Origin of the sequence: Paenibacillus nasutitermitis (assembly GCF_014641075.1) — a bacterium.
GTDB classification, from domain to species: Bacteria; Bacillota; Bacilli; order Paenibacillales; family Paenibacillaceae; genus Paenibacillus_Z; species Paenibacillus_Z nasutitermitis.
In genome coordinates, this window is sequence record NZ_BMHP01000002.1 from 57,672 (window position 1) to 115,342 (window position 57,671).

Consider the following 57,671-nt stretch of genomic DNA (forward strand, 5'->3'; position numbering starts at 1 on the left):
ACAATTAGCTCTATTATAACTGAATTTCCTTAAAAATAGATGAAAAAAAATGAGCGTATTTTGAACTGATCTATAATGGGAAAATGGGTGCATGGCCAAACTTCCTAACCTTATTGTTGATGGTTCAAATAATAGAATTAGCAAAAAGACCGCTCCCCCATAAGGTAGCGGTCTTCAAGCTGCCGGCAAATTAACGTTCAGCCTATTCCTGGATCAGGTCCAGCTTGCCAAGATTGCGGTAACTGATTGCAATACTTTCCATCGCGGCTCTGCGGCTTAAATCCTGTTCCACGACAAGCCACTTGGTTCCGATTTCCTCAGCGACAGACGCAATTTCACGAAAATCCAGTATGCCTTCGCCAATCTCGGCAAAAAATTGCTCTTCCCCAGCCTCCATATCCTTGATATGAAGGAGCGGACATCTATCTTTCAGCTTGCGCAAATAGTCCGCAGGTTCAATACCTGCCCGTTTCACCCAGTAGACATCCAGCTCGAGCTTCACGAGCTCCGGATCGGTTTCACGCAGCAAAATATCCAGAACAGATTCGCCATCGAACTGATCGAACTCCCAGTTATGATTGTGGTAGAGAAACTGAATCTGATGCTTGCGGCAGTTTTCACCAATTTCGTTGAACCGCTTTGCCATCTCCAGCACATGCTGCTTCGAATCGAATTTGTAAGACAAAGCCGCATATGTACCCCCTACCTCATGCAAATAAGCAGACAGCTCATCCAAGCCGCTCGTCAATTGTTCAAGCGAACAGTGTGCGCCGATGACTTGCAGACCAGTCCGTTCCAGAATCTGTTTGACCTCCCCGACACTCATGCCTTCCGGCGGAGTGGAAAGCTCAACTCCCTTATAACCGATCGCTGCTACTTTCTCAAGCGAACCCGCATAATCCTGCGCCATTTCCTCGCGAATCGTGTACGGCTGAAGTGCTATTGGAAATTTCATGTCACAGCCATCCTCTCGTCTTTTGATAAGTTATCATGCAGCTGCCGGAGGCTTTGCATGTCAGGAATTAGCTCCAAGCCTCAGCCTTTACTAGTTCTCCATTTTCACACGGAATCCTTTTGACCGCCGCCCTATTTTTGCCAATCTTAGCTTTCAGGGGATTAGAAACGAAGCGGCACAAAAAACTCCTTCTCCACCTGGCGGGCTGATAGTGGACGGCTGAAATAATAACCCTGCGCCTGTATTCCTTTGCACAGGTTGTAAGCCAGACTATCCAGCTGATCTTTGGTTTCGATTCCTTCCGCCACCACATCCAGCTTCAAATGATAAGCCATGGAAATAATCGTCGACACAATCGCTTTGTCCATGTCGCTCACAGTCATATCGGAAATAAACGACCGATCGATCTTAAGCTTGTGAATGGGGAATATCTTCAAATCATGTAGAGAGCTGTACCCCATACCATAATCGTCAAGGCTGATTCTGACGCCCAGCCTGCTTAGCCCATGTAGATTATCCAGACAAGCCGTCGGGTCCATCATCATGCTTTCGGTAATTTCAAGCTCCAGATACCTGGCTTCCAGTCCGGTTTCAGCCAGCAGGTCCTCAATATTGTGCACCAGATCGGCCTGTTGGAACTGATGCGCGGACAAATTAACCGAAACGGGAATCAACGGGCCTCCTCTTTTATGCCACTGAACCATTTGGCGGCAGGCTTCACGCAAGACCCAAGTGCCGATTTCCTGGATCAATCCCGTCTCCTCGGCTATCGGAATAAACGTTTCAGGCAGCAACAGGCCTTTGGTCGGATGGTTCCAGCGGACCAGCGCCTCTACGCTGACCATATGCCTGTCCTCCACACGGATCAGCGGTTGATAATACACCAACAGCTCGCGGCGTCCTATGGCTTCGCCCAGCTCGCGTTCCAATTCGAATCGTTCCGTGAGGAGCTTGTCCAGGTCTTCCGAATAATAGCGGTAGCCATTTTTGCCATTCTTCTTTACCTCATACATGGCGGCATCGGCCAGGCGCAGCAGTTCCCCGGAATCTTGCCCGTGTTCAGGATAACGTGCGATTCCGATGCTTGCCGAGATGTAGAAATCGTTAGCCTTCAAATGGAAAGGCTGCTTGAGCACATTCAATATCTGGTCAGCGAGCACTTCCGCTGTCTGCACGTTCGCAGAGCCGCAAATGATCGCAAACTCATCCCCGCCCATTCGTGCAACCACGGACTCCATATTTTCGCTGGCGGCTATCAGGCGTTCACTCAATGTTTTCAGAAACAGGTCGCCGTATGTATGACCGAGGGAATCATTGATCAGCTTGAACCGGTCAACATCAAGAACAAGCAAAGCGAACGTAGTATTCGCAAGCTTGCTCTCTTCAATCGCTTCCATAAGACTGTGGTTGAACAGTCTTCGGTTGGGCAAACCGGTAAGCTCATCATGAAAAGCCATATATTCAATCATGCGTATGTTCTTCTTTTCCCCGTTCATACCCTCGCCTTCGGGTAGTATCCGAGCTTCTTGCGATAAACATTTGGTTATACGAGAGCCAACTATTGCAGCTCCGCTCAGCAACAAGCCGCCTGCCGCAATAATAATGATCCATATGTACTGATGAATAGGCCTTCCCTCCAATCCTGCTTTCCCGATACGGGATACTAAACTTTTCATGCCCTTTCGTTATATTCTATACAGGTCTATAGAACTAAGTCTATAGACTTATTATATTTATATAATACGAATCTGAACCTTTTTTGAAAATGAAGTCGGAAGTGTTCAAAAACTTCCTGTCAGGTGCCGGGTATCGGGAATCCGCGCAACGCCAGATCAGAGGTTGCTTAAAAGAAATTCATGGACAAGTGGGCAAAAAACATACAAAAGAACCTTGATGTGTGAATGACACCAAGGTTCTCTTATCAATTGAAAGGAAACCGGAACAACTATGCTGCTGGATCAAACCCATCATGAACTATATTCACATGAAATCATTATTTCTCCTTATTTAATTGAGCAGATCGCCATTTAATCACAGCATCTTGATGTAATTCTTGCATCATTCCCGTCCATTTAATCATTTCCTTAAGCCTTGCATTCGGTGTGAGATTGGTTTCATCGACTGCTTGAATACCTTGTTCAGCGATTCGTTTGAGCTCATTAAAACCTTCCATGCGCATACGTAGTGCATTTTCCCAGGTATCATCGGATAATACGAAATAATCAGTTCGATCCTGCGCTTTTTGGAAAATATCGACTAACCCGTTAGAAAGCAACAACCGGATATTCGTTGAAACGCTGCTACGACTGACTTTTAATGTTTTGGTTATCATTTCCGCAGATATGGGCTCCGTAACGATAAGCAATAACCCTAATATTTTCCCGCCGATTCGCGGAATAGCATAGCTTTCATAATATAGACCTAGTTTGTCGATGAATTTTTGAGTTGATTGAGTCAATCGTGTTGTTTGTTCCATAGTATTAATCATTCCTTCTTTTCCTAATATTCGGCGGCAAGCGGGCTGTTTCTTTCCAGAAACGATAGAAGCAGCTTGTTCAAAGCTTCAGGATTATCCTGATTGGCGCAATGACCTGCATCTGCTATCCAATGGAACTCACACTTGGGCTCACGACTTGCCCAGTTCATGACTATTTTTTTAATATTCCCTGTGTTGTCATGCTCTCCACAAATCAGAAGAAGTGGCTTGTTGATTCGATAATTCTCATCCTCATGCAAACAAGCTGTAGTCTCGATAAACATCTTATGAAAATCTTGTTTTCCGACAGACATAAAACAATCTCTTAAATACGATTGAACGTGAGGTTTCGTAGAGCTTCCTAACGCGCTTTGCTTAACCAATAGGTTCCAGGGATACATGGATAAGAACAACGGTGTTAACTTGATTGCCCACTTTTCTGTTGTCCTAAGCTTCATGGTATTACACGTACAATCGATCAATACCAGGTTGTCAACTCGTTCTGGATAATGGAAGATAATTTCCTGGGCTGTGTTCCCTCCCATGGATTGACCGACAAACGTCGCTTTAGCGATTCCTTCTGTATTCATAATAGTCAACATATCTTCCACCAATAGTTTTATGCTAAAATCCACGCCCATGGGTCTTGAACGTCCATGCCCTCTCGCATCCCAAAGAAGCACCCCGTACTTTATATCCAGGAATGCAAGCTGATCATCAAACATTCGATGATCAGCTCCGGCACCGTGAAGGAAAATGATCCATGGACCAGCATGATCGGGTGTCAGCCAATAATGAATATCACAACCATCTTTTTGAATTGTCCGTTCTGCCAGCTTCATATTCCTTCTCCTTTGCACATTGCTTTCTTTCTCTCTCCATTCCATTTCCGGCCATTAGCTAACTCTATCTCATTTCATTAATTTCAGTCAATACCGAAATTAATGAAATGAGATAACGGAGCCCATACACATGCCCACAAGCTGCCATTGGCATTCAACCGGCGTCAGCTTGTGGAGTTATGGAGGGGATATGGGTTCATCTATACTTCTGGATCAAATCCATTTTGAGCTGCCAGGCTTTGGGACTCAGATCGATAGGATAATGCTCGGGATTGAGCTTCCGCAAATGCTCGGGCCAAAACATCTGCAGCTGTTCCTTATGGAAGTTGCGTATATGGTCCAGGGTCGGCGGCTCCGTTCGTAGAACACCATCACGAAAGACTGGCAGAAGCAAAGGAATTGCATTGTAATCGGAGATTTCCTTGCGCAAATAGGGATGAATCGGGTCGAACAATGTTAATGGTTTTCCTTCTTCAATATCGGTTTCATCCGGCAAGGCCAAATAATCGGCTTCTGCTTTGCCGTTCTCATTGTTAATTATCCGGTACACATTCTTGATACCAGGCGTCGTTACCTTCTCCGGGTTTCCCGATATCTTGATAACTGGCGTCCATTCGGTTTCCCCTGCTGAGCGGCGCGCCACGAGCTTGTAAACACCGCCAAGCGAAGGCTGGTCAGAGGCTGTAATCAGCTGTGTACCGACACCCCAGCTGTCGATTCGCGCACCCTGACCTTTTAAATTGAAAATGATATTCTCGTCCAGATCATTGGATGCCACGATCCGCACCTCTTGCAATCCGGCTTCATCCAGCATGATCCGCGCCTGCTTGGACAGATAGGCGAGGTCTCCGCTGTCCAGGCGGACGGCTTTAAGGTGTTTCCCGGCAGCCTTCAGCTTAAGCCCAACTTTAATGGCATTAACCATTCCGCTTTTCAAGGTATCATACGTATCGACCAGCAGCGTAACGTGATCCGGCAGCGCTTCAGCATAACGTTCAAACGCTTCAAGCTCCGTATCATGTCCCTGCACCCAGGAATGGGCGTGAGTCCCCTGTGTCGGGATGCCGAACAGCATGCCCGCACGCATATTTGAAGTCGCATCGAAACCTGCTATGTAAGCCGCCCGGGCACCCCAGACAGCAGCTTCCGTTTCCTGCGCCCGCCGCGTGCCGAACTCCATGAGATTGTCATCAGTGGCAACCTGCTTGATTCGCGAGGCTTTGGTTGCGATCAGGGTCTGATAGTTAACCATGTTAAGTATCGCGGTCTCTACGAGCTGCGCCTCAACAATCCGACCTTCCACCCGCAGCATCGGCTCATTGCTAAAAACAAGCGAACCTTCTGCGGCAGCATATAGGTCGCCCGTGAACCTGAATTCCCGCAGCATGTCCAGAAAACTTTCGTCGTAATTTTCCTCCTGCTCCCGAAGATAAGCAATCTCCCGTTCGCCGAAGCGCAGCTCCTGAATATAGCGGACAACACGTTCAAGTCCGGCAAACACGGCATAACCGTTGCCAAAAGGAAGCTTGCGGAAATAGACCTCGAATGCCGCATAGTCATTACAGGTGCCATTCACCCAATGCGCGTACATCATATTAATCTGATATTTATCGGTATGGAGTGTAAGATTCCCGTCAGTCATATTGCTTCCCCCGTTCATTTCCGGATTCTGATGATTGTCAAATTGAAGTCGACTTGTACTGTTCTTTACGTAACCATTTGGTCAGATAAAGAATCTGCCCCATATGCTCGGAATAATGGGCGGCACATTGATGAAGCATATCCAGGTGGGTTCGTTCTCTGTTTCTCACGGTTTGCGTATGCAGCCATTGTTCAGGTTTCAAGCTATTGACCGCACGGATCACAGTGTCCATATCGGTTTGAATATAGTGTACTAATTCAGCACATGTCATATACGCCGGTTTCCAAGGATTTCCCCGATCAGCCTCCTGCTGGAGAATCCCTTTTAAGATCCGCTCCTGCACATTTCCGTGAATATGAAGAATAAGCGCGGAAATGCTGTGAGATGAAGGATCAGGGGATGCATTTACTTCTTCATCCGTTAATTGATCCAGCGCTTTCACCGTGCGCAATTTAATCTCCTGGAATTTCCGGCATAACCAGTCTCGGTTTAACTCAACATTCATCAGCATTCACCTCTGTGTAAAGTCTTATGCCCTCTCGAAGCATCCGCCGTAATCGGCGGTTTTGTCGCGCCAAATGGTATGAATCTGAATCTGGTCATGATAGGCAGCTCCCCTTAGGCCTGCAAACTCAATCCATAGGCGCGGGCCAACAATCCTGATATACGAGCAGCTATGCTTGATATCCGTGCTTCCCTTCCATCCAATGCAGGTTTGATCCAAAGCCACATCGGACAGGTAGGCATCCAGTAACTCCAATGCAGATGGATTTGATGCGGATTTAACCCAGGATGCAATAACCTGCACAACCTGTTGCTTCTGATCAGGTCCCAACAGCGAGACACTTAGCCCTTGCGGCTTTGACGGGAAATCGCCATCCCTGCCGGGGCCGAGCGTAATATCTCCGGGCTCCCCTTCCAACCGGGCGGCTGCCAGCTGCGATTCGTTCAAGTCGTGCAGCATCGCTTGAATGGCTGTTATTCTCCCCTCCATCGGCGCATATTCCAGTCCATCCACCGTGAAGGTCTGCGGCTCCACGCCAACGAACATCGGCGTAGCACTGGTCCGCTCCCCATTGCAAACCATATTCAGCGCCAGATGATGCCCGGTGATTTGCAGCATCCATGGCTTGTTTTTAGACGGCTGACCATAGATCGCAATAAAATAGAGCTCGCTGCCCCATTGCATTCCTCCTGCATCCTGCCTCAAATATTCGTCTGCTTCGATAATCGAGAGCATCATTTCATACCCTTCAGCACTAAGCGCCGCTTCAGCCAGCTTTTTGGCTGCTGCCAGACTTCCAGCGTTAAGATCGCCAAATTTCAGGCCATGGCGGGCGGCATCTCGCAAGGGAAGATTAGACCAAACAGCCATGTCCGCGGCATTGAACTCATACATCAGCAGATCTTGCTCGAGCGGTGATAAGGTTGAGATAAAATGATTCGCCCTGGAAACCAAAAGTTGCGAAGCCGCTCCGTTTCCTCCGCCGTATTCATTTTGCGATGATTGCAAAGGCATGCTTTTATGGGTACGCATTTGGATTTGTTCCTCCTCGATGGTCAAGCTATCCTTCAAAAAAACCGCGTCAACGAAGCATCATTTTATAAAAGCCCGCTTCACCCTGAAAAATCAGCCCTTGTCTGTCCGTACTGACCTACGCCGACGTTATCCTCAAGCTCCAAAAGCATCAAATTCGGATTCAACAGCTACCGGATCGCCAATTATCTGCAATCAAACTCAATCAGCCAGCAATCCCTATATTCTCCTTCATGCCATTCATGCTTCGGCAGCAGCTTTTTCCGGATAAATCCGCATTTCTCATACACCCGGAGGGCCCGATGATTCCACACTTGCGGGTCCATAACGATCTTGTCCGCGTGCTTATGGTTTTGCAGAAAGTCCTTCATGGCCGTGATCAGCTGCGTTCCGATCCCCCTGTTCCAATAAACGGTTTCTCCGATGAACTGGTCCATCCCCATTATATTGCCGCTGAAATCGCTATATCCGTATTCCGTCCGTTCGTCTTCTCCAATCGGATAAAACTGAATATAGCCAATATCGTTGTTGTCGTATGTGATGATACAGCAGGTTGTATCTTCATCCTTCCGGTTAAAGAAAGTCTCCCTGATCGCGGCCAAGTTCTGGGGCCGGTCGCGGCCTTCATAGTAGGCCAGTACAGCCGGATCGCTGAGCCACCTGCACAGCAGCACGTCATCTTCAGCTTTCAGCTGTCTTACTGCCAATCCTCCGGATTCGAACAGAATCATAACTTCATGTTCTCCTTTGTCATTAGGTAGTGGCGGGAACTATCTTCATTTTAACTGAAAATGGGATGGAAACGTTTGTGAAAAAGGTGCCGTCCGCCTCCCACGGCTAGTTCGCATTTCGCAATCGGATCGCCTGAACCAGGAAGGCGTCAATCAGGCAATGCGGGAAATCGGGAGCCGAACGAAGCTGGGGAACATAAAGAGTCCCGATATAAAAGGGATGCTCGGGCCATTCGATGACACGCGGCTCTCCCTGTTCATCCCTTCCTGAAATATGCAGGCCAGCACTTTTAAGAGCAGGCAAATAGGCAGCATTCAACCCATAATGGCATCTGAATTCCTCCGTTGTTTCTTCGCGTTGATAGATGTCATGTACCTTGGAATCATGATGGAGCTTTATCGTTCCGCTCTTTCCTGCAAGAGAACATTCCAGCTTATTGATCAGCACATTTGTTGCAGACGGATTACGCTCTTCATGTCCCACATCCTCCAGCTTCAGCATGTTCTTGGCGAATTCCATAACCATATATTGAAAACCGCCGCAAGTGCCAAGCAACGGGATCTGACGCTCCCGGGCATATTGTATGGCGTGAAGAATGCCTTCGACCGATTCCGGTATACCAGGCGCAATCCATAACCCGTTGTACAACGGACAATTATCAGCCGCGCCGGATGAAGCGATCCACTTCATCTCGACTTCAGTCCTCAGGCGGGATGCGGAATGAATCAATGCTTCCTGTGTTGCCTTCTGCGATGGATAAGCCGGATTATAATCTCCCACGATACCGATTTTCATGGGCTGCTTCTCCTTCCCACGAAACATGATTATATTTTCATTTGTCTTTATGCTTGGATTTCTTATGGCGTTGTGCCAAAGCAAGAGCTGCATCAACGCCCAGCCATCTTGTTTTTCGTATCCCGATGCGCTGAGCGGAATAAATTCCGGAATGACCGGAGCACAAATAGCTGACGATAGCTGCGATTAATAGATAAACCATCGCATCGGAACCGAATAATTCGAGGCCGAGAATAAAACAGGCTAGGGGGGTATTCGTCGCTCCGCAGAATACGGCAATCAACCCGATCCCGGCCATGAACGGCAGGCTGAGCTGGAGCAAGCTGCCCAGGGCATTTCCCATCGTTGCGCCAATCACGAACAACGGTGTCACCTCTCCTCCCTGGAAGCCAGCGCCCAAGGTTATGGAAGTAAACAAAGTCTTCCAGAGAAAAGCCAGGGCTTGGACGGGCTCTTGAAAGGACTCGACCAGCAAGGGAATGCCGAGTCCCAAATAATCGCGGGTTCCAGCGGCATAAACAAGCCCGATAATAATGAGACCGCCAATGAAGCTCTTAAGTGCCGCATGAGGTATTATACGGGTAAACAGCCCTTTAAACCCATGCGTGAGCTTGCTGAACAACAGACTGGTTAAACCGAACAAGACCGACGCGGCCAGCACCTTTGCCAAGACAAGCCACCCTATAGCCGGCACATCGCCCATCGCATATTGGATATGCTTGATCCCCCAGGCTTTGGTGACGAGATCCCCTACGAAGCTTGCGGTCAGGCAGGGAAGCAGTGACTTGAACCGGATTCTTCCGATCGCAATAACCTCCAAGCCGAAGATGGCTCCGGCAAGCGGAGTGCCAAAGACGGAACCGAAGCCGCCACTAATCCCGCTCATCAACAGCACAGCGCGATCCGGATCACCAACTTTAAGCCTCTTCCCAACCCATTCCGCCAAGCTGCCTCCCATCTGTACGGCAGTCCCTTCCCGCCCCGCCGATCCGCCCAGCAAATGAGTGACAACCGTGCCGAGCAGCACGAGCGGCGCCATCCGAAGTGGAATTCGTTCCTGTGGACTGTGAATCTGCTCCAGAATCAGATTATTGCCCTTGACTGCGCTGCCCCCAAATTTCAGGTACGCATAACTGACAAACGCACCGCCAAACGGGAGTAAAAAAAGCAGCCACGGGTGTTCCAGCCTCTTCTGTGTCGCGGTTTCAAGCGCTGCAAGAAACAATGCGGAAGCCGACCCGGTCAGGATGCCGATCGCTGCGCCGTAACAGATCCATTTCAAAAAGCCCCCCGATACCACGTAACGCCCAATGGCTTCCAGATATGCTTTGCACCGCTTTAAGAAAGAAGAAACGTTCCCGGAATTCCCTTCTTGCATGAGCCGCGGCCTCCTTTAACAATGGCATAAAAAAAACAGACTCCTACCAGTAATGTACTGGTAGGAGTCATCAGCCCGGAGGCGGTTGTGGCGAACTCCATCGCCGTTATTTACTATTTTTTTATAATAAAGCAAGGCTGCCAATTCGGCAAGTCCACCTTGCAAGTATTATTCCAATACCACAAACTCATTAGCATGCTTGCGGATGTAATCGGCCATTCGGGCGAAAGTGCCGGATGCTGAATGAAGGAAGCGGTTGTATAATCCGGTCATTTGCTTCCGTAATAACGGGTCCGACACCAGGTCGCTTATGGACACCGTATCATAGGTTACTCCGACTCTTCTATTCCGGTTATCCAGTATGCTTCGCGTTTCCTCGAGAAGTCTCAGCATCTCCGCATCGTGCACATGTTCTATTGCTTTCACAATTTCATCCCACTGCCCATTCTGGGCAAGCAAACAAGAGATCCAGCCGTAGAATTCCCCGACACTCCCGTATGCGTGATCATGCAAGACGCGGAACATGAACAACCCGCGCTGTCCTGCTGTCAGCTCCCGGTATACCTTTAATTTCACTTCCGGTCGTTTGGCTCTCACTTCCTGAATCGCCCAATCGATGCATGCAGCATACAGCTCGGAATCCGCCAGCTCTCTTTCTTCCATATATCGTAACTTACGACTCCCCTTGAAATCAAGATTAATTACATGGCAGCAAGAGGTATAAAAGCAGTACGAAAACGCCCATCCTAAATAGATGGACGGGAGGTGAATCCTAACATGGCTAAAGATGTATTATGCGAAGTGAACTCCTGCAAGTATTGGACAGCAGGCAACCACTGCTCCGCATCTTCGATCTATGTCGTCAATAACCGCAGCAAGCAAGCCAGCAACTCCGAAGAAACAGACTGCAAAACCTTTGAATCCAAAATATAGACACTGTAAGAGCGGGCAGCCTTTGCCAGAAGGCAGGTCCGCTCTTGCTTCCTTCAATTACTGATGCCAACAGTATAACCATTAATGATAATAATTATCAGTGAGAATGTATAAACCTTTTTCCGCCTGTCTGCTGTATGAACTACATCGCTTTTTCAGGTCTGGGAACCGGGTCAGTCTTATTAAGAGTAAATCCATAATCCAACAGCGTTCTGGCATCAAGCCATACGGTGGTTTTAGTCGAATGCAGGACAACTGCAATCAAGCTGGTCGTTTGACGGCTGGCGGAAGCAACGAGACAATATCCTGCTTTTTCCGTGAATCCGGTCTTAATGCCGGTGGCGCCCGCGTAATAGTTCTCATCCTGTTTCTGAATCAGTTTATTGCGGTTCACGAAGGATTGGGACTGTTCGTCCCTCACCAGAGTTCGTTCACTTTCATTGACAATCTGCTTGAACAACTTATTTTTGCGTGCTTCTTTGGCGATGACCGCCATATCGTACGCTGTAGTATAGTGACCCGGATCATGAAGCCCATGCGGATTGACGAAATGGGACTCGTTTGCGCCAAGCGCCTTCGCCCTCTTATTCATTAGCCCGGAAAAATATTCATTGGCTTCCTCGCTGCTGACTTCCCTTCCCAGTTCAATACTTGAAATGTGTCTGGCTATTGTTCTTGCCGCATCATTGCCTGATGGAAGCAATAGCGCTGAGAGCAAATCCCGCAGTGTGAGCTGCTCGCCTTCATATAATCCAGCCGTGCTTTCGTCGGAATTGCCCAGTCCGGCTTCATCGCCGACCGTTACTATTTTATCCGGATTGCCTTTCTCAAGCGCGATAAGCGCGGTCAGAATTTTGGTTGTGCTCGCCGGATACATTCGCGTATGCGGATTTTTGCCGTACAGGATTTTCCCTGTTTTCTCATCCATTAACAGAACAGCATCGCCTTGTACCGTTCCAAGCGGGGAGCCCAAGCCTGTCTGCCTGAGATTGGACAGTCCTTGCACCAGACTGGATGTCTTCTCTCTCATTAGTCCCCAATTAGCAATCATAGCGTATACCAATGTGAATAAAATGACCCACTGAACCGATTTTTTTAGGGATGCGGCACTCACCATAGCCTCGTTAGCTCCTCTTACTTTTCCAAAATGGAAAGTGATCAAATGCTGATACCCCCATTATGAAACCAAGCCCTTAATGCCCGGATAAGAAAAGATAACGAAATGATTACGGTTTTCTTAATAAAAATAACAGCAGAATCCAAAGGTTTTATTCTTTGGACCCCTCTGTCCCATGTTCATCGTAAATTATAGTTCCTTGAGTCTCACCGAAAATACCGTGCGCTCGATATCGCTGTTGACCTGAATCGTACCTCCGTGCATTTCGACAATTTGCTTGGCAATTGCAAGTCCCAGGCCCGATCCGCCCGTATGTGTGGAGCGGGATTTCTCAACCCGATAGAAACGGTCAAAGATATGCGGCAGATCCGATTGCGGAATTTCTTCCCCGTAATTAACCACATCCAGTTGGATATCGCCCTCTATTTTGCGGCCGAAAATATCCAGAACCTTGCCGTCTTTTCCATACAAAATGGCATTCGTAATCAAATTCTCAAAGACTCTGCGCAGCCGGTTGCCATCCGCATATACAAACAAGGAGGTTTCTTCGAATTGCAGGCGGGCAGTAATTTGAGCCTGCTCCAGCTGCAATTGGAACTGTTCAATAAGCTGATTGAGCATCTCGACCAGATTGATTCTCTCCGCCTGAAGCTTGAACTCGTGGTTTCGCAGCCGGGTAAATTCGAATAAATCATGAATGATCTGACTCATCCGCTCCGACTCTTCATGGGCCAATGATACATAATAACGCAGCTCTACTTCGTCGCGGTACAGATCCTGTTCGATCAATCCCAGATAACCGCTGATCGAGGTGAGCGGTGTGCGCAGATCATGCGAAACATTCGTAATCAGCTCGTTCTTGGTCTGCTGGGCGCGGCGTTCCTCTTCAAGCGACAGCTGCAGCTGCTCTACGAACCGGTTGATATTGTAGGCAAGCTGGCCAAGCTCTCCTTCCTGCTTCACCGGAATTTTATACGTAAAGTCGCCGCTTGCTATATGCTGGACATTAGCCGAAATCTGGTACAGATATTCCGCATGACGAAGACGCTGGTCGCGTTTGAAGAAAATGTAGAGCATGATGAGAAAGATCGGGATAAAAAACATAATCAAAGCATTTTGGTACCCGATTCCCTCATAGATCCCGTATAAAATTCTTCTTAAACTGACGTCAAACACGAGGGTATTCCGGAGATACAGCGCGCCAAACATCAATACAAGCAAGACCGCTACCGAGAGTATACAACTCCAGAGCAGAGGAATGACCCATCTAAGCTTCAATTTTGTAGCCAACCCCCCAGACGGTATGAATCAGCTTCTCCCCGTCCATTTCCTTTACGAGCTTGTCGCGCAGCCTGCTCATATGAACGGTGACAGAGTTATTCGACTCGTAATATTTTTCTTTCCAGATCATCTCGAAAATATCCTCGGAGCTGAATACACGCCCTGGCTGGCTGGCAAGCAGGAACAGGATGCCGAATTCAATGGGCGTCAGCTTGATAATCCGCCCTTCGAACGTCACTTTGTGGGTCAGCTTGTCAATTTCCAGCGACTGAATTTGAATGACGTTATGATCCGCCTGCTGCTTGGGCTGGGACTGGTAATATGTTCGTCTGAGCAGCGATTTCACGCGCGCAACCAGCTCCAGCGGATTAAACGGCTTAACCATGTAATCATCGGCGCCTGTCATCAGTCCCGTAATTTTATCCATATCGCCGTCTTTCGCGCTAATCATCAGAATAGGCGTGGTCTTGCTCTCGCGGATGCGAAGGCATACGCCAAGACCGTCAAGTCCTGGCATCATAATGTCCAGAATAACCAGATCGACGCTTTCCGTGTCCATCAGCGCAAGCGCCTGCAAACCGTCACTTGCCTTAATGATGGAGAGTCCTTCATTGATCAGGTAGATTTCAATTAATTGGGCGATCTTGGGATCGTCGTCGACAATTAATATTTGTTTGCTCACTTATCTCATCCTTTTACGTCAGCTTTCCGTTATTGTACAACTTCCTCTAAGACGAGAAGTCTATACAGAAAGTTTAACATAATCGTCATGATCATTCAGCCGCAACTGCTGAGTGGCAAATTCATGGTACATAGCATGAGATCGCAGCAGCTCCTCATGGGTGCCGCTGCCTGTCAGCCGCCCTTTCTCGATAAATAAGATCTGCTCCGCTTCGACAACCGTTGACAATCTATGGGCGATCACAAGGGTTGTCCGCCCGTGCATCAAATTCTTGAGCGCCTCCTGCACAACAACCTCGGACTTGCTGTCCAGGGAAGAGGTGGCTTCGTCCAGCATCAGAATCTTCGGATCGCGCAGCAGCGCCCGGGCAATCGCGATTCGCTGCCTCTGGCCGCCGGAGAGCTTGATCCCCCTCTCCCCCACCTCGGTTTCGTACCCTTTGGGCAGCTCGCTGATAAAGGTGTCAGCATAGGCCATTTTCGCTGCCTGCCTCAATTGCTCTTCTGATACTTCATGGTGGATTCCATAGCAGATATTGTCGCGAATCGTTCCGGCGATAAGGGGACTTTCCTGCGATACATATCCGAACTGGCTGCGCCACGACTGGAGCGAGAAGCTCTTGATCTCGTCCTCCCCCAGCCGGATTGTGCCTGAGACCGGTTCATAATAGCGTTCCAGCAGCGAGAACAATGTCGTTTTTCCGCCTCCGCTTGGACCTACTATCGCAGTGACCGAGCCCGGATTCACTTTGAAGCTGAGGTCATGGATAACCGGCTCCTCCTGTCCATAGGCGAAGGACACATGGTCGATCGTAATCACCTGATTGGGCTGTTCGACTGCTTTCCCGCTTGTGTGATCCTCTTCCTCCATTTCGAGGATTTCAATGATCCGTTCTGTAGCCCCGATTGTTTTCTGGAATTGGGTAAAGAAGCTGGTAATCTGATTCATCGGCATTACGATCTGGATCAGATACAGAATGAACGCAACCAGCGCGCCCGCGGACAAAGCTCCCGAGGACACCCGCATACCGCCGTAACCGACAATGACGACCAGCAGCATCATCATGACGAAAAACATCAGCGGTGCGATCAGCGCCTGCACCTTCGCTTCACGAAGGCCGAAACGGAACAAATTTGTAATGCCCGCTTTGCCGTTCCCATATTCCTTGGATTCCGCATTGGAGGATTTGACTAGGCGGATTTCCGACAAGACCTGGGTCAGAACTGTGGTGAAGGATGCGGTCTCCTGCTGCAGTCCTTTGGATATTTTGAACATTTGCCGTCCCAGCGGCACCATGAACAAGGCTGCAACGGGAATGACGCCCAGCATCACAGCGGTCATTTTCCAATCCATATAGAACAGCACGATGATGGATCCGACGACGGATATGATGCCTGTGAAAAAGCCGGTCATATGCTCGGCGATCAGTGATTTGACGACACCGGTATCATTGGTCATCCGGCTGATCGTCTCTCCTGTCCGGTGGTTGTCATAATAGCTGACCTTCAGCACGAGCAGCTTCTTCCACAGCCTGTCGCGCAGCTCGGCAACAACTTTCTGGCCGATCCGGTTCAGCATGTAAATCGACAGGCCGCTCGCAATGGTCTGAATGACAAAGATGATCCCGATCAGACCGATTTGGCCAAAGCTCAAATTGCTCAGCGAGAAGCCGTCGACCAGATTCTTGGTGAATAAAGGAATAACCAATGCCACAAGTGTCGAGGCGATGCTCATGATGACCGCAATCGTCAGGATGGGGACCGATGGTTTGGTCTGTCTGATTAATTTCAAGAATAATTTCCAGTTTCCTTTTTTTGCAGTTTCTTTACTGCCAGGTATGGCTTCTGTTGATGTTTCCATATCAAGTCTCTCCTTCTATACTTAATCAAACCTGCTTTTTGAAGCTCCTGAATGAGCATAGCTTTATTTTTTGAACGGAATATGAACGGACTTGACATGAATTGCAATTCAATGCAATGCTCATTCATAGATCAAACAAGTTAGGAGGAATCTATCAATGGCAGCCGATTACAGCTTGCACAGCGTAACTCCGATACTCCGTATTTTTGATGAGTCCAAAGCCAGAGAGTTTTATGTGGATTTTCTTGGCTTCAAGGTGGATTGGGAACACCGCTTTGAGGAGAATTTCCCGCTTTATATGGCGGTTTCATTTGGGGATTGCCTGCTTCATCTATCCGAGCATCATGGTGACGCCACCCCGGGTTCTGCCGTTCGTATTGCCACGACGGGGATTCGTTCCTATCACAAGCATCTGCTGGAGCAGCAATACAAATACGCCCGGCCCGGGCTCGAAGAAACGCCATGGGATACCCTTGAGCTGCTGATCGGGGACCCGTTTGGCAACCGGATTATCTTCTTCTCTCCCTTGCAAGAGGAATAATCCATTCATAGAAAAGCTGCTTGGAGCAGATGGCCCGGCTTTTTCCTTCCGGCTCCTTGCGTATGGCAGCGACAAGCGCAAGCTCCGGCATAACAAACAAATATTGGCCGCCATACCCTTTGGCAAAATAATGCCCGGGGATTGTGCCATCCTCGGGAGTCACCCACCAATGATAGCCATATTCACCGAAAATCGGCGGCTCGTATTGATGCAGTCCCGGATTGTGGATTGACGTGGAGTTTGCCACCCACTCAGCTGGCACAAGCTGCTGTCCGTTCCAATTGCCCTTCTGCAAAAACAGCTGACCGAATGTTGCCATGTCCTGGGCACGCAGATGAAGTCCCGCTCCTCCTTCATGTATGCCAGCTGAGCTGTTCCATCGCGGCCTGGTGAAACCGAGCTTGTCAAAAAGATGCCGTTTGGCATAGTCATATACGGATTCTCCCGTAGTCTTCGCAAGTATTGCCGATAACAGATGAGAACCTCCGGAGTTGTAGGTGAATGCTTCCCCTGGCGTATGGGCCATAGGCTGATTCAGGATGAACGAAACCCAGTCCGGGGTGCGTTTCATTTTCCAGTATGGTTTATCGAAATCCGGCCAATCCAGGCCAGGGGTCATCGTAAGCAGATGCTCAACCAGAATGCTGCGCTTGCGAGGGTCTGCGGCTGTCGCAAGCGCAGGGAAATAGTCCGCGATCGGTTGTTTGACGTTTTGAATATGGCCTTCGCCGATGGCAATGCCGATAAGGGCAGATAAAATGCTTTTGGTCAGGGAGTACACGGCTCCAACGCGGTCCTCACCGTTCTCATGCCACTTTCAGGCCGCCTGCCCGTCAACAAGAACAACCGCGTCCTTGATTTTACCAGCCCGCAAATGCTCGGCAGCTTGTTCTTCAAGCCTCCTGAATGCTGATGCCCTAGCGGCAGCGGCGGCTTCGATCGATTTCGTCATCTGATGGATCACCTCTTTCTTTATCTTTTATTCGCTCATTGAAGCTTCATTATACTTCTTCCGGCTCCGTGTGAACGGGAGGAAATGGATTGTTTTTGTGGAAAATAAAGTGTGGACACAACAATTAAATCAGCTTGGAGGCAGATAGTAATGGCACTTATACAATGTGATTTTTTCTCCGAGGCTTTGGGCCTCAATACGTCGATGAATGTGATCTTGCCTCAGACGACCTATTCCCAGATTGGCATGGATACGCGATCATCGGAAGGCAAACACCGGACGCTGCTGCTGCTGCACGGCTTGTCCGATGATCATACCATTTGGCTGCGCCGCACTTCAATTGAGCGGTATGTCGCTCCGCTGGGAATTGCTGTCGTCATGCCTGCCGTTTCGCGCAGCTTCTATACGAATATGGTGAGCGGCATGGATTATTGGACCTTTATCAGCGAAGAGCTTCCGGTGCTAGCACGCTCGTTCTTTCCACTATCGGACCGCCGGGAAGACAATTATGTCGCTGGTTTATCCATGGGCGGTTATGGCGCCTTCAAGCTTGCTCTGAGTCATCCCGATCGTTACGCCGCGGCAGCCAGCTTGTCTGGCGCGCTGGATTTATCCAGCTTGTACACGGAGCGCAGCAAAGACTTTGACTTGATTTACGGAAGCCCCGACCAGCTTAAAGGCAGCCCCAACGATTTGATGAAGCTTGCCACCGATGTGGCCGGCCACACGAAGCCCCCGCAACTGTTTCAATGCTGCGGAACCGAAGACTTCCTGTATGCGGATAATCAACGTTTCCGTTCTCATGCGGAATCCCTGAACCTTCCGCTATCCTATGAAGAAGAGCCTGGCTCTCATGAATGGGGCTATTGGGATCACAAGATACAGCGTGTCCTGGAATGGCTGCCCATCCACGAAGCCGATAAGGCTTAAGCTTGCCTGCAAACCTTTGAATTATCTATATAAAATCGTAAAAAATGGTGGTACAGGCCTTGACCTGGTATCACCATTTTTTTGGTTTGTATCATCCCGATCTGAAAAGCAGTCCTTACAAGAGCATAATAGACGTTACCGCGATCCCGGAAGGGAAGCTTCCTGTCGGCAGAACCGCGACCGGCATATGATTTTGGGTGTCAATAACCGCAATATACCCAAATGTAAGCACTGTCACGTATACCTTTGACCCGTCGCCTGTAATGGCCAGATCACTGGGCTGGCTGCCTTCCGGCAGATCGATTGTGGTGAGCAATTCATTGCGGGCAAGGTTGACAACTGCAATTTCATCGCTTCCCCGGCACGCTATATAGGCAAGAGCCCCGTCAGGAGTAAGAACAATGCTCGATGGGTCGCTTCCCGGGTTTAAAGCCAGTGACTTCTCAATGACTCCGGATAAAGCACGCATGACATAGATCCGCTTATAATAAATATCCGCTATATACAGGAAGGATCCGCAGGGTGTCAGGGCTGCGGCAGACGGCTGACTGCCTTCAGGCAAATGGAACAGCGCGGCGATCGCGCGTTTAGTCGTGTCGATGACCGCCACTGTTCCGGAGCTTATTAGGCAGCAGTACACACGTTTACCGTCGGGGGCAGCGGCCATGCAGGCGGGATCGCTTCCTGCCGGAAGCCGGATGAGCTTGATTATGGCAAGAGTCTCCGTATCAACAAGAATCATATAATCCTCTACAAGGGTCGTTATGAATGCGGTTAAACCATCCGGAGACACAGTAATCGCCAAAGGAACGGCCCCCAGCGGAAGACGAATTTCCCCAATAATCCGTGAATCGCGGGTATCGATCGCTTTCACTGTCTTATCGCCAGGACAAGTGACAAAAACCGTGGTGCCGTCTGGTGTGATGGCTACCTGCCTGGGACCGCTGCCCGCAGGCAGAGGAATGGTCGATATCTGTCTATCGGTAGAGCTGTCGATAAGAGTCAAACTATGCTGAGTATGATTCGCAACACAAGCGATTCCATTCTCATAACTGTTCACTCCCCCCGAAGTTGTCAACGGATAGACATGGATCATTTGTCCATTTCCATCAAGCTCAACTGCGCTTGCAGTCACATCCCTTCCTCCTGGCCCTCCTGCAACGACTAGAATGCCGTAAGCTTGAAGATTATGCACGGAATGATTAATGGTGAAGCCAGACTCATTCAGAGGAGCGGGGGCGAGCGTGACCAGCTTGATCAGCTCTGTTTGCTCACTGCCGAAATCGCCCGTACCCGCTCCCTCTGCTAGGGGTGTGGAGAGACTGTAGCGTTTAATGCCAATAACAGCCCGATGTTTGCCTCTGTTCACAATCCGGACAGCAAGTGTAATCGAATGCGGATAATTACGGTTTAACAGCATCCCTGTATCCAAAACTGGCATTACAACCGCCCCCTCTGCGCTTTCATTCTCCATACTATGAAAGACTGTGAGGAAGCGCGAGGGTATCTCACCCATGGCAGCATTTGTACCTCATTCGCATTGTTGTTTACATAATTTTAGTTATGTAAACTATTTCATATCTTTTAATCCTCTCTTCAGGGATCGGTATACTTGGATTCATTATTTACAGCCATACCCATCTAATCCATGCGGGTTCCGATGAAGGCAGTCAGTTCTCTCTTGTAAGCCTGCGGATCGGTCAAAAAAGCGTCTCCGTGTCCAGCCTCGGGTATAAGAAGCATTTGCTTCTCAGCCCTACAGCTGGCATATAGCTTGTAGACCATGGAAGTGGGAACAAAAACGTCCTTCCCGCCATGAATAAAAAGCATCGGTTTGCTATTTTTCTCGACTTGTTTCAGCGCAGACGCTTCAGCAAAGGAATACCCCGCACGGAGTTTGGTCAGCAGGCTGGTTGTCTGCAGCAACGGAAAAGCCGGTAAATGATACATGCGCCTGAGCTGATAGGATAGCTCGTCTTCGGCAGAGGTATACCCGCAGTCCTCCACGATGCACTTGACCTGATCCGGAAGCTGTTCTCCGCTTGTCATCATAACCGTCGCGGCCCCCATAGACACGCCGTGAAGCATAATCCGCGATTCCGTTCCCTGGCGATCGATCATGAACTGAATCCATTTCACATAATCGAGTCTTTCATGCCATCCAAAACCGATATAACGCCCTTCGCTTGCTCCGTGCCCTCTCGCATCAGGAAGTAGAATATTGAATCCGTATTTTTCATGATACAATCTCGCAAAGGCAACCATGATAGATGCTTCTCTAGCGTAACCATGTGCCAGAATGACTGTTCTTGTCGTTGGTTCTGCTGCGCTCAGATAATACGCTTTAAGCTTCAAACCGTCCTCTGCCGTCAGGTCCATAATTTGGAAAGGCTGCGCATCCCACCAGTTTTTATCCGATCCGGGATCCCGCTCGATGTCCGGATTCGCCTGCAAGCCGGGGTCGGCTTTGAGGAATGATTTGGAAACGCGGGCAACGGCCTTCCGGTAAAAGTAGAAACTTCCGGCGATTACTATAGCTGCAAGCAAGATCAACAAACCGATAAGTGTCCAGATAAAGCCGATATTCACCGGGTTAACTCCTCCTTTTTAGTTAATAGCATACCTGTATCCATCATTATAAACCAACTGTCTGAGCGACAATATCAGTATACGCCCAGCGTGCTCATCCAATAAGGTATTACAAGGAAAGCTGCAGCGATACAGGTCCCTGTATCGTCATTGCTTCTGAAGATACGGTTTCGTAAAATACAACTAAACATAAAAAGACCGCGCACAAATCTGTGCCGGTCTCTTCGCCCCGCTATGTTAATGCGTCAGAATCCCCTTATCCTTGGCCTGCCGGAGCCAGCCTGGAAATTCATTAAATAAACGGTCGTACAAATCCTCATCGCTGACCTCGTCCAAATCGTCTAAAGCGAAAAAATCCGCATTATCGATATACCGTCCCTGAAGATCGTCCAGCTCCTCCAGAACGCCAAAATCCGCATCGCCAAGCCCAACAAACTGCCAGAAGATACTGGATTTCGAGCTGTCCACCAGCAGCTGTGATATCTTCGGGGTCTCGTATATTCCGCCGTCACTGAAGAAAATGATGTAGGTTGGAATCTGGTTATTTGGCTGTTCCACCGTATACTTCTTAATAATATCTTTCATTACGTCAGGTTCGTTGTTACCTGCGCCCAGGCCTCCGAAAATCTTCGGTTTGGGATAAACGCGTTTGACATAATTCTCATATTCATGCTCTCTTACGCTTGGCATACGTTTGGATTTGCTTCCAAAAAACCACACATCCATTTCGCCGTCATCATCCATGCATGCCGCGACTGCCAGGACTCTCTCGAACGCCCGCTGCACGGTTCCTTTGGCGTACAGCATGGACATAGAGCCGGAAGCGTCAAAAACAACTGCGACACGGGCCTTGATCGTATCGATTTTTTTCTTCTCAAGCGAAATCCGGACCTTCTTCTTGAGCAGGTCGATTTTGTTCAAATTGATTGTACTTTTCTCTGGTGCCGGAGCGGATGCCGGGCCCGGGGTTGGAGCTACGACAGCTGCCGATGCGACCGGCACCGCATTCTGAATGGGCGCACTTAGCTGCTCAGCCTTGGGATGCGAAGCTTCCTGGAGACCGGGTTCAGCGCTTGCGCTCTCTTCCACCGTAACGCCATGCGATTCGGCCAGCGGCTTCAATCCCCCGTTAAAGCCCCTTCCCACAGCCCGCAGTTTCAACCAGGATTGATGGCGGTACAGCTCCGCCAGCACCATAGAGGTTTCTTCTTTCCCTTCTATAATCGCGTAAACGATCTCTCCTCCCGCGGACTTTGCCGTTATGGTACAGCCTTGAACCTCGGCAAAGGTGCCCGGGCCGTCCAATGTCGCGGCAAAGACACATTTGTCGAGATCCGAAGCATACAAGCTGTTCAATTGAATGGTAAAAGCAACGGATCTGGCATCAACTGGCTGAAACCGGACAATCTGCCCGGGATCGGATGACTGGTTATAAAAAATAAAATAATCATCGGAAGGCACCTTGCCCCCCGTATTCACCATAAAACAGCTGACATCCAGCTCTGCGGGAGCGCTCGTCCATTTAATTGTAATTTCTACAGTATGATCCTGGCTGAGCGGTGCGTTAGAGCCTGTGATAAGTGTCGTCGTGAGTGGTGTCATCGTAAATACCTCCGGTTGGCTTATGTATGTATAAATTGGATAATCATCCTTTACCCTATTCACCCCGCCCTATGATATCCAAAACAGGTTATCTGTAATAAATAGTATTTTTTTTAATTTATATCATTAAATATTAATAATATAAACCATACTTCAACTGCCTATATGCCTTTCCACAGCGCACAAAAAAGCTCCTTATATGAGGAGCTTTTCCATATAAGCAAGCATCACTGATAATTCTATTCTTCGCTGTACACCCGCGTTACCCGGCATGAAATCGACGTCGAGATTTCCTGAGCCGCCCCGCCCAGATTTGCCGCAAGTTCCATGCAGGTAACAGACTCCCGCCCGTTTCTGCCGATCAGCGTTACCTTGGTACCGGCGGGATATTCACGAGGCAGCCGGATCATCATTTGATCCATCCCGATTTTTCCGATAATCGGAGCCCGCTGTCCGTCCACTATCAGTTCTGTATGCCGCAAACTTTGCGACCATCCATCCGCATAACCGACCGGGACCGTACCAATCCATTCTTCCCGGTCTGTCCGGTAAGCCAAGTCGTACCCCACATACTCCCCTTTTTTCAAATGCTTGACTTCAATCAGGCTGCTGTGAAGGCTTAAGGCTGATTCCAGCCGTGCGGCATTCTTGATGCTCTCCGGACCAAATCCATACATTGCCGCCCCGATCCTGACCATATCCAGAGACATTTCGGGAAAGCGCAAAGCCGCCGCGCTGTTGGCGCAATGAAAGGTCTTCACATGAACGGGCGAGTTATTGGCCCATTCCATCATTTCCCGGAATCGCAGAAATTGGGTATGCAAATAACCCGTATCCTTATCGCCTGCAGTGGCGAAATGCGTAAACATGCCCTCGACCTCAATATCCGCCGCTTCCAGCCAGGGAACCATTGCTTCCCACTGTTGTTTGTCGCGGATTCCAATCCGTCCAAGGCCAGTGTCCATTTTCACATGGACATTGAGCATGAAGGGATAGAAGGAATGTCCGCATACCCGCCGCATTTCCTTAAACCATGCAGCAGATGTGACGGTCAACATCAAATCATATTCAATTGCCATCGGCACCTCCTGCGGCTTGATCGGTATCAGAATCAGGATAGGCAGCTTCACTCCCTGCTTTCTGAGGGTCAAGGCTTCGCTCAAATAAGCGACAGCCAATGAATCAGCCCCGGATTCCACGGCCACCCTGGCCGTTTCCAGAGCTCCATGCCCATAGCCGTCAGCCTTCACAACTGCCATCAGCTTGACTGCCGACGGAAGTTGACGTTTGATATGGCGGACGTTGCTGCCGATGGCTGCCAAATCCACCTCTGCCCAGGTATTGCGGTATAACTCCGGCGCTACTGCCGCTATCATGTCGGATTCCCCCTCTCTCCCCATTGTTCAGCCTGCCCTCAGCTCTTCGTCCTCCAACAGCGCCGCTACCACTTCCTCCAGTTTGAGCGCCCGTGATGCCTTGACCCAGATGAGCGCGTCCTGTTCGAGAATGGCCTTAATATGCCTTGCCATCTTCTGCTTATCGCTGTAATGAAATACATGCTCCGCCTCCATGCGCTCAGCGGCACAATTTGCGGTATGCTCGGACAACGGGCCGTAAGCGAACAAATAATCCAGCCTGTTGCCATCCGCCAATGCGCCCAGCTCCCTGTGAAGCGAAACGGCCTGATCGCCCATATCCATCATGTCTCCAAGCACTGCGATCTTTTGGTAATTGTCCGGGAACGTATACAGGGTCTGTAATGCCGCTGCCGCGCTGGATGGATTCGACTTATACGTATCATTGACTAGAGTGAAACGATTGGTATGGACGACCTCATTGCGCATTCCAGTCAGCGTTGTCGCTGCCAATCCTGACTTCAATGCCGCAGGTTTCACCCCGAGCTCGGAAGCTGCGGCAATCGCCGCAAGAGCATTTACAAGCTGGAACTGGCCAATCAGGGGAATCGTTAACGTCGTTAAAGGATACTGCGGAATTGTGAAGCTGGATCCTTCGATGCCCATATCAAACGCTGCAGGATGAAAGTCGTTACGCGCCTCCATCCCAAACGTTATAGCCTGAACAGGACATTGGCCATCCCGCAGCGCAGAGCTCAGCAGCGGATCGTCGCCATTGTAATACAGCGTGCCATCCTGCTTCAGGCCATGAATGATTTCCAGTTTGGCTTTCAATATATTCTCCATACTGCCCAAATCCCCCAGATGGGCTTTTCCGATATTGGTGATGATGGCGATGTCCGGAAGCGCCAGAGAGGACAACAGCTCAATTTCCCCTAGACCTGACATTCCCATTTCCACGACTGCCACCTCTGTATCTTCATTCAGCGCAAGCAAGGTCAAGGGGACTCCCAAATGATTATTCAGATTGCCGAACGTTTTTTGGGTCCGGAAAGTCCCGGAAAGGCAGCTGGCCAAGATATCCTTTGTCGACGTTTTTCCGTTGCTGCCCGTTATCGCAATAACTTTCACAGGCAGCTCCATCCTGTATTCTCTTGCCAGCACCTGAATGGCAGACAAGGTGTCGTTCACCAACAGGACCGGGATCCGTCCGACCGGCGGATTCGGCTCCTCCCGGTTCCAGAGCACCGCTGCCGCTCCGGCTTCAATAGCCTGCTCGACAAAATCATGGCCGTTAAACCGCTCGCCGGCAATCGGTATGTACAAATTGCCTTGACGGAGGGTTCGTGTATCGATCGACACACCATGGATTAGAATATGCTCGTGTTCCCGGGCTACAGCCTCAATCGCTCTTACCATGACAGACACTTGTTTGACCGATCTTTGAATCATGGACAATCACTCCTTCGTATATTGAAGCCTCTGCTTGTCAGCATGGCGGTTGAATGCATAATCAATCAGCTTCTCGATCAGCTCTGAATATGAGGTTCCGTGAGTTCGTTCCCACATAACCGGATACATGCTGAAGGCGGTAAAACCTGGAAGCGCATTGACTTCATTCACATACAAAGCACCTTCTGCGTCCAGGAAGATATCCACCCGGGCAAGTCCCGAGCAGTTTAGCGCCAAATAAGCCTGCTCAGCCATTTGCCTGATCCGATTGACCAGAATATCGGGAATTTCAGCGGGAATGGACATGCTCAACCGGCCATCGATATATTTGGCGTTATAATCGAAGAAAGTTTTGTCTTGAATAAATTCCCCGGGCAGGGAAACAAGCGGATACTCATTACCCATTACCGCTACTTGAATTTCTCTCCCCCGCACCTCCTTTTCCACCACGATCTTACCGTCGTAGCGGTATGCCTCTTCAATGGCGATCTCCAGCTCTTCCCTTCGCTCACAGCGGCTGATGCCGATACTGGAGCCCAGAGAACCGGGTTTTACGTAACAAGGAAATCCGATGTTCCCCTCAATAAGCGAAATAACATGGTCCCGGTCCTCCGACCAATTCCGGTAGGGAAATGTCCTGTACCCGGCTTGCGGCAAACCTCCGGAGGCGAGCACCTCCTTGGCAAGCGCTTTATCCAGCGTTAGTGCTGAAGCCAGCACCCCATTCCCGACATAAGGCACATTCAACAGCTCGAGCATCCCCTGGATGGTCCCATCCTCGCCATTGGAGCCATGAAGAATGGGAAGCACCACTTTAGGACCTTCAAGAGTAAACAACTCCGTCAAGATGCGGCCGATTGTACCCGCAGGCTCTTCCTCGGCAGCTTCGAGAATCAAATCGCCGGGAAGAAACGTTTTGCCGCTCAGTTTGCCCCTGCTGAACCAGCAGCCTGAACGTGTGATATAGATGGGATAAAGATCAAATTTGCTTTCATCAATCGACTGCATAACCGTATAGGCAGATTTCAACGAGATCTCATGCTCAACGGATTTTCCGCCATAAAGCACATAAAGCAATGTTTTCATATAAAAAAGCCTCCCTGGCTGTCCTTGGTTATCTATCACTAGAATAACCAAGGAAGCTAAAGAGACTCCTAATAAAAGCTTGCGGAAATATTACGATAACTGCAAGATTTATAACATTTCTTGATGCTTGATTCGCTGAATAATTGAGTACCATCACGTTGTTGGTTTAAGACCGGCAGTTGAGCATTTGCCATTCATTGAGATGTTTACCGTTTGATATTATGCATGATTGCATTGTAAAGAAAATCTGCTAATTCCTCATTGCTGTATTGATTAAAATAGCTTGTGAATCGTGTATCGAATTTGTAGGTATTGGCAATGCAAGCCAGTAACTCGGCATCACATGTCATGAATTGCATTAGATTTTTTTTCCACTCCTCGATTAATCGCTGAACGCCATCGGAGGAAGGATCCTGATCGACACAAGACGCAATTTGTTTGAATATTTCCTCCATGGAATGAAAACGTTCCTCTTTATCATCTTGTGATAATTTTTCCAACGTTTCATTAAACTCTTTATACGTTTCTGTTTCCCCATAAATGAATCTTGCCTCATTTGCATATTGTACTTTCAATGGAAAAGCACTATTGAAGATTTGCAAATTACTAATATCATTCCCCGAAACGTATTCATCGAGAGCAATCATGATTGTTTCTAGTCTTTGTTTTCTCGATAATAAGGTTTGTCTTTGCTTCTTTAATATTTGTTTCTGTTCTTGCTTGGTCAGCTTTAAGATGTCTGCAATTTCTTTCAAGGAAAAATCCAATTCCTTTAAGAATAAAATGGTTTGAAGTTTTTCCAAACTGCTTCGATCATATAGGCGATACCCTTTTTCCGTCAGATGTGTAGGTTTAAATAAATCAATTCTATCGTAATAATGCAGGGTCCGGCCTGTAATGCCTGTAATCTGAACAATATCTTTAACGGCTAATAATGGTTTCTTCATCCCAAAATCCCTTTACTTCGTCTAGTATTTGAGCAGCAGGTGTTATTGTGGCCTCAAAAATCGTTCTTCCTGTTTTTCTTAAGTAATACTGGATTAAATAATATCCGCAAGCGTAGCCGGCGCTGTAAGGCATATTGACCGGTTTAAAGTTCTGAAGTTCTGCGATCTCGTCACCATAAAGATAAGGGGCAAATTGATCAAATCCCGTTAATTGCAATTGCTCCCGGAGCACGGGCTTAATGCGCTTGTTAAGTGTTTCTGCATTTGTTTTCGTTACCCAAGGGCCGAGCAATTCTTCTCCGAACATGAACGTAGCAAAGTTTTCAGCTAATCCTTCACTTACAATTAGCTCGCCTAAATTAACGGTGTGATCCCACTGAATAAATTGATATCGCACATTATGGTTGCATTCGTGCGCCAGCGAAGCCTTCATTCGAGGAATCGTGTACTCATTTGGCAAGAGTGTACCCCAGATAAAACCAGGAATGCCCCCAAAGCCGCTATATCCTTCGTTTATAGTTAAGGCACGGCTTTCCGGATTCCCTAGTTGAATGGTAAACACATATTCGGATACGGGGAGACTTATTTCATGTTCTATAAATAGATGCAGGCTTTTCTTTACAGCATGCTCACACTCTAACCAAAAAGAATCCGACGAAATCAACTCGATCTCAGATGAAATCTGCCCGGTAATCTGATCAGGGGATCGATGCATGATACTATTAAACGTAACAACGTCAAAACCATTCGCCTCTTCAGCTTTAAAAGGGAGCTGTTGAATTTGCCATTGTTTCATAAAGGGAGCCATCATTTCATTTCTGAATAATTCAAGCTTTTCCTCGGGCGAAGCTTGGGCAACTTTTTGATAAATTTGGTCTGAACGCAATGTTTTTATATTCATATCTCTCACTCCAAGTAGTTGATAGTGAGAATTATGCACTATGACCTGACGTCATAGTCAAGACCTTTAAATCAAATAATGAAAATTAGGTCCATGGTGCTCCATCACATACCTCCAAGAATGAGTTAATACCGGAACAAATAAAAATTAATATACAGCATTACTTTCTTTTGACACGTCGGGGATCAGTTCTCCCTTACATCCTTAAAAAACCGTTCCAGCCCGCTTGGATCGGTTATGCGGCTGTTGCATTCATGACTTTTGAAACAGATATAATTGCCGACCGCCTTATAATAATCGGGCGAGCCCGCTATTTTTTTTCGGGAATTGGCCGTAAACAGCGCTACCTCGCCGAAGCCTTTGCAGAAGGCACATACGTCCTTCTTGTGATTTAACGAATATTTCCCTTCAATTCCGATTAATTCACCTTGAATCTCATAAATCAGAAACATTTTATTCGTTGCAATATCCGGCCACCCGAAATAGGTATACGAATAATCCTGCTGCACCGAAGGATCAGGAAGCTTTAATTTCTTGTGCTTGGGGAACAGATCCCGGATCAGCTGCTCCGTTACCTCGGGAAAACCGATCCGGAAAGCCGATAAGGCTTCAAGGTAATCCTGAAACTCCTGTTCTTCCGACAGATTGGCGATGAACTGCAGCAGCTCTCTCTGGGCATCGGTCAACTCCGGAAAAGCGGCAAGAATTTTTGTGGACACACTATATCTGATCGCTTCAATGACAGAGGCGTCAGGGCTAGTCCGGATCGTTCTTCCGAGATAGGCGGTTTCATTTTGAATGAGATTAAATTGATGATTGCGTATATAAGGCTTCTGCATGATTGTCCCCTTCCGAGCTTTAGCACATTTTTTTGCAGCATATACGATAAAAAGCCTGCTGATTCATGCAGGCTTCGATTTGGTTTCATTGCAGATCCCCTGAATCAATAAAAGCTATAGTTGAGCATTTGTGGCCTGCACTCTTCAACCTTGAGGGCCTTCCGCCAAGAGCTGACGGATCTCCTCAAGTCTTGCCGACATTGTTTTCAGCTCGATCGCCAAAAAATCTTCATTCGCGTCATCAAATGCTTCCTGCAGCTGTTTCAGATTCTCCAGAGCGGCGGGCAGCAGCCCATAAGCTTGAGCGGTGTGCCCGTAGAAAGGATGAACCTTCTGCTCCTGCTCCTGTTCGTTTGTCAATATGTTCACTCCTCTCATCCATCACATAAGTTCGTCTTTCATGGCCTTTATAACGGCAGTTCCTCCAGGCGAATGCCTTCGGGCATAATCGAATCGATATAAGGCCTCAATTGATGGGGGCCGGAAGATTCCTCATAGAAAATGGATACGATGCCCGTATCCGAGCTGGTCCGGATCAGACGCCCGATTCCCTGACGCAAACGGAGCAGCATATAAGGCAGATCCACCTCATGAAAAGGGTCCTTCGCACTGCTTCGTTTGGCCATAAATACAGGGTCCTGCGGAGGAAAGGGCAGCGCCCAAATAATCACATTCGATAAGGAACGACCCGGCACATCCAGCCCTTCCCATAAGCTGACCGCACACAGAATACTGGTTTCATCGTTTTGGAACAGCTCGATCAATCTGCTGATTTCGCCGTCGCCCTCGAAGTGGAAGTTCATGCCGAAAACTTCTGGGAAAGCGGCAATTTCCGTTTTGAAACGCCTAAGCTCTTCTTTGGATGGAAATAGTATCAGCGCTCTGCCTCCGGTCTGTTTCAATAAATGAACAGCCGCCGCCATCTTCTCCTCGAAACGTCCGCCATGGGTCCATGTGGGCGCATACGCCTTCATATGGGACCGATAATCGTAAGGCGATGCAGCCGAAAAGGACAAATAATTCTGGATACCTAGACTTTCCGCCACATAATCGAATGAACCGTCGACCGACAACGTAGCCGAGGAAAAAATGATCGGCATATGCGAGTCGAAGACATGCTCTTTCAGCACTTCCTTGACGGTGCGGGGCATAATGGACAGCGTTGGGCCGTCTTTCTCCTCTGTGAGCCAGCAGATTAAGGAATCGGAAATAAAAAAGAGCGCAAGCGCCTTCTGCATCATTTCCAAATGCTCCTCCACGATTCGCAGCTGATAATGATTCAGGACAAACAGCTCGCTTTCATAAACCAGCTCATCCTCAATCGATGCAAGCAGACCTCTGAACTGGTTGATCTCATGAAGCAGAGCATCATCCAGCAGGATTTGCTTGCGGTCCGAACCGGGGATAACCACACTTTTGCGCTGCAGGGCAGCAAACATCCTCTCACTCTGCTCGATGGCCTGATCGATAAGCAGCGCCAGCGATTCACGGATTTGATTCTGCAGAAGCCGGATAATGAGTTCTTCAAACACATCATGCTTGATTTTGTAGCTGAGTGCCTTCTGGCAGGCGGATTCCAGCAGATGGCCTTCGTCAAAGACGACCGCGCAATGGTCCGGCAGAAGCGGCAGTTGGCCTTCGCGTTTGCGCCCTTCGTAGGTCCAGACATGTTCCATATAATAATCATGCGAGCAAATAATCAAATCTTTCGAACGGCGGTAATGGTCCCGCGAGAGCGTTTGACCGCAGCGGTGCCGTTTTTCGCAAATGAAGCAATCCTGGAAAGAATCCCAATTAATCTTATTCCATTGTTCATCATTAAGAGCAGGGTAATCCTTGCGGTCCCCGTAGGAATAGAAGGTCTGCATGGCCGCAGGCGACTGGACAAATTCGGGAAGCTGTTTGGTCATGTCCTCGAACAGGCCAGCCTCCTCATCGCCGACCCTGGCATGCTCCAGCTTGATCAGGCAGAGGTACTGATCCGGAGACTTCCCTAATCTGGCGTCGATAGCAAGGCCCAGATGCTCAATCAGCTTGGCGATATCTCCCTCCGGCTTGACCAGCTGTTCGATAAGTGATTCATCCGCACATGCGATAACGGCAGGCTTGCGCATATAGCGCGCGTAACAAATCGTGTAGAGCAGATAAACGAGCGTTTTTCCTGTACCGACACCCGCTTCCGCGAAGATCGTCCGTTTGTCGGCAAAAGCCCGTTCAAGCTGAAAAGCCATATAAATTTGTTCATCCCGGACTTCAAATCCATGCTCCGGCAATATATCGTAAAACACATCCGCTATCCACTCGCCCGCTTGCTGGGCAAATGAAGAACGCGACGGGTCATATTCAAACGGGTATCGTTCCACAGTCTTTGTTTCCTCCATTGGATATTCGTATCAAGTTCGCGCAATAGATAATTATCACACGGCTTGTCCATAAAAACAACCTTGAATGATTGGGAGCAAGCGCAGTTTGACGACTTGATAAAAGCATGTATAATAAATAAGCAAACATATGTTTGCCTTCGGGTAAAATCAACAAGAAAAAGGAGGATATCATGAAAGGGTCTGCCCATCTCACCATCGGCGTCGCGATTGGCGCTGCTGCCACCGCTTATTATCCATTCACTTTCACCAATGCCGCTATTTATATGGCTGTGGCCGCCTTCTCCGCCCTGAGCGCCGATCTTGATGGAACAAGCATGCTGACCAGCAAACTAAGCCAGGCGTCGAAACTGCTCCGGAACCTGATCCTTTGGGGCAGCACGCTGTTAGCCGCGGTCTTCGGTTACATGTATTTCATCTATGATTCAATGGTTCCCGAGCTGGCTGTGGCCGCCATCATTACTTTTCTGCTCGGATTTGTCGCCAAGCAAGGCTTGATCCGTAATTGCATGATAAGTGCTATTGGGGGCGGACTAATCTATGCAGGCCTACGCTTCGGAATGAATTGGCTCATCGGCTTCGGGTTGTTTATCGCCTGGGTACCGTGGCTCAAGCACAGAGGAATGACCCATACGTTGTGGGCTGCACTAATCTGGGGTGCGATCGGCCGAGGGCTGGAAAGCCAGCTTGAACTGGAAGGAATTGCAGTCGTTGCGACTGCCGGCTACCTATCCCATCTGCTCGCGGACACCCTGACCCCGAGCGGAGTCAAATGGTTCTATCCCCTTTACAAGAAATCCATCAAGCTCCGGGGATGACGATCGAACCGCAGGCCCCTCCCCATCAAGCAATGGAAGTTCCGTTGGGAACTGTCATATCCGGACTCAGCAGTACGACATCGCCTTCTTCCGGAACTCCGCCAAGGACCAGCACCTCGGATACATAACCGGCAATGCGTCTTGGCGGAAAATTCACAATTGCCGCCACCTGCCGCCCGATAAGCATAGGGCTCTCGTACCGGCGCGTGATTTGGGCGGAGGATTGCTTCATCCCCATTGGTCCAAAATCGATCTCCAGCTTAATAGCCGGTTTTCTTGCCTCGGGAAATGGCTCCGCTTTGATTATCGTACCAATTCGGACATCCAAAGTCGTAAAATCATCGATTGTTGCCATACTTTTTTCTCTCCTCGCTTGTAATTATAACGTTTGAAGTGCTCCCCGCTCCATTACAGGCGTGAGGCTGATGTGTTTTTGATCACGATCATAAATCATACCATATGACTGCCGTTCTGAGTACATATGTATTCGATAAAACCGCAAAAAACCCATTAAACCTCATGCTGCGGCTTCGCCTTTCCAGCGATTCACAGCATGGGCGTAAAGGGTTCTTTTCAATGTGTATCAAGAATATTATTGGAACGGTGCCGTTGACGGCTGGGAAGAAGCGTTCATGCTGGACAAGCTGCGTTGTACCATCTGCTCGGCCTGCTGCAGCCGCTGGTGAATATTTTGGATTTGCCGTTTCTGGGCATCCATCTGCATTTGCAGCTGGTTCTCGGCAAGCTGGAGCTCTCGGCCGATGTTTTGCAGTTCAATCACCACCTGGTTCACCTGCTGGGAGGCTCCGTCCAGTCCTACATTGCGAAGCGCCTGCTGGGCCTGGATTCTCTCCTGCTCCTGCTGCCGCTGTACCTGCTCCTGAAACTGCTGATAGCTAAGCTGCACATTATTGCCCTGCTGCATTTGTTGCCCCTGCTGGTTGTACGTCCCCTGGCCTTGCTGGCCTTGATTATCCATCGATGCGATCCCTCCTGTTGGTCGTCATATCCAACCTTAAGATGTCCTGAACCCTGGATATTTATGTAGGCGAGACCTTTAGCGGCCGCTCTTGTTCACGGCTTCCGCAATTCGCTCCAGCTCCTGATCCGAGATTTTTTTGTTGCCATACCGGACATTGCTGTAAGGCTGCGCGAGATCGGCGGCTGAACGTTCCTCTCCTCTTCCCTGAAGCTCGGTATCCGTTTCCAGCGGCGTCAGGAAAGGTTTGAAATCATAACCGGCTTTCACTTGTCTGCCCAGACGCTGACGGTACAAGTAGCGCAGCCGCGATTCATTATCCTGCAGATCCTTATAACGGACGCGGGGTTCCTTCGTTCTGCTGCGAAACAGCCCGCCAAGACGTCCGGTTTTGGGGAGGCTGGAAACCTCATCCACATAACCTTGAGCCGCAAGAGTCTGTTCCCGTCCGAAAAGCTTCATCAGCTTCTCCTGCAGCCTCTTCAGCCAAGCAGGCACATGACGGAGCTGGCGCAGAACCAGGTACAACAGGACAAGTCCAACCAGCGCAGCGACACCGTACAGAATATAATCCACCCACGGGGGCATCGACTTCCCATCCCCGTCAGGCAGCTGAGGCGGTACAGCTGGCGGTTCCATCTCCTGCTGCGGGACATTCTGGGTGTCCCCTCTAGAGAAGAGCTGCTTCAACCATTCCTTGAAGGTATTCCAGAGAGCGCCAAGCGCAGCCTGGATCTGATACGTGAATACAATCGCCACTGTAATGACTGCCATAATGGAGACAAGCAGCCGGTTTTGTTTTCGTACAGTTGGCTCAACCGCTGGACGGCCATTGCCTGACAGGGACTCGTCATTCACATACCCGCTATTGGCAGAGAACAGCGTCAACAGCAAAGCGACAAGACCGAAGCCGATCAACGCAGATTGATAGGGTTCAAATGCCGGCATACGGCCGAAAATCAGCGACACTATAAAATAAACCGCTATCCCAATTACATAATGGCGTGCATGCAGTCTGAAATACTGCATGGAGACCGCCATAAGCCCGCCCCTGGTCATACCGAGCGATAAGGTTAAGGCACTGACAGCTCCCGCTTTGGTAACACCAAGCAGCAATGCGCTGAGACCGATGCCTGCCGCAAAGCCGATTAACGTAATCATGACCGGATGCTTGAACTTAAGCAGCTTAATAATCATGAGCCCAAGCGGGTATCCAAGAGGAATAAGAATGAGCCACATCCAGCTTGCTTCGCCTTCAAAGAGGAAAGCCTGAATGAGAAAAGCAACGGGCATAAACAGAAGAAGCTCGATTAGCCCCTGAAGAAGAGCCTTGGAGCTTGCGCGGATATAGACGGTCATGCCGCATCACCTGCCTCTAATTGGAGCGGCAGCCACTCGACACCGTGGCCGTGACTACGCAACCGATCTATGGCCAGCTCTATTTTCTCGCTCATAAAAGCCGACACGATCACGACATCGCAGCGTTCGTCCATTTTCTCCTCCAGCTTGTCGAGGAGCAAGTAAAATGGCGTCACGCTGGTAATGGCAAGCTTGGCCATCCGCTCCAGCATGTACAACAAGTGATCGCTGCCGCTGTTCATCTGCGTGACGATCGGCAAGCCGGGGATATCGATATCATGGCCGTTCGTTGCAAATCCCGTTTCCAGCCCCTGCTCGGTTGCGTATTGAACCAGCGCCGCAGCAAGCCGGATTCCCTGTTCGATCAGCGCAGTATTGTTCACAACCTCCCACATGTCCGCATGATCTTCCACATTGAGCAGCACCATCAGTCTGTAGTCAGCGGTGAAATCCCGTCTGTGTACCTGCAGCCTGGATGACCGGGCGGTCGCCTTCCAGTTAATCGTTTTCAACGAATCTCCTGCCTGATAATCCCTAACGCCCGTCACATAGAATGGATCCTCGACGATCCAGCGACGTACCGAAATATCACCCTGCCAGCTGCGTGACGGCAGCTGAATCATGGAGCGGTCTGCCGGCATAGGGTACACGATGAGCTCCTCCTGAAGCGTAACGGACTTCCATGATTTGAACAATCCGAACAGGTCTCCAAAGGTCACGGATGCGCTGGTCAGCCGGTAGCAGCCCCGCTGCATGCATTGCACGGGATGACGCCGGATCAGCTGCTTATTGCCCATAAGGCTGAACAAGCTTTTGTGATTCTGATAGAACTGCCCGTTGCTGACATCAAAGTTAAAGAGATGCTCGAACTTCAAGCCGGTATGTAGAATGGACTCCACCCGCATCCATGGGACGGGGAGCCATTTGCGGTTCTCCAGGCGCTCAATCATTTCAATCCGGTCGCCTTCAAAACAGTTTTTCACACTGAATTCTCTTGCGTAGCTCAGCCGTTTCATCGCGAACCGGCGAAAAATCCACCCCTGGATTAATATGACCGCCGCAGCGCTTAAAATAAACCAATGTATGCCCATTGCTTGCACCTCCACTGTGAACCGCTCAGACTTTAGTCATGAGCGGCGTGTCGGACGGCACCGCTACCGTATGCAGGATCGATTCGACCAGCTTCTCGGCGGCCTCCGGACGCAGCCGCTGCGCGCTGCGAAGCGCAATCCGGTGAGACAGTACCGGCACGGCCATCGCTTTCACATCATCGGGCATGACGTAATCCCGCCCCTTCAGCGCCGCATAAACCTGACAGGCCCGCAGCAGTGCCTGACTGCCCCGCGGACTGACGCCAAGCGCCGAATCCGCATGGGAACGAGTCTCCTCCACAATCGCCATCATATAATGAAGCATATCCTCGCTTACCAGGACAGACGTATACGCATTCTGGGCGTCTTCGATATCCTTCGTCGTTGCAATCGGTTTCAATTGCTCAAGCGGATTTCCCGACATGAACCGCTTCATGATATCGATTCCTTCTTCCGAAGATGGATAGCCCATTTTCACCTTGAACAGAAAACGGTCCAATTGAGCCTCCGGCAGTGGAAAAGTACCCTGCTGCTCGATCGGGTTCTGTGTTGCGATTACTAAAAAAGGCCGGGCCAGCACATGAGTTGTCCCGTCAATGCTGACCTGCCGCTCCTCCATGCATTCCAGCAGGCTTGACTGCGTCCGCGGCGTCGCACGGTTGATTTCATCAGCCAGAACAATATTGGTGAACAACGGGCCTGGCCGGAATTCAAATTCGGAGAGCTTCTGATTGTAGAAATGAATACCGCTCAGATCGGAGGGCAGCAGGTCAGGCGTGAACTGAATCCGTTTGAAGGAGCAGTCAATGGATTTGGCAAGCGCTTTCGCAAGCAAAGTCTTGCCGGTGCCGGGCACATCCTCCAGGAGTACATGACCGGATGCAATTATAGCGATCAGCATTTTGTCGATGATATCTTCTTTACCGACGATAACCTGGCTGACATTGGTGCGGATACGATCAGCTAACTGATGAATGGACTCCATACTCATCGTTTAAAATGCTCCTCTCAAATTCCAGTGAATGGGTATGATGTTATTATGCCACAAACGCAAGCGCTACAGATGCACATTTTTCTCCCCCGGAAGGGATCTGCTGCCGGAATTCGCCGCATGCATGCGGTTTTTTCTTTTACCTTTATATTGGAAAGCCCCAAAAAGAAGGATCAGGATGAGACAAAAAATGATATAGGTAACGATCAGCCATTTGATATCAGTACCGGGCATCAATAAGGTCGAGCTGATAATGCCGAACAACCAGATATGCGATAAGTTGCCGACGAGCGAAGACAGAATATACGATGGGGAACTTACTCGAGATACGGATGACATGAACGAGATCAGGTTATTAGGCATAATCGGCAGCGTCCGCAAAAAAATGATCGCCCAGATGCCGTACCGCTGAAAGCTGTTTTGCCATTTTTCATAACGTTCGATCCGCTTCGCCAGCTTGCGGTTCACCCATCCTGAGACGAAATAACGAAAAAAATAGAAAATGACGATGGATGCCAGCGTCCCGGTCAACCAGCTCATCAGCAGTCCAACTTCAAGTCCGAGCGCTGAAATGTATAACATGATCAAGGTCGTAAATGGAAAAATGCCAAGAAGTCCCTGGACAATTGCGAGCGGAACTGCGATCAGCAGGATCCCGTAGCCGTCCAATGACGTTACCTGAAGCAGCCAATCAATTGCATCCGATATAAAATCTCCCATTAAACAATCTCCCCCATAAGAAAAACAGGTGACAGATAAGTCAATCCGCTGGCCCTAACACCTGACAATCCTGCAGTCTAAGGACTGCTCTAGTTTCCTTCACTATAACACATTCAACCCCCGCGTTCATTCCCCAGTTGTGAGATTTGACCCGTTTATTTGAACCCGTCCTTAATCAAGAGGAAGAGAGCTGCAGCCGCTGACGGTTCAGAGCTCTCTTCATATGTTGATCAGACACTAACCGACAGCTTATCAATACCTTTCAAATAGGGACGAAGCGCATCGGGAATGATGATCGTCCCATCCTCCAGCTGATGATTTTCGATAAGCGGAATCAGGAGTCTCGGACTTGCTGCCATTGTATTGTTGAGTGTATAAGCAAAATGCAATTGACCCTGTTCATCACGGTAGCGGATGCGCGAGCGCCTGGCCTGAAAATCCAGCAGCAGCGAAGCCGAATGCGTTTCGCCGTAACCGTTGCGGCTGGGCATCCATGTCTCGATATCAAATTGCTTGTAATTCTTCTGCGACAGGTCTCCGGTACAGACAGCTACCACGCGGTAAGGCAGCTCCAGCAGTTGGAGCAGCTTCTCCGCATGGCTCGTAATGCGCGCAAGCCAATGATTGGCCAAATCATGATCCGCGCGGCAGATGACGACCTGCTCTACTTTGGCGAATTGATGAACGCGGTACAGTCCATGCACATCGCGCCCGGCGGAACCGACTTCCCGGCGGAAGCAAGGTGTGCATGCAGCCAGCAGCCTCGGCTTGCTCAGATCCAGAATTTCTCCGCTGTAAAGCGAGATCAACGGCACCTCCGACGTACCGGTCAGCCATTTATCCTCACCTTCAATGCGATACGTCTGATCGCGACTGCCCGGGAAAAATCCCGATGAGACCAGCGTTTCCTCTCTTACCATCACGGGTACGTCGTACAGTTCGAAGCCTTCCTCCTCCAGCAGATCGAGCGCCAGCTGCTGAACGGCGCGATGCAGCAGCAGTCCGGCGTTCCGGAGAACCACCTGGCGTGCGCCGCCGATTTTCACGCCCCGTTGCAGATCCATCATCCCGTGCAAATGCCCCAGCTCTACATGGCTAAGCGGTTGATAGGAAAATACAGGCGGCATTCCTACCTTGCGGATCTCAACGTTATCCTCCTCGCTCAGCCCGATCGGTGTATCGGGGGAGACAAAGTTCGGCACCTCCAGCATCAGCGCTTCATATGCCGCATCGATCTGTTTGAGCCGTGCTTCCCCCTCCTTAAGCCTCTGGATCAGGGAAACCACTTCAAGCTTGTGTACCTCCGCTTCATCCTGCCGGTTGTCCTTCATCAATCTAGGCACTTCTTTGGAGTGCTTATTTCGCTTCTCCCGCAACGCATCCAGTTCCGTCATCAGTGACCTTCTCTGTTCATCCAATTCCAGCAGTCTGACGACCTCCAGCCGGATACCTTTCATTACAGCAGTTTCCTGTACTCTTCCGGATTGTTCTCGAATCGTCCGAATGTCTAACATGGGCAAGCTGGCTCCTCTCGCGAATATAATAAAATACGCGCTCCTTCATCCCACATAAGGGACGAGGAGCGCGCTCGCGGTGCCACCCAAATTAGCCGGCGCGCTAAGGCGCACGACTCTCTTGATCCGCAGCTAACGGTGCGGTTACCGGACTACTTAAGGACGCTTGCAGCATAGAAAAGCCGCACAGTTTCCGTTCGCAGCGCCTCCGAGTTGGATTCTCTTCATCGGCTTGATCTACGTATACGGTTATTGGATGTCATTATATCAATCAGTCCCTCCGATTGCAAGGACTAGGATTCTCCATATTTCTTGAGAACGATAACGGCATTATGCCCGCCGAATCCAAAGGAGTTGGATAATCCGACCTTCATCGCTGCTGTCCGTGCATGCTGCGGAACATAATCCAGGTCGCACTCGGGGTCCTGCTGTTCCAGATTAATCGTAGGCGGGATGACATTATCCTGCAGGCTTTTGATCAATGCTATCGCTTCAACGCCCCCGGCTGCACCCAGCATATGGCCAAGCATGGATTTGTTCGCCGTTACCGGAATCCGGAAGGCATCTTGACCGAACAGCTTCTTAATGGCATTCGTTTCCGAACGATCCCCAATTTCTGTGCTGGTAGCATGGGCACTGATCATATCCACTTCGGAGGGGGAGATCGCTGCATCCTGCAGAGCTAATTTCATTGCGCGGTACGCACCGAGTCCTTCCGGATGTGTCGCGACCATATGATACGCATCAGAGCTTGCGCCGTACCCGATCACCTCCGCATGGATGCGCGCCTCTCTCCTGAGAGCGTGAGAGAGCGACTCCAATACAACGATACCCGCTCCTTCCGCCATAACAAAACCGTCCCTGTCTACGTCAAACGGCCTGCTGGCGCGGGCAGGATCGTCGTTGCGCGTTGAGATAGCGGTAGCATTGCCGAAGCTTGCGAGTGAAATATCCGTAATCGCTGCTTCCGCCCCTCCCGCTATAACGATATCTGCCCCTCCCGTGCGGATCAGCCGCGCCGCTTCGCCAATGGCGGTGTTGCCTACCGAACAGGCCGTTACCGGAGCCATGGTTGGGCCTACAGCCCCGAATCGGATGCTGATCATCGAAGCCGCCATATTGGCGATCATCATCGGCACTAAGGTAGGACTTACCCGCTCCGGACCACGGGAACGAAGGACGCTATCCTGTTCGAGCAGCGTCTGGATACCGCCAATGCCAGAACCTACATAGACCCCCATTCGTTCCAGATCGATGGACTCCAGCTTGATTCCCGCGTCTTCAACCGCTTGCTCAGCCGCTGCCAGCGCAAACTGGCTGAAACGGTCCATGCGCCGCGCTTCCTTCCGGCCGAAATGGCCATCCGCATCGAATTCGCGAACCAATCCGGCAATCTTCGCTTTATGTCTGGACACATCGAAGGTATCTATAAGGGATATCCCCGATTCCCCGCGTTTCATACGCTCCCAGAAGGAACCTACATCATTTCCGAGCGGCGATATGAGACCCATACCGGTTATGACTACTCGTTCCATAGCTGCCGACCCCTCTCTTAGCAATCCTTCTTCTCTTCATAGCCGTATATTGTCACAATCCTTATCCTATTACAAGTTGCTGTTTATTATAGTATAATGACTACCAGTATAAACAAACGTCCGAAGGAGGACTGCTATGAACAGGCAAGCGCGGCTTGAAGCATTATCGGCCTTTCTGAAGGCGCAGCGCGCCAAGATTCTCCCACAATCCGTCGGGCTTCCTGCCGGTACACGGCGTAGAACGCCCGGTCTCCGGCGTGAAGAGGTTGCCCAGCTTGCCGGTGTCAGCCCCACCTGGTATACCTGGCTGGAGCAGGGCCGCGATATTACGGTGTCTAATTCTGTCCTGGATTGTGTGGCAGCAGCCTTACAATTAACGATGGATGAGCATAAATATTTATACGCGCTGGCGCTCGATACCGCCCCCGGCTTTACCGCGATGAAAGAAGAGAGGCCTGAAATCAGCCCCTCTTTGAAGTGGATCCTGCAGGAGCTGCAGAGCTGCCCTTCCATCATTTCCGACCGGCGCTGCCAGATTGTCGGCTGGAATGATGCCGCAAGTCATGTATTTCTCGATTTCGAGAAAATCCCTTTCGATAAACGAAATATGATCCAGCTTTTGTTCACAAGGAAAGAATTCCGGCGGCTTGCCGGGAATTGGGAGCATTTTGTCAGCGGCTTTCTGGCGATATTCAGGGCTTATTACGGCCAGTATGTCGAGGATGAATGGTATGAACATTTTCTTGCGGAGATGAAGGAGAACCATCCGGATTTCAATCGGTTATGGTCCCAAAGCCAGGTGAGCTCGGCGCCTGAGGTGCTGATTGAATTCAGGCATGCCAAAGCGGGTAAAATGCTGTTTCATCTGACTTCCCTGCAAGTGCAGGGAAGCTCTGATTTGCGCTGCAGCATCTATACCCCCGCCCCAGAATCGAAAACGGAATTGAAGCTGAAACGGTTGATGGACGCTCAGCCTGCTTCCCCATAATCCCGCTGCAGGACAATAGGTCGCGCTTCGGCCCAGAAGAAATAGGAAAACTCCAGTCCATTCCCGGCCCGGAGTTTTCGTTGTATGCCTGTTACAAGAGCAAATCGCGTTTTCGAAACAGGATAATGGCTAATCCGAAAGATACCAGACCAACGACAGCGAGAATGAGGAATGGTGCAGCCACATCCGCATTGCCGTTAACAATTTCCCCAGGCTTGTATAACGAAAAAATGGTGATGTTTTTCACCCAATCGATTTTCTCGCTCAGTTTGCCCAACAAATCCAAAAAGAAGAAACCGAATGTAATCAATCCGGATATCCCTCGTGCCTGCTTCTCGTCGGTCGAGAGAGAAGACACCAGGAAGGAAATGCCGCCAATCGCAAAAAAAAGCAGAAATGCCGCGGCATTCATCTGAATGAATCTTGGAATATCAAACTCATAGTCAGCTCCGAGGAGCCAGGCATTTCCGGCGAACCCGGCCAATGTGGTAATCGCGATAATAATGAACAATCCGGTTGTCAAAACAGCAGCTTGCGTGAATGCGACCTGTTTTCTTGTGGCCGGCGTCGACAATAAATAGGCCATGGAGCCTCGATCCACCAAGCTCGCCATCAGCTGCGTCGACAGCTGAACGCATACAATCGCAAGGAGGAGAACCAGAATTAATCCATAATATTCCCCCGAGATGAATGCTTCGGCACTGCCAAATCCATTGAGACCGAAAGCTTTGCCCACTCCCTCCGGCATGGCCTGGACCAGCTCGTCGATCGCTTTCGTATTCTGGGCAAGTCCGGGATATAACCAAAATGCGAGAAGGATATAAAAGGCGGAACCAAACGCATAGCTCATAAACCCCTTTATATTGACTTTTATCATCTGCTTATATAAAGTCAGGCTCATTTTATCACCCCGTTCCGATCATAATAATTCATAAATATATCCTCCAGATTTTGAGTCGCCATATCGATATTGCGGATTTTGTATTTTGCCGTCTCCTCCATAAACATATCGTAATTCCCCTGGATGGCAACTCTCACCCGATTCCCCTCCTGCGACTCCACATGCAGACCGGAATCTACAAATGATCCCACATCTGCCTCATTGTCGAAGGTGACTTCAAACACCTTCCGCTGCATGGATTGCAGCTCATGGATATCCTTGACGGCGACGATCACGCCATCCCTGATAATAGCTGCCCGGTCGCAGGTCCGCTCGATTTCCGGAAAGCTGTGGGACGACATCAGGAAGGTTTTCCCTCTTGCCTTTTCCTCCATTACAATTTCGATAAAAACCTTCTGCATCAGAGGGTCCAGACCCGATGTCGGCTCATCCAGAATAATCACATCAGGATCATGCATGAAGGCGACAACGATTCCTACCTTCTGCTTCATGCCTTTGGACATTTTCCGGATCGGGGTATGGATGTCAAACTGCAAACGGTCGATGAGGCGATTGCGCTTGGACCGATCCTTCACCCCCTGCATATCAGCCATAAAATCGAGAAACGTCTTGCCGGTCATCCCTTCGATAAACGATATTTCTCCCGGAAGGTATCCCATATACGCTTGCACTTTCCCCTGATCCTTCCAGGCGTCAAGCCCATTCACCTTCACATATCCGCTGCTGGGCTTCATGAAGCCCATGATGTGACGGATCGTAGTGGACTTCCCCGCCCCATTCGGTCCCAAAAAACCGAAGACTTCTCCTTTTTTCACCGTAAACGAGACATCGAAAATTCCTTTTCCATTAGGGAATCGCTTCGTCAGATGTTGGACGGTTAACATAACGGCACCTCCAAATATTAAAAGATGAAATATAAACGTCAACATATTTCATATGTTATAATATTCTTGATTGTTGGCTTCGTCAATGTATTTATGAAATATATTTATTTTTAAGTTTCATTAATTTTATAATAGCATATGAGGTTAGGTGAATAATGATGAACGGTTTTGAAAAAAGGGCCAGTCTAATCAAAGAAAAGATTATGAAGACATGTCTGGATATGCTGCGGACTACGGATCTCAGGGGGATTCGGATCGCTGATATTTCCAAGAAAGCCAAGGTCTCGCAGGTGACGATCTATAATTATTTCGGAAGCAAGGAAGCTCTGCTCCAGGAAGTGCTTAAAGCCTACTTTGACAACATCATCCGCGAGTTCGAGGAATATATGAATGGAGGCCATACGTTAAAGGAAAAGATCGAGCATATCATCTTTTTGGAGAAAGAGTCTTATAAAGATATCTCTCCCGGTCTGATCAAAGAGCTGTTAATCGAAGATCATGAATTAAACCAATATGTTGAGAAACAATACCGGGAAAAAGCGATCCCCCTGACAATCAGGATTATTGAGGAAGGAAAGAAAAGCGGCGAGATTTCAAGCGACGTCTCGGTCGAATCCATACTCGCCTTTATCCAGTTGTACATGAATCAATATGAAACGATACTGGAAATGGCTGAAAAAAGCGGGGATATGGATCAATTTCTTGAGGGAATGGTCAATATGTTTTTTTACGGCCTTTGCGGAAAACGTTAATCCAGCTTCCGCCCCGTTACCTTAAGCGTTTTCCGGGCAACTCAGCTCACTCAATGCTCCGGGGATGTTTTTATGGAGGCATACAAAAAGCCCCCTTGCCTTTTCCCAAAGCTGCGTGCGGGAGTAAGCAAGGGGGGTTATGATAGGCTTGAGTCGTGCTCCTTAAGCACCCGTCTGCAACGCCAGAGATTCCTGCATATCGAACTGTGTCGTGTAAAGTTTGCTGTAAAGTCCTCCGGCCGCAATAAGCTCCTCGTGAGTGCCCTTCTCCGTAATACCGCCGTTTTGAACGACCAGAATCAAATCAGCATCGCGGATCGTGCTAAGCCGATGAGCAATGATGAACGCTGTCCGCCCTTGCAGCACATTCTCCAGCGCTGCCTGGATATGCTGCTCTGTTTCCGTATCGACGCTGGAAGTGGCTTCATCCAGTATAAGAATACGAGGATCCGAAAGCAGAACGCGCCCAAATGCGAGAAGCTGCCGCTGACCGACCGACAACTTGGAGCCCCGCTCCTCCACCTGCGTCTGATAACCATCCGCAAACTGCGAGACGAATCTGTCGATGCGCACATTCTCAGCGGCTTGACGCAGCTTCTCATCGGATGCTTCCTCGTTACCATACCGCAGATTCTCTTCGATCGTACCGGAGAAAATAAAAGAATCCTGAAGAACAATCCCCATTTGCCTGCGCAGGGATTCCAGCGTGACCTCCTTCACATCCTCCCCGTCAATGAGAATACGCCCTTCGGTTGTATCGTAGAAGCGCATCAGCAAATTCACAATGGTGCTTTTTCCCGCGCCTGTCGGTCCCACCAGCGCTACCCGTTGGCCGGGTTTGATGTGCAAGTTAACCTCGTGGAGCACCTGAGGTTTGTCTTCACCATAGCGGAAACCGACATTCTCAAAAACAACCTCGCCGCGGATTGGTTTCATCGGCTTGGCCGTCCTGGAATCCGAAACCTCCGGATCCGTATCCAGAATTTCAAATATCCGTTCAGCGGAAGCCATAGCAGAGAGCACCTGGCTGTAGACTTTCGTTAATGCGCTGAGCGGCCCCCAGAAGCGCCACAGATAGTTGATAAAAGCCATCAGAAAACCGAGGGAGAGCGCATCACTCATTACCTGCTTGGCACCGAACCAGATTACGATGCAGCTTCCGATCATTCCGATCAGCTCAACAGAGGGCCATACTGCGGACTCCAGCGTGACAGCGCGCATGAATGCCTGCTTGTTGCCGGCATTCAGCTTGTTGAAGCGGCGGTTGTTTTCCTTCTGCCGGGAGAAAGCTTGAATGACGCGAATACCCTGGATCGTTTCATTGATATTACCGTTGATCGCCGACATGGTTTTACGCGAGCGCGACCAGGAGCCTTCGATTTTCGGCTGCAGAATGATAATGATCAGAAACAGAAGCGGCAGCATGATAAAAGAAAGCAGCGCTAGCTTCCAGTCCATCCACAGCAAGATGGCGATAATGCCGATCAAATGCGTTAATTCCATAACGATCGTGATCAGGCCGCCGTTGATCAGTTCCCCGATCGCATTGGTATCATTGGTGATGCGTGACATAATTTTACCGGCTGGCCTGCCGTCGAAGAAGCGGAATGAGAGCGTCTGCAGATGATTAAAAAGCTGCTGGCGCAAATCGAACAAAATGCGCTGGCCGGTAAAGTTGATCATCCGGGTATCCAGATAACCGAACAGCCAACCAAGCAGCCGGTTACCCAGAAGGAGAGCACTGATCCAATAAATAACGGAAAAATCCTTCTTCAGTATACCTGCGTCGATCAAATAGCCGATCAGAAGCGGTTCCGCCAGGCTGAGCGCCATATTCAGCAGTACAATAACCGTTACAAGCGTCAATACTTTTTTGTAGGGCAGCAAGTAGTTGAATAACCGTTTCATATATTGCCGATTAAAGGGTTTCTCCTCCAGCTCGTCAATATCCCATTCCACCTGACTCATAGACTCACCCCAAACCTAAATGTCATTAACTATTAATCCGATTAAATATCAAGAAGAGACAGGAGCGATCTCCTGCATTTCAAACAAGCCGCGGAAGAAGCCGCCCCGTTCGTACAACTCTTTATGGGTGCCCTGCTCCACAATCTGACCCTTGTCAAGCACGATAATGCGGTCGGCACGTTTCACCGACGACAGCCGCTGGGCAATGATGAAGGTCGTACGCCCTTTCATCACCTCAAGCAGCGCTTCATGAATAGCGGATTCCGTCGCGGTATCCACGCTCGCTGTCGCTTCATCCAGCACCAGAATCGGTGGGTCCATCAGAATCGCTCTGGCGAGAGCAACACGCTGACGTTGCCCCCCGGAAAGTCCGACACCCCGTTCGCCAATAAGCGTATCGTATCCGAAGGGCATCGTTTCAATAAATTCATGGATTTGCGCTTTGCGTGCAGCCCATTCAATTTGTTCCTGCGAAGCATCGGGCACCCCATATGCAATATTATCGCGGATCGAAGCCGAGAACAGGAAGGTCTCCTGCGGAACAATTCCGATTCTGCGGCGCAGCCCATCCAGCTCATAATCACGAACATCAATACCGTCAATCAGCAGTCTGCCCCCGCTCACATCATAGAAACGGGACAACAAGGCAATTAAACTGCTTTTGCCGGAACCTGTGGAACCCAGGACTGCCACAACCTCTCCTTGCTCAATATGGAGGGAAATATTGCTAAGCACGCCTGTTTCTTTCTCGGCATCCTGATCGGCAAAATGGAAGCTTACCTCTTCGAAGGACACCCTGCCAATTATATTCGCGGTATCCGCTGCGCCCTCTTTGATCGTATCGATTGTAATGGGGGTATCGAGGACTTCAAAAACGCGCGGGGCTGCTTTGATTGCCTGCTGCATCATATTTATTTGCCAACCCAGCATATTCAGCGGCCAGATTACTCCCCACACATACCATTGGAAAGCCATGAAGGTGCCAAGACTCATTTTGCCGTTGGCCACATAAATTCCGCCGACGAACACCATCAGCAGAAAGGTGACCCCACCATAGAATCCCATCAACGGAAACGTTTTCGCTTCCATCTTAGCCCGTTCCATGTTCGTTTCGAAATTCTGGTCATTCCGCGACTCAAATTTATTTTTCTCTGTTTTCTCACGGGCGAATGCTTTTACCACCCGGATTCCGGAGATATTTTCCTGCAGCGTTGTTGTCAACCGTCCCATCTGCTCGCGGATTTGGCCCCAGGCAGGACCGACTTTCTTATTGAAGCGCATCAGCGAAATAATGAGCAACGGAGTGAAAACCATACTGATCAGCGTAACTTCCCACTGCATCGACATCATGAAAATAATCGTCCCGACAAACGTAAGCAGTCCGCCAAACATCATCATGGAGCCAAATCCGATGAAGTTTTTGACCGCTTCAATATCCCCCGTCATTCGCGACATGATTTGTCCGGTCTGAGCTTTATCGTAATAACTGAACGATAATTTCTGCAACTGGGTATATAGTTCTTTCCTCAGCATAAAAACGACATTCTGTCCGACCATCTCCTGGGTGCGTCCCTGCACAAAGCTTCCCAAGCTTTTCACAACCTGAATGCCAGCAAGTGCCAGAATCAAAAGTAAAATCAAGTTCTCATTTCCTTTACCAATACCTTGGTCGAAAATCACCTTCAGGAGCCAGGGCGCCACAAGATCCACAAGCGTACCCACCATCATCAGTACGATGGATAATAGGATCCACTTGGAATTGGGCCGCAAGTACTTCATCAATCTTAGCCATATCTTCACTTTTCCCTCTCCCTGTGCGCGGAAAGGCCCTCTCCCCCACGCTGATAGCCTTACAAATTCCACCCAATCTTACAGTCCCCCGTCACGTGGTGAGCGACAAAAAAGAGACTCCAAGCCTTGTTGGCTCAAAGTCTCTTCGGAAGCGCTGGTCATAAAGGAAGCCTCTGCTGCTTAGGCTGCGAATGACGAGGCAATCAAAAAGAAAGGCCGATGGACATATTTCCCTGTTACGTTGTGCCGCTGCTCAACATTAAAGAATTTCATATCCATCAACCTCCCTTTCTTATTGGTATGTGTTTGATCGGAACATCCAAATCTTATCATCTCTTCCAGTTCATATGCAAGAGGTTTTAAAAAATAAATAATTCTTTTATAGATCCCGGTGAGAATCCCACTCTTCCGTGGAGATTCCTTCTTCCACCGCAAACTCATAATCCTCAATATCGTACATTTGAACGGGTACTTCAGCTTCGATCAGACGGTCCTGAAATTCGAACTGGTCCGATAACAGCGGCACATTGAGCTTCAGTGAAGTCAGCAGCAGCTCAGTCTCGATAGGATCAAACAATTCCCCGTAATGGGCATTGTCAACCGCATATACGACTGTGAACTGGATCCTGTCATTCAGCAGCAGCGGAGAGCTTTCCCGCCAGGGCATCTGCAGGGAACGCTCGATTTTTTTGCGGTTAAAGGGGTCTTCAAAGAACTGGATCAGTTCATTGATTTTCGCTTTCACATGCGCATCGTCGCTCGGGTCATCCATCACCGGTTCAGCGGCATCTTTCATTTCATAAAGCTCCATAATGGTCGAATAAGGCAGGACAAAATCGACCGGCTGGCTGGGTACAAGCAGTTGTCCGTATGTGGCCACCATTACGGCTTCAATAACAAAGCGCCGTCGCATTCTATCACCTCATCTTCCTTGGGTCGTGGTTACTGATTCAGCTTATTATACAACATTCAGCCGCCTGTACACAGAGCTAATTGCCTGTTCATAATTAGAGATTGTTGATGGCTTCATGAACATCCCCAATAACGCGCTGCTGTACCGGAACCCAACCTATGCTAAAATAGGGCTATTAACTACTTTGAACCATGTGTGCATGTACAGGGAGGCTTCAATTACATTGATGAATGAAGAACAAGTCATTATTATCGGCGCGGGTCCTTGCGGCCTCGCCGCTGCGATAGAGCTGCAATCGATCGGAATATCGCCTCTGATTATCGAGAAACAGAATGTTGTCCATTCCATTACGCAGTATCCCATCAACATGCATTTCTTCAGCTCTCCCGAGCTTCTGGAAATCGCCGATATCCCGTTTACGACTGCCAATGAGAAACCCTCGCGGCTGGAGGCTCTCAATTATTACCGTAATGTGTCCTTGCGGCGCAAGGTGAGAATCAACGCTTATGAGACGGTAACCTCCGTGGTGCCCCTGGAGGATAGAAGCTTTGAGCTGCATACAGTTGATCGGTATGGCGAAGCGATCGTTTACCGGGCAGGCACCGTTATTGTAGCCACGGGGTACTTTGATCATCCCAACCAGCTTGGTATCCCCGGCGAGGACCAGGACAAGGTCACCCATTTTTTCCGCGAATCCCATCCGTATACCGGTATGCGGGTCGCGATTATCGGGGGCAGCAACTCCGCCATCGACGCCGCGCTGGAGCTGGAACGTGTCGGTGCGCAGGTGACCGTCGTATACCGCGGCGAGCAATATTCGCGAAGCATTAAGCCCTGGGTCAGACCTTCCTTTGAGAGCCTGGTCGCCAAACAAAGGATCGGGATGCGTTTCTCCTCGCGCATTATTGAGATCGGCCAACGGACGGTCACCATTGAAGGACCCCCGGGAACGGATTTGGAATATTTGCCTAATGACTTCGTACTCGCAATGACCGGTTTTCATCCCGATCGGGCTTTTCTTACCTCCGTTGGCGTAACCATCGAGCCGGAGGGATATCCGACGTTTAACGACAGTACAATGGAAACGAATGTGCCTGGGATTTATCTGGCAGGCGTCGTCGCTTCCCGCCGGGAGGCCAATGAAATTTTCATCGAGACCGGCAGATTCCACGGCCGCAAGATTGCTGCCCATCTCATGGAACATAAGATTTAAGATTGCAGTGCCGGAACCCGATACACGCGACCACAAAAAAGCCCATGGTGTACAAGGATGACATTCCGCTGTACGACATGAGCTTTTTTCGGCTTCGAAAATCCAACTTCATAGCGGTAATGAGCCGCTTCTACAAGAGAATCAGAGGTGTGCCATCAACATAGCGGCTCCTGCCGCTGCGAACCGGTAAACGTCAGGAGCGTATCGATTTTTTGCAGGCGTAAATATTCATTGTTCAACAGATCGGTGCGAAAATAAGCAAACATATAGACCGCTTCTCCGAAGGTCAAAGCCGGATAAACCGCAATATTCTGATTGGAATGGGGATTGTCCAGCAGCACCTGCCATTCCCCTTCTCGCCGGGCAGGCGCAATGTCCCGAAACACCTGTCGTTTGGTTTGGATGATGCTCTCGAATTCCTTCCAGATATAGACCCAGGAAGGACTGATGCGTCCGGGCTCCGGGAGGGCGGCTTTGGCATAGCGAAGAAGCTTAACGGCGCATTCACCCTCCTCATCCGTAAATTTACGCAAGTAGGCGCGGAAATCATCCAGAAACCTTCTAACGGCGGTAAACCCCCCGCCAACCAATTGCTGACCGAGATCAGCCGCTTCCTTCATGCTGCTCTGCTCCATCAGCTGTTTAAAATGGACATGATCCACCGCATTCAGGGCCATGCGCATTCCCCTTTCCATACACATTCAAATTCGTTGCCTATTAGCTTTCTGCCCCTCGCTTGACAGGCGATGTCGTCTGCTGATTGGGCATCCCTACTAAAAATTTATCCTTTCAGGATAAAGATCATACCATCGCGATCCAGAATCAGTCTTCGTCCGCTGTCGTTATTCAGCTTGACATTGAAGATTTTCAACCGCTCCTCCTTAATGTCAAGGCGGTCCCAATCCCGTTCATCCTCGTAGCCTGCCGCCTGAAGCGCCTGCGGCATCCGTATTTCCGCTGTCTCCTCATCCTCCCACCACAGTGCTCCGTAATATTCAAACTGATAGATATTGCGCAGCATGCCGCAGGCAATTTCCCCCGTCTCCCGGTGCCGAAGCACAATAGGCATGTGTGTTCCCCCCTTTCCTTACGAATCATGTGGAATAGGCTGTCCTGCTATAACTGCCCTCACAACAAACAGGACGCCAGCACCTTCCCTGGCTGCGCCCTGCTCGCTTAACCGATTCCTTTCGATTCTGTGACCGCCGGAATCGGATGATACCGAAATCTTACTGCCCGTAACCGTTAATCGCTATAGATAAGCATTCTCGTGTCTCGCTTTTAGTCGCATCCAGCGCCGTTCCACCTCGTCCTCGAACGATTTAAGGGCTTCGGCATATTCCGGTCTGGTCAAATGTTTGGTTTTGCCCATATTTTTGAGCCAGTCGCCAAGCGGAATGCGCTTGCCTTTCTCTTCCGGGTTGTAGGTAATGGATGTAATCCCTTCCTCGATATCATAAAGCGGAAAGAAGCAGGAATTTACCGCTTCATCAATCAGCGTCTGGCCAATCTTCTCCTCCGACAGCCAGTTCAGCGGACAGGTAATGAGAATTTTACCGTACACCAGCCCGACATTTTGCGCATAATACTGAGCTTTGGCTGCTTTTCGCAGCAAATCCTGCGGGACTGATTCCGAGCCTGTGAACACATAAGGAATGTTCGTCGCCGCCATAATTTGCGCCGTATCTTTATGATGGAACAGCTTGCCGCCTTGATGTTTGCCGACATTGGATGTGGATGTGCGGTGACCGAGCGGCGTGGAATAGGACAATTGAGCGCCAGTGTTCATATAACCCTCATTGTCGTATTCCAGAATAATCATCTTGTGGTTGCGCAGAGCGCTGCCGATCGCCGGGCCCATCCCGATATCCATGCCTCCGTCGCCGGTGATCATCACAAAGGTGAAATCATCCTGCAGTCCATAGGCGTCAAGCTCGCCTCTACGCTTGCGTTCCCAGAACATTTCCACCACCCCGGAGAGGGTCGCGGCTCCATTTTGAAATAAATTATGAATATAAGTGGCTTTGTGCGAAGAATACGGGAAACCTGTCGTCACAACCATCGCGCAGCCCGTCTGGTACAGCGCCACAATATCGCCTTCAATTCCTTTGAAGAACAGCTCCAGACCCGAGAATATTCCGCAGCCTGGACAAGCGCCATGACCTGGAGCCAGCCGTTTCGGTTTCTTGGTCAGCTGACGGATCGGCGGCACCTTCACCTTCAGCTTGCCAGTCGCTTCATCGCGGTCCACGGTGATCAGTCCCGTCTTCAAATCCTCATACCGCAAGGGCTCCAGCACCCGTTTCGGCGCGTTTCCCGGGTCGCCCGGCGTATGCCCGTAATAATCAAAGGGCACAGCCACCTCGCCCGAAGCGGCCGCTTCGATCGCAAGCTGGAACATATGATGACCGTCTTCCGCATAGAAATCCTTTCCGCCCAATCCGTATATGCGGCTGATCACTTGCGTTCCGGTCACCCGATGCGTAAACAGCGCCGCTTTGATTTCATTGGTCATATTTCCGCCATGCGCACCATAGGAATCGGCGCGGTCGCCAATGGTCACTGCCTTTACACCCTGCAGCGCCTCGGCGATTTTCTTCGCTGGAAACGGTCGGATCATATTCGGTGCAATCGATCCCGCCTTGATTCCCTGCGCGCGCAGCTGATCGACCACATCCTTGATAATCTCCGAAGCGGAATTCATCAGGAAAACAGCAACCTCTGCATCCTCCATCCGGTACAAATCAAGAATCGGATAGTCGCGTCCGGTTATAACCGCATATTCCTGACGGATTTTATCGAATATATCGGCAGCATTATACATGGCCACGGATTGCTGGTAACAATTATTGATATAATCCGGTTCGTTCATATAGGGTCCGACCGTAATCGGATTGTTGCGGTCCAGCACCTGATTGTAGCCCTCCGGCGGCTTCTCCCCGACAAAAGCGTGAACGTCCGCCCGATGGGCAAAGGTCTGTACCCGACGCTTCTGATGGGAGGTGAAATAACCATCCGATGCCACAAGCACGGGAAGGCGCACCTGCGCATCCTCGGCTAGCTTCAAAGCCATGATATTCATATCGTAAACCGCCTGCGGGTCGCGGCACATAAGAATCGGCCAGCCCGTATTCAGGGCGAAATACAGATCGGAATGATCCCCGTGGATATCCAGTGGTCCGGAAACGGAGCGGCAGACCAGATTCATGACCATAGGGAACCGCGTACCGGATTGTACTGGCATTTGCTCAAGCATATAGAGATAGCCATTTGAGCTCGTCGCATTGAATACCCTTCCGCCCGCAGCCGATGCGCCATAGCAGATACCGGCAGATCCATGCTCGCCGTCCGCGGGGATCAGCTTGATATCATGCTGCCCGTTGGCTTTCATGAGATCGAGAAATTGCGCAACCTCCGTCGAAGGCGAAATCGGAAAATAACCCATGACATGATAATTGATCTGATGCGCGGCATAGGCAGCCATTTCATTGCCGGACTCATATACCATACGCTGTTCGACCGTTCCCTGGCTAACCTCTTTGTTGATTTCAATAGCCATTGCTTCTCTCCTTTCTTACGCTGAACAAGGACGTCTTCAATTTGCCCAATTGAAGCGATGCGCTACGCGGTGCTGCTCGCCATAGCCGTCGGTCTCGCGCTCGGAAGCGAGCGCTTCCGTGGGACAGGCGACAACACATTTCAGGCAGCCTTTGCAGTATTGGTAATCAATGCCCTGGAGGAACATTTGCGGACGCCCCTTCTTGTCAGGTAGTTCATCCCAGACGAAGCAGAAGTCCGGACACGCCGTATCGCAGGCTGCGCAATGGATGCATTTCTCTTCGTCAAAATGCGGCATCATTCCTTGCCTGGAGATACTTAAGTCCTTCAGCACGCTGTTGCCGGGGTTCGTGATCATCCCCCCGAGCGGCTGCGTCATATAGCCCAGCGCAGGAATATCCCAGCGTGTGGGTTCCGGCATGGCTGTGCCTTCCGGAAGCTCAAATGTCCGAAACTGCACTTCATCATATCCCCGCTGGAACGTTCGCAGTGCCGGATCGACAGCCTGCGGGTACTTCTTCTCCAGCGATTTGCGGATAATACCTTTCATATGTTCAAAATCAAGGAAGGTGCAGAGTCGAAACAGCCCGCCAAGCATCGCCATATTCACCCGGTTGTTCTCTTCCAGTGAAATTCCTGTCGCATCGACGACGGCGATCGTGCCACCGAGCAGCTTCATCTTCTCCTTTAGCTCTTCCGGTGTTTTAGTTGAATTGACAAGTACCACGCTGTCCTCATAAATCCCGCTTACCACATTGACGGTTTTAGACAAATTCTCGTGAAATATACCCACAATATGAGGCCGCTCTACAGGTGTTGTGTCTCTGATGTTCGTGCTCAAATCACAAAAACGAATATGTGCCTTGACCGGAGAACCCTTCTTCTCAGAGCCGTAGGATGAGAAACTCACTCCGTTGAATCCGCTTCCAACAACACCCGCTTCCGCCAGCATTTTTCCCGCCAGATTCGCTCCTAACCCACCAATCGATTCAAGTCGAATTTCAAAGAAACCGAGGTCGTTCTGCTTGGGCAAAGCTGTCAATTCTCTCACTTCCCTCCCTGTATTATCTGAAAATATAATAAATTCACAATAATCAGTATATCACTAGAGGTTATTGGCGAACAGAGCCTTTTCACAAAATAGCCACATTTCATGCTTGCGGATTGCAGAACTGACGCGGGCGCTTCCTCCGTCTGTCTGCCTGTTGGTGCAGTGGCAGCGGTCAACACAAAATAAACCTCATCCCATTATATGGCTGCAGCCAGGTCATTCATTCGCAAAAAGATGCCGATTGCGAATAAGAACCAGGCTGCGGTTATAACGGAAGGGCTTTTCTACTCAAACAAATATTGGCGTAATAGCCGTCCAAGCTTGTCCTCACAACGGTCAATCCATTGACAGACGAATGCGGCACGGGTAATTTGCTGTTCCCATACGGGGTAAGGATCCAGTCCCTGCGTGTAACGCCCGGCAAAATGAAGGAAGACATCCATCATTCTCAGCTTGATCAATTCGGGCAGCAGTTCAAGCTCCTCTTCCGAGAACTTCATAGCTGTGCCGAATCCGCGGCAGAACAACATGATTTGGTTCAGTGAAGTCTCTTCGGTCACGCCAGGAAAATCTGCAAGCACCACTGCAAGCTCCATGACCGCGGCATCCCGGGTACAAAATTCAAAATCAAGCAGACCTGATATCCTGTCCCCTTGTGCTAAAGCGTTAGTGAAACCGATGTCCCCATGAATCCATTGCTGCGGAAGGACAGCGAAGGACGGGTTCCGCTCTTTCAAACGCTGTCTCTGGTCGGCAAGGAAGTCAAGCTGCCGAAGGCGCCCCTCAAGCTCAGGGGACTGGCAGGCCAAGTCTTCCATGATCACGTCTGTCATTGCGGCATGCGTCTGTTCACATTCATAATAGGGTTCAATCAGGGGTTGTACCGGAATTACGGTATGCTTCAATGCCTTAACCAGAAGACCGGAAGCCCGGCCAAGCCCCTCCACATGCCGGCAGTTATTTGCAGTCGGGCGTTCGCCCTCAATATAATGATACAAGGCTCCCAGCTTCCCGTCAGCCGCCCTTGTCACCGTTTCATTGCTCAGATTGGGTACAGGCTGCGGAATAAGGTACGGCAGTCCCGCACCTTGCAGCTCCTGAAGTATTACATGCTCAATCTTCACGATATCCGAATCCCGGTGATTATCATATATCCGCAGCACGTATTTATCCACGCCGGCATACACCATCCGGGTGGTATTGTTCATGCCGCTCTCTTCCCGGACAGCCTGCCAATGCTTGCCGATGCCATATTGCTGAAGGATCTCTTCGATACGGTTACCAGACTCCGCAATCACGGGCGAACATCCTCCCTGCCTTCGTCAGCGGCTTGCGCATCAGCAAGCCTGCGGCTGATCATTTCCCGCCAGCTGACTGCTAGCTCCTCCAGGTCAAGCAGCTTCAGCATTCCTTCCGTTTCCTTTTTCCCCGTATACATAATGTGGTTTGCCTCGGCAACCGAAACCCCTTTTGGATGGAGGCTTGTCAGCAACAGGTCATCGCCCTCCTTTACCGAACCCTCCTGCAGCACTCGCAAATAAAACCCGGTCAATCCCGTTTGCTGCACGTGGAGCGGCAGCTGCGGTTTATTGTGCTTCAGACCCAGCTTAAAGCAGGGTTGACGAGGCTGGCTTACCTGGACGATTGCACTGCCCACCTGCAGGATATCGCCAATGCATATCATTTGTTCGGTTATGTGCGAGACCGTGAAGTTCTCACCAAATGCGCCGGGAGCGACCTCTTCCCCCCACAGGTCCGACCAATAAGGAAAATGCTCGCTGGAATAGACGCAAACCGCCTTATCCTCACCCCCGTGATAAATCAGATCCGCCTGCCCGTCCCCGTCAAGACCCATTGGGCCAAGATGATGAGCTCTATTTGAAGGTTTTTTGAAAATTCCGGTCGTTATTTCCTTTGACCCGTGAAGAACGGTTACCGGCAATGCAATATTTAGCGAGACCAACTGTCCCAATACTTTCATAACTATCCCTCGATCCTCATGTTCTCCCAAAATTATAAGGTGACCGAAGATAGATGGCAATCCCGTTTTTATTAATAATATTAATCTTTTACTTCATTAATTACTTACAGGCCTTTTGATATTCAACCACTCTATATCAAATTAGGACTGTCGAAAGCGATCTTATTGTGTTGTTTTGTGCGCTTCCCCGGGAAATGAACCGGCTCCCTGGTTTATTTTCTGGGGAAATCTTCTTTCGATTCTTATCATTTCTTCTATCGTTTTACGCTGGATTCGCAATGGTCCATGGTGAGCATCCTTCCATGCATTCGGTCGCTTGTGGTAAAGCTCAATGGCTGCAAGCAGAATAACTGCAATAGAAACCACAAGGAGCTGGATGAATCCACTCAGGAAATACAAGGTCATACATGCTGAAGATACGAGCCATATGACGGCGATCCAATCCATCACTACCTCTATGCGGCCCAGCTGCCAGGCCTGATCAACCGCGGAAAATACGGATTTTCGGCGGCCATGCAGCTTGAGGAAGATGGGAATCGAATAAGACAGATGCAGAGCAATCAGACTCGTTCCCACTAGCTGAACAAGCCTATCATTTGTCAGGCCCGATCCATTCCCGCCGATTACGACCGCAATAGCTGCAGCCAATCCCGCTGCGGCCACGACCCATAACGCGTTGACTGGAGCGCAGGATCGTTCGGAGACAATAGCCAGCCTCCCCGACCAAGGAACAGCGCCATCGCGGGACAAGGCAAATAATGTGCGCACACAGGCCGTCATCGACCCCAGGCCGCTGCCCCAACCAAACAGAATGAAAACAGGCACAATCACGGCGTTCGCTGGTCCTCCCAAGCCTTCA

54 protein-coding genes, 1 pseudogene and 1 riboswitch (1 of these 56 only partly in view) are annotated in these 57,671 nt (G+C 49.7%); of the genes and pseudogenes, 7 read left to right on the plus strand and 48 right to left on the minus strand.

Annotation, left to right across the window (positions count from 1 at the left end):
- Positions 1–202: 202 nt before the first annotated feature.
- The 11 genes from IEY46_RS10335 to IEY46_RS10385 form a co-directional block, all read right to left on the minus strand.
- Positions 203–955, minus strand: a complete 753-nt coding sequence (locus IEY46_RS10335) for a sugar phosphate isomerase/epimerase family protein (RefSeq protein WP_188991955.1) — start codon at positions 953–955, stop codon at positions 203–205.
- A 161-nt stretch (positions 956–1,116) separates the two neighbouring features.
- On the minus strand, positions 1,117–2,451 hold the full coding sequence (locus IEY46_RS10340; RefSeq protein WP_229750217.1) for a putative bifunctional diguanylate cyclase/phosphodiesterase: 1,335 nt from the start codon (positions 2,449–2,451) through the stop codon (positions 1,117–1,119).
- A 497-nt stretch (positions 2,452–2,948) separates the two neighbouring features.
- Entirely contained in the window at positions 2,949–3,443 is a 495-nt protein-coding gene (locus IEY46_RS10345) for a GbsR/MarR family transcriptional regulator (RefSeq protein WP_229750218.1), read from the minus strand.
- Positions 3,444–3,454: 11 nt separating this feature from the next.
- Positions 3,455–4,273 carry an alpha/beta fold hydrolase gene (locus tag IEY46_RS10350; protein ID WP_188991958.1) on the minus strand — a complete coding sequence of 273 codons (819 nt, stop codon included), beginning with the start codon at positions 4,271–4,273 and terminating at the stop codon, positions 3,455–3,457.
- A 196-nt stretch (positions 4,274–4,469) separates the two neighbouring features.
- Positions 4,470–5,915 carry a nicotinate phosphoribosyltransferase gene (locus tag IEY46_RS10355; protein WP_188991959.1) on the minus strand — a complete coding sequence of 482 codons (1,446 nt, stop codon included), beginning with the start codon at positions 5,913–5,915 and terminating at the stop codon, positions 4,470–4,472.
- A gap of 37 nt (positions 5,916–5,952) precedes the next feature.
- Positions 5,953–6,420: a DinB family protein gene (locus IEY46_RS10360; RefSeq protein WP_188991960.1), complete on the minus strand. Its 468-nt coding sequence runs from the start codon at positions 6,418–6,420 to the stop codon at positions 5,953–5,955.
- A 24-nt stretch (positions 6,421–6,444) separates the two neighbouring features.
- The gene (locus tag IEY46_RS10365; RefSeq protein ID WP_188991961.1) at positions 6,445–7,452 is read right to left on the minus strand and encodes a DUF3500 domain-containing protein; all 1,008 of its coding nucleotides are present in this window, start codon (positions 7,450–7,452) and stop codon (positions 6,445–6,447) included.
- Between the two features lie 185 nt (positions 7,453–7,637).
- Positions 7,638–8,183: a GNAT family N-acetyltransferase gene (locus IEY46_RS10370; RefSeq protein WP_188991962.1), complete on the minus strand. Its 546-nt coding sequence runs from the start codon at positions 8,181–8,183 to the stop codon at positions 7,638–7,640.
- 106 nt (positions 8,184–8,289) lie between these two features.
- Positions 8,290–8,979 carry a CTP synthase C-terminal region-related (seleno)protein gene (locus IEY46_RS10375; RefSeq protein ID WP_188991963.1) on the minus strand — a complete coding sequence of 230 codons (690 nt, stop codon included), beginning with the start codon at positions 8,977–8,979 and terminating at the stop codon, positions 8,290–8,292.
- 37 nt (positions 8,980–9,016) lie between these two features.
- The gene (locus tag IEY46_RS10380) at positions 9,017–10,357 is read right to left on the minus strand and encodes a voltage-gated chloride channel family protein (RefSeq protein WP_188991964.1); all 1,341 of its coding nucleotides are present in this window, start codon (positions 10,355–10,357) and stop codon (positions 9,017–9,019) included.
- Between the two features lie 54 nt (positions 10,358–10,411).
- A riboswitch (Fluoride riboswitch) is annotated at positions 10,412–10,471 on the minus strand.
- A gap of 54 nt (positions 10,472–10,525) precedes the next feature.
- Positions 10,526–11,020, minus strand: coding sequence for a hypothetical protein (locus IEY46_RS10385; RefSeq protein WP_188991965.1), 495 nt, complete (start codon positions 11,018–11,020; stop codon positions 10,526–10,528).
- 114 nt (positions 11,021–11,134) lie between these two features.
- Here IEY46_RS10385 and IEY46_RS10390 point away from each other — a divergent pair, with 114 nt between their 5' ends.
- Positions 11,135–11,290 (plus strand): DUF1540 domain-containing protein, encoded by a 156-nt coding sequence (locus IEY46_RS10390; RefSeq protein ID WP_188991966.1) that lies wholly within the window; start codon positions 11,135–11,137, stop codon positions 11,288–11,290.
- A 142-nt stretch (positions 11,291–11,432) separates the two neighbouring features.
- Here IEY46_RS10390 and IEY46_RS10395 read toward each other — a convergent pair whose 3' ends face one another.
- The 4 genes from IEY46_RS10395 to IEY46_RS10410 all read right to left on the minus strand — a co-directional run bounded on the left by IEY46_RS10395 (position 11,433) and on the right by IEY46_RS10410 (position 16,230).
- A complete protein-coding gene (locus IEY46_RS10395; RefSeq protein ID WP_229750219.1) occupies positions 11,433–12,407 on the minus strand; it encodes a D-alanyl-D-alanine carboxypeptidase family protein in 975 nt (324 codons plus the stop codon).
- A 189-nt stretch (positions 12,408–12,596) separates the two neighbouring features.
- The gene (locus tag IEY46_RS10400) at positions 12,597–13,685 is read right to left on the minus strand and encodes a sensor histidine kinase (RefSeq protein WP_229750220.1); all 1,089 of its coding nucleotides are present in this window, start codon (positions 13,683–13,685) and stop codon (positions 12,597–12,599) included.
- Positions 13,675–14,370: a response regulator transcription factor gene (locus tag IEY46_RS10405; protein WP_188991968.1), complete on the minus strand. Its 696-nt coding sequence runs from the start codon at positions 14,368–14,370 to the stop codon at positions 13,675–13,677. Before IEY46_RS10405 ends, IEY46_RS10400 begins: the two co-directional genes overlap by 11 nt.
- 60 nt (positions 14,371–14,430) lie before the next feature.
- The gene (locus IEY46_RS10410) at positions 14,431–16,230 is read right to left on the minus strand and encodes an ABC transporter ATP-binding protein (protein WP_188991969.1); all 1,800 of its coding nucleotides are present in this window, start codon (positions 16,228–16,230) and stop codon (positions 14,431–14,433) included.
- Between the two features lie 157 nt (positions 16,231–16,387).
- On the opposite strand from IEY46_RS10410, the gene IEY46_RS10415 reads away from it, so the two are divergent.
- Positions 16,388–16,771, plus strand: coding sequence for a glyoxalase superfamily protein (locus IEY46_RS10415; RefSeq protein ID WP_188991970.1), 384 nt, complete (start codon positions 16,388–16,390; stop codon positions 16,769–16,771).
- On the opposite strand, the pseudogene IEY46_RS10420 reads toward IEY46_RS10415, so the two are convergent.
- Positions 16,740–17,558 (minus strand): annotated as a pseudogene (locus IEY46_RS10420) (serine hydrolase domain-containing protein); the annotation flags it as partial. The gene IEY46_RS10415 and the pseudogene IEY46_RS10420 overlap by 32 nt on opposite strands.
- 30 nt (positions 17,559–17,588) lie before the next feature.
- Positions 17,589–17,723 carry a hypothetical protein gene (locus IEY46_RS36750; RefSeq protein ID WP_268239502.1) on the minus strand — a complete coding sequence of 45 codons (135 nt, stop codon included), beginning with the start codon at positions 17,721–17,723 and terminating at the stop codon, positions 17,589–17,591.
- A gap of 150 nt (positions 17,724–17,873) precedes the next feature.
- On the opposite strand from IEY46_RS36750, the gene IEY46_RS10425 reads away from it, so the two are divergent.
- Entirely contained in the window at positions 17,874–18,653 is a 780-nt protein-coding gene (locus IEY46_RS10425; protein WP_188991972.1) for an alpha/beta hydrolase, read from the plus strand.
- Positions 18,654–18,768: 115 nt separating this feature from the next.
- Here IEY46_RS10425 and IEY46_RS10430 read toward each other — a convergent pair whose 3' ends face one another.
- The 11 genes from IEY46_RS10430 to IEY46_RS10480 all read right to left on the minus strand — a co-directional run bounded on the left by IEY46_RS10430 (position 18,769) and on the right by IEY46_RS10480 (position 31,787).
- Positions 18,769–20,094: a beta-propeller fold lactonase family protein gene (locus IEY46_RS10430; protein ID WP_188991973.1), complete on the minus strand. Its 1,326-nt coding sequence runs from the start codon at positions 20,092–20,094 to the stop codon at positions 18,769–18,771.
- Positions 20,095–20,294: 200 nt separating this feature from the next.
- Positions 20,295–21,242 carry an alpha/beta hydrolase gene (locus IEY46_RS10435; RefSeq protein WP_229750221.1) on the minus strand — a complete coding sequence of 316 codons (948 nt, stop codon included), beginning with the start codon at positions 21,240–21,242 and terminating at the stop codon, positions 20,295–20,297.
- A gap of 237 nt (positions 21,243–21,479) precedes the next feature.
- Positions 21,480–22,844, minus strand: coding sequence for a vWA domain-containing protein (locus tag IEY46_RS10440; protein ID WP_188991974.1), 1,365 nt, complete (start codon positions 22,842–22,844; stop codon positions 21,480–21,482).
- Positions 22,845–23,083: 239 nt separating this feature from the next.
- A complete protein-coding gene (gene alr, locus IEY46_RS10445) occupies positions 23,084–24,220 on the minus strand; it encodes an alanine racemase (RefSeq protein WP_188991975.1) in 1,137 nt (378 codons plus the stop codon).
- Between the two features lie 27 nt (positions 24,221–24,247).
- Positions 24,248–25,651 carry a UDP-N-acetylmuramoyl-tripeptide--D-alanyl-D-alanine ligase gene (locus tag IEY46_RS10450; RefSeq protein ID WP_188991976.1) on the minus strand — a complete coding sequence of 468 codons (1,404 nt, stop codon included), beginning with the start codon at positions 25,649–25,651 and terminating at the stop codon, positions 24,248–24,250.
- 6 nt (positions 25,652–25,657) lie between these two features.
- Positions 25,658–26,737 carry a D-alanine--D-alanine ligase family protein gene (locus IEY46_RS10455; protein WP_188991977.1) on the minus strand — a complete coding sequence of 360 codons (1,080 nt, stop codon included), beginning with the start codon at positions 26,735–26,737 and terminating at the stop codon, positions 25,658–25,660.
- A gap of 206 nt (positions 26,738–26,943) precedes the next feature.
- Entirely contained in the window at positions 26,944–27,684 is a 741-nt protein-coding gene (locus IEY46_RS10460) for a MerR family transcriptional regulator (RefSeq protein ID WP_188991978.1), read from the minus strand.
- Positions 27,659–28,585 (minus strand): DUF2268 domain-containing putative Zn-dependent protease, encoded by a 927-nt coding sequence (locus IEY46_RS10465; RefSeq protein WP_188991979.1) that lies wholly within the window; start codon positions 28,583–28,585, stop codon positions 27,659–27,661. Before IEY46_RS10465 ends, IEY46_RS10460 begins: the two co-directional genes overlap by 26 nt.
- Positions 28,586–28,770: 185 nt before the next feature.
- Positions 28,771–29,424 carry a FusB/FusC family EF-G-binding protein gene (locus IEY46_RS10470; RefSeq protein ID WP_188991980.1) on the minus strand — a complete coding sequence of 218 codons (654 nt, stop codon included), beginning with the start codon at positions 29,422–29,424 and terminating at the stop codon, positions 28,771–28,773.
- Positions 29,425–29,568: 144 nt separating this feature from the next.
- Positions 29,569–29,784, minus strand: a complete 216-nt coding sequence (locus IEY46_RS10475; RefSeq protein WP_188991981.1) for a hypothetical protein — start codon at positions 29,782–29,784, stop codon at positions 29,569–29,571.
- Between the two features lie 47 nt (positions 29,785–29,831).
- The gene (locus IEY46_RS10480; RefSeq protein ID WP_188991982.1) at positions 29,832–31,787 is read right to left on the minus strand and encodes an ATP-dependent DNA helicase; all 1,956 of its coding nucleotides are present in this window, start codon (positions 31,785–31,787) and stop codon (positions 29,832–29,834) included.
- A gap of 191 nt (positions 31,788–31,978) precedes the next feature.
- On the opposite strand from IEY46_RS10480, the gene IEY46_RS10485 reads away from it, so the two are divergent.
- On the plus strand, positions 31,979–32,623 hold the full coding sequence (locus tag IEY46_RS10485; RefSeq protein ID WP_188991983.1) for a metal-dependent hydrolase: 645 nt from the start codon (positions 31,979–31,981) through the stop codon (positions 32,621–32,623).
- Positions 32,624–32,648: 25 nt separating this feature from the next.
- Here IEY46_RS10485 and csaA read toward each other — a convergent pair whose 3' ends face one another.
- The 8 genes from csaA to fabF all read right to left on the minus strand — a co-directional run bounded on the left by csaA (position 32,649) and on the right by fabF (position 40,812).
- Positions 32,649–32,978 carry a chaperone CsaA gene (gene csaA, locus IEY46_RS10490; protein WP_188991984.1) on the minus strand — a complete coding sequence of 110 codons (330 nt, stop codon included), beginning with the start codon at positions 32,976–32,978 and terminating at the stop codon, positions 32,649–32,651.
- Between the two features lie 237 nt (positions 32,979–33,215).
- Positions 33,216–33,602, minus strand: coding sequence for a hypothetical protein (locus IEY46_RS10495; protein ID WP_188991985.1), 387 nt, complete (start codon positions 33,600–33,602; stop codon positions 33,216–33,218).
- 78 nt (positions 33,603–33,680) lie between these two features.
- A complete protein-coding gene (locus IEY46_RS10500; protein WP_188991986.1) occupies positions 33,681–34,961 on the minus strand; it encodes a DUF4129 domain-containing protein in 1,281 nt (426 codons plus the stop codon).
- Positions 34,958–36,052: a DUF58 domain-containing protein gene (locus IEY46_RS10505; RefSeq protein ID WP_188991987.1), complete on the minus strand. Its 1,095-nt coding sequence runs from the start codon at positions 36,050–36,052 to the stop codon at positions 34,958–34,960. The genes IEY46_RS10500 and IEY46_RS10505 overlap by 4 nt, the downstream gene beginning before the upstream one ends.
- 25 nt (positions 36,053–36,077) lie before the next feature.
- Positions 36,078–37,043: an AAA family ATPase gene (locus IEY46_RS10510; RefSeq protein ID WP_188991988.1), complete on the minus strand. Its 966-nt coding sequence runs from the start codon at positions 37,041–37,043 to the stop codon at positions 36,078–36,080.
- A 66-nt stretch (positions 37,044–37,109) separates the two neighbouring features.
- Positions 37,110–37,763, minus strand: a complete 654-nt coding sequence (locus IEY46_RS10515; RefSeq protein WP_188991989.1) for a VTT domain-containing protein — start codon at positions 37,761–37,763, stop codon at positions 37,110–37,112.
- A gap of 230 nt (positions 37,764–37,993) precedes the next feature.
- Positions 37,994–39,277 carry a serine--tRNA ligase gene (gene serS / locus IEY46_RS10520; protein WP_188991990.1) on the minus strand — a complete coding sequence of 428 codons (1,284 nt, stop codon included), beginning with the start codon at positions 39,275–39,277 and terminating at the stop codon, positions 37,994–37,996.
- Between the two features lie 293 nt (positions 39,278–39,570).
- On the minus strand, positions 39,571–40,812 hold the full coding sequence (gene fabF / locus IEY46_RS10525) for a beta-ketoacyl-ACP synthase II (RefSeq protein WP_188991991.1): 1,242 nt from the start codon (positions 40,810–40,812) through the stop codon (positions 39,571–39,573).
- 136 nt (positions 40,813–40,948) lie between these two features.
- On the opposite strand from fabF, the gene IEY46_RS10530 reads away from it, so the two are divergent.
- Positions 40,949–41,800, plus strand: coding sequence for a helix-turn-helix transcriptional regulator (locus IEY46_RS10530; RefSeq protein WP_188991992.1), 852 nt, complete (start codon positions 40,949–40,951; stop codon positions 41,798–41,800).
- Between the two features lie 91 nt (positions 41,801–41,891).
- Here the strand turns inward: IEY46_RS10530 and IEY46_RS10535 are convergent, their stop codons facing one another.
- Both IEY46_RS10535 and IEY46_RS10540 read right to left on the minus strand, forming a co-directional pair.
- A complete protein-coding gene (locus IEY46_RS10535; protein ID WP_188991993.1) occupies positions 41,892–42,701 on the minus strand; it encodes an ABC transporter permease subunit in 810 nt (269 codons plus the stop codon).
- The gene (locus IEY46_RS10540; RefSeq protein WP_188991994.1) at positions 42,698–43,585 is read right to left on the minus strand and encodes an ABC transporter ATP-binding protein; all 888 of its coding nucleotides are present in this window, start codon (positions 43,583–43,585) and stop codon (positions 42,698–42,700) included. The genes IEY46_RS10535 and IEY46_RS10540 overlap by 4 nt, the downstream gene beginning before the upstream one ends.
- A gap of 155 nt (positions 43,586–43,740) precedes the next feature.
- On the opposite strand from IEY46_RS10540, the gene IEY46_RS10545 reads away from it, so the two are divergent.
- Positions 43,741–44,337: a TetR/AcrR family transcriptional regulator gene (locus IEY46_RS10545; RefSeq protein WP_229750222.1), complete on the plus strand. Its 597-nt coding sequence runs from the start codon at positions 43,741–43,743 to the stop codon at positions 44,335–44,337.
- A gap of 162 nt (positions 44,338–44,499) precedes the next feature.
- On the opposite strand, the gene IEY46_RS10550 is transcribed toward IEY46_RS10545, so the two are convergent.
- From IEY46_RS10550 to IEY46_RS10560, 3 genes are all read right to left on the minus strand, one after another.
- The gene (locus IEY46_RS10550; protein WP_188991996.1) at positions 44,500–46,305 is read right to left on the minus strand and encodes an ABC transporter ATP-binding protein; all 1,806 of its coding nucleotides are present in this window, start codon (positions 46,303–46,305) and stop codon (positions 44,500–44,502) included.
- A gap of 48 nt (positions 46,306–46,353) precedes the next feature.
- Positions 46,354–48,105: an ABC transporter ATP-binding protein gene (locus IEY46_RS10555; RefSeq protein ID WP_188991997.1), complete on the minus strand. Its 1,752-nt coding sequence runs from the start codon at positions 48,103–48,105 to the stop codon at positions 46,354–46,356.
- A gap of 370 nt (positions 48,106–48,475) precedes the next feature.
- On the minus strand, positions 48,476–49,009 hold the full coding sequence (locus IEY46_RS10560; RefSeq protein WP_188991998.1) for an ADP-heptose synthase: 534 nt from the start codon (positions 49,007–49,009) through the stop codon (positions 48,476–48,478).
- 226 nt (positions 49,010–49,235) lie between these two features.
- Here IEY46_RS10560 and IEY46_RS10565 point away from each other — a divergent pair, with 226 nt between their 5' ends.
- Positions 49,236–50,222, plus strand: coding sequence for a YpdA family putative bacillithiol disulfide reductase (locus tag IEY46_RS10565; RefSeq protein WP_188991999.1), 987 nt, complete (start codon positions 49,236–49,238; stop codon positions 50,220–50,222).
- A 155-nt stretch (positions 50,223–50,377) separates the two neighbouring features.
- On the opposite strand, the gene IEY46_RS10570 is transcribed toward IEY46_RS10565, so the two are convergent.
- The 7 genes from IEY46_RS10570 to IEY46_RS10600 form a co-directional block, all read right to left on the minus strand.
- Positions 50,378–50,899 carry a hypothetical protein gene (locus tag IEY46_RS10570; protein ID WP_229750223.1) on the minus strand — a complete coding sequence of 174 codons (522 nt, stop codon included), beginning with the start codon at positions 50,897–50,899 and terminating at the stop codon, positions 50,378–50,380.
- 104 nt (positions 50,900–51,003) lie between these two features.
- Positions 51,004–51,291 carry a hypothetical protein gene (locus IEY46_RS10575; RefSeq protein ID WP_188992000.1) on the minus strand — a complete coding sequence of 96 codons (288 nt, stop codon included), beginning with the start codon at positions 51,289–51,291 and terminating at the stop codon, positions 51,004–51,006.
- Positions 51,292–51,474: 183 nt separating this feature from the next.
- Positions 51,475–53,781, minus strand: coding sequence for a thiamine pyrophosphate-dependent enzyme (locus IEY46_RS10580; RefSeq protein ID WP_188992001.1), 2,307 nt, complete (start codon positions 53,779–53,781; stop codon positions 51,475–51,477).
- A gap of 36 nt (positions 53,782–53,817) precedes the next feature.
- Complete coding sequence (locus IEY46_RS10585) at positions 53,818–54,822, minus strand: 2-oxoacid:acceptor oxidoreductase family protein (RefSeq protein ID WP_188993693.1); 1,005 nt, start codon at positions 54,820–54,822, stop codon at positions 53,818–53,820.
- 293 nt (positions 54,823–55,115) lie between these two features.
- The gene (locus IEY46_RS10590) at positions 55,116–56,129 is read right to left on the minus strand and encodes a phosphotransferase (RefSeq protein WP_188992002.1); all 1,014 of its coding nucleotides are present in this window, start codon (positions 56,127–56,129) and stop codon (positions 55,116–55,118) included.
- Positions 56,126–56,812 (minus strand): MOSC domain-containing protein, encoded by a 687-nt coding sequence (locus tag IEY46_RS10595; protein WP_188992003.1) that lies wholly within the window; start codon positions 56,810–56,812, stop codon positions 56,126–56,128. Before IEY46_RS10595 ends, IEY46_RS10590 begins: the two co-directional genes overlap by 4 nt.
- A gap of 162 nt (positions 56,813–56,974) precedes the next feature.
- Positions 56,975–57,671 carry the 3' portion of an amino acid permease gene (locus IEY46_RS10600; protein ID WP_229750371.1) on the minus strand. Its footprint extends 1,025 nt past the window's final position, so the window shows 697 of its 1,722 coding nt (coding positions 1,026–1,722); its start codon lies beyond the right edge, outside the window; the stop codon is at positions 56,975–56,977.

Bases quoted from the DNA above. Each gene is read 5' to 3' on its own strand.
- IEY46_RS10345 (WP_229750218.1), bottom strand. From the start codon at position 3,443: ATGATTAATACTATGGAACAAACAACACGATTGACTCAATCAACTCAA.
- IEY46_RS10495 (WP_188991985.1), bottom strand. From the start codon at position 33,602: ATGGATAATCAAGGCCAGCAAGGCCAGGGGACGTACAACCAGCAGGGG.
- IEY46_RS36750 (WP_268239502.1), bottom strand. From the start codon at position 17,723: ATGACGAAATCGATCGAAGCCGCCGCTGCCGCTAGGGCATCAGCATTC.
- alr (WP_188991975.1), bottom strand. From the start codon at position 24,220: ATGATAGCGGCAGTAGCGCCGGAGTTATACCGCAATACCTGGGCAGAG.
- IEY46_RS10580 (WP_188992001.1), bottom strand. From the start codon at position 53,781: ATGGCTATTGAAATCAACAAAGAGGTTAGCCAGGGAACGGTCGAACAG.
- IEY46_RS10535 (WP_188991993.1), bottom strand. From the start codon at position 42,701: ATGAGCCTGACTTTATATAAGCAGATGATAAAAGTCAATATAAAGGGG.
- IEY46_RS10565 (WP_188991999.1), top strand. From the start codon at position 49,236: ATGAATGAAGAACAAGTCATTATTATCGGCGCGGGTCCTTGCGGCCTC.
- IEY46_RS10415 (WP_188991970.1), top strand. From the start codon at position 16,388: ATGGCAGCCGATTACAGCTTGCACAGCGTAACTCCGATACTCCGTATT.
- IEY46_RS10380 (WP_188991964.1), bottom strand. From the start codon at position 10,357: ATGCAAGAAGGGAATTCCGGGAACGTTTCTTCTTTCTTAAAGCGGTGC.
- IEY46_RS10410 (WP_188991969.1), bottom strand. From the start codon at position 16,230: ATGGAAACATCAACAGAAGCCATACCTGGCAGTAAAGAAACTGCAAAA.
- IEY46_RS10505 (WP_188991987.1), bottom strand. From the start codon at position 36,052: ATGGGCATACATTGGTTTATTTTAAGCGCTGCGGCGGTCATATTAATC.
- IEY46_RS10425 (WP_188991972.1), top strand. From the start codon at position 17,874: ATGGCACTTATACAATGTGATTTTTTCTCCGAGGCTTTGGGCCTCAAT.
- IEY46_RS10530 (WP_188991992.1), top strand. From the start codon at position 40,949: ATGAACAGGCAAGCGCGGCTTGAAGCATTATCGGCCTTTCTGAAGGCG.
- IEY46_RS10385 (WP_188991965.1), bottom strand. From the start codon at position 11,020: ATGGAAGAAAGAGAGCTGGCGGATTCCGAGCTGTATGCTGCATGCATC.
- IEY46_RS10485 (WP_188991983.1), top strand. From the start codon at position 31,979: ATGAAAGGGTCTGCCCATCTCACCATCGGCGTCGCGATTGGCGCTGCT.
- serS (WP_188991990.1), bottom strand. From the start codon at position 39,277: ATGTTAGACATTCGGACGATTCGAGAACAATCCGGAAGAGTACAGGAA.
- IEY46_RS10560 (WP_188991998.1), bottom strand. From the start codon at position 49,009: ATGCGACGGCGCTTTGTTATTGAAGCCGTAATGGTGGCCACATACGGA.
- IEY46_RS10335 (WP_188991955.1), bottom strand. From the start codon at position 955: ATGAAATTTCCAATAGCACTTCAGCCGTACACGATTCGCGAGGAAATG.
- IEY46_RS10570 (WP_229750223.1), bottom strand. From the start codon at position 50,899: ATGGCCCTGAATGCGGTGGATCATGTCCATTTTAAACAGCTGATGGAG.
- IEY46_RS10365 (WP_188991961.1), bottom strand. From the start codon at position 7,452: ATGCGTACCCATAAAAGCATGCCTTTGCAATCATCGCAAAATGAATAC.
- IEY46_RS10340 (WP_229750217.1), bottom strand. From the start codon at position 2,451: ATGAACGGGGAAAAGAAGAACATACGCATGATTGAATATATGGCTTTT.
- IEY46_RS10395 (WP_229750219.1), bottom strand. From the start codon at position 12,407: ATGGTGAGTGCCGCATCCCTAAAAAAATCGGTTCAGTGGGTCATTTTA.
- IEY46_RS10360 (WP_188991960.1), bottom strand. From the start codon at position 6,420: ATGAATGTTGAGTTAAACCGAGACTGGTTATGCCGGAAATTCCAGGAG.
- IEY46_RS10550 (WP_188991996.1), bottom strand. From the start codon at position 46,305: ATGAGTCAGGTGGAATGGGATATTGACGAGCTGGAGGAGAAACCCTTT.
- IEY46_RS10575 (WP_188992000.1), bottom strand. From the start codon at position 51,291: ATGCCTATTGTGCTTCGGCACCGGGAGACGGGGGAAATTGCCTGCGGC.
- csaA (WP_188991984.1), bottom strand. From the start codon at position 32,978: ATGGCAACAATCGATGATTTTACGACTTTGGATGTCCGAATTGGTACG.
- IEY46_RS10430 (WP_188991973.1), bottom strand. From the start codon at position 20,094: ATGCCAGTTTTGGATACAGGGATGCTGTTAAACCGTAATTATCCGCAT.
- IEY46_RS10595 (WP_188992003.1), bottom strand. From the start codon at position 56,812: ATGAAAGTATTGGGACAGTTGGTCTCGCTAAATATTGCATTGCCGGTA.
- IEY46_RS10450 (WP_188991976.1), bottom strand. From the start codon at position 25,651: ATGATTCAAAGATCGGTCAAACAAGTGTCTGTCATGGTAAGAGCGATT.
- IEY46_RS10540 (WP_188991994.1), bottom strand. From the start codon at position 43,585: ATGTTAACCGTCCAACATCTGACGAAGCGATTCCCTAATGGAAAAGGA.
- IEY46_RS10500 (WP_188991986.1), bottom strand. From the start codon at position 34,961: ATGACCGTCTATATCCGCGCAAGCTCCAAGGCTCTTCTTCAGGGGCTA.
- IEY46_RS10460 (WP_188991978.1), bottom strand. From the start codon at position 27,684: ATGAAGAAACCATTATTAGCCGTTAAAGATATTGTTCAGATTACAGGC.
- IEY46_RS10350 (WP_188991958.1), bottom strand. From the start codon at position 4,273: ATGAAGCTGGCAGAACGGACAATTCAAAAAGATGGTTGTGATATTCAT.
- IEY46_RS10455 (WP_188991977.1), bottom strand. From the start codon at position 26,737: ATGAAAACATTGCTTTATGTGCTTTATGGCGGAAAATCCGTTGAGCAT.
- IEY46_RS10515 (WP_188991989.1), bottom strand. From the start codon at position 37,763: ATGGGAGATTTTATATCGGATGCAATTGATTGGCTGCTTCAGGTAACG.
- IEY46_RS10390 (WP_188991966.1), top strand. From the start codon at position 11,135: ATGGCTAAAGATGTATTATGCGAAGTGAACTCCTGCAAGTATTGGACA.
- fabF (WP_188991991.1), bottom strand. From the start codon at position 40,812: ATGGAACGAGTAGTCATAACCGGTATGGGTCTCATATCGCCGCTCGGA.
- IEY46_RS10440 (WP_188991974.1), bottom strand. From the start codon at position 22,844: ATGACACCACTCACGACGACACTTATCACAGGCTCTAACGCACCGCTC.
- IEY46_RS10510 (WP_188991988.1), bottom strand. From the start codon at position 37,043: ATGAGTATGGAGTCCATTCATCAGTTAGCTGATCGTATCCGCACCAAT.
- IEY46_RS10370 (WP_188991962.1), bottom strand. From the start codon at position 8,183: ATGATTCTGTTCGAATCCGGAGGATTGGCAGTAAGACAGCTGAAAGCT.
- IEY46_RS10375 (WP_188991963.1), bottom strand. From the start codon at position 8,979: ATGAAAATCGGTATCGTGGGAGATTATAATCCGGCTTATCCATCGCAG.
- IEY46_RS10470 (WP_188991980.1), bottom strand. From the start codon at position 29,424: ATGCAGAAGCCTTATATACGCAATCATCAATTTAATCTCATTCAAAAT.
- IEY46_RS10355 (WP_188991959.1), bottom strand. From the start codon at position 5,915: ATGACTGACGGGAATCTTACACTCCATACCGATAAATATCAGATTAAT.
- IEY46_RS10465 (WP_188991979.1), bottom strand. From the start codon at position 28,585: ATGAATATAAAAACATTGCGTTCAGACCAAATTTATCAAAAAGTTGCC.
- IEY46_RS10545 (WP_229750222.1), top strand. From the start codon at position 43,741: ATGATGAACGGTTTTGAAAAAAGGGCCAGTCTAATCAAAGAAAAGATT.